This is a genomic window from Neorhizobium sp. S3-V5DH (assembly GCF_004343065.1).
Lineage (GTDB): Bacteria > Pseudomonadota > Alphaproteobacteria > Rhizobiales > Rhizobiaceae > Neorhizobium > Neorhizobium huautlense.
Genome location: NZ_SMCL01000027.1, coordinates 1 through 55,966, shown reverse-complemented (window position 1 = coordinate 55,966; position 55,966 = coordinate 1). Strand labels below are relative to the sequence as shown.

Here is a 55,966-nt window from a genome sequence, read left to right as displayed (position 1 = left end):
CGCGTTCAACTTCCTCCGCAAGGCCATCGCGGCTGGCGCGAGCACCAAGACCTTCGTCTGTGCGTCTGCAGGCAATCATGCGCAGGGATTTGCATTCGTCTGCCGCCATTTCAAGGTTCCGGGCGTGGTTTTCATGCCGGTGACGACACCGCAGCAGAAGATCGACAAGACCCGCGTGTTCGGCGGCGAGTTCATCACCATCCGTCTGATCGGGGATATCTTCGACCAGTGCTATGCGGCCGCACGTGCGCATGTGGATGAGATCGGCGGGGTGATGGTACCCCCCTTCGACGATGCCGATATCATCGAGGGGCAGGGGACAGTCGCCTCTGAGATCGTCGAGCAGTTGCCGGAGGGCGTGGCGCCCGACATTATCATCCTGCCGGTCGGCGGCGGCGGGCTTTCTTCCGGCGTGACCGGCTACCTTGCCGACCGCACCAGGCCTGAAAATTTCGTCTTTACAGAACCCGCAGGAGCGCCAAGCCTGAAAAAGAGCCTTGAGGCGGGGCAGCCCGTCACGCTGGCCAAGCTCGACAATTTTGTCGATGGCGCGGCGGTTGCACGGATCGGCGACCTGAATTTCGAAGCGCTGAAGCGCTTTTCCGCCGATCAGGTGCTGCTCCTGCCGGAAAATGCCATCTGCGTTACCATCATCGACATGCTGAATGTCGAGGGGGTCGTCCTGGAGCCGGCCGGGGCCCTGTCGATCGCTGCCCTCGAGGTGCTGGGGCCGGACGCATTGGCCGGCAAGACGGTGATCTGCGTCGTTTCGGGCGGCAATTTCGATTTCGAGCGTCTGCCCGACGTCAAGGAACGGGCGATGCGGTACTCGGGCCTGAAGAAATACTTCATCCTCAGGCTCGCCCAGCGCCCGGGGGCGCTGCGGGATTTCCTCAATCTTCTCGGTCCCGAGGACGATATCGCCCGCTTCGAATACCTGAAGAAATCCGCCCGTAATTTCGGCTCCATCTTGATCGGCATCGAAACCAAGAGGCCCGAGAACTTCAACCAGTTGGTGGAGCGGTTCGAGGCCGCCGGCATGGGTTATCAGGACATAACCGAGAACGACATTCTCGCAAGCCTCATCATCTGAGGCCGAGGGTGGGTTTCAACCAAGCGACGATCCGCTCGCCAACCGGTGCGGTCGTTGCCGGTGAAAGAATGTCGCCGGCGATCACGTGGTTGCCGGGATCACCGGTTTTGCCGACGTCGACGATCTCATGCGGCCCGCCCCAGCGGCCGGCTACATCACGCACCTTGTCCGGCCGGACCACCTGATCGAGCGAGGAATGGAGAAACAGGGCAGGCGTCCCGATGTTCTCGATCGGAGCATTGACCGCGAGTTTCACGAGCGCAGCCATCGGCAGGAGTGCATGTGTCGGATATTCAACCGTCCAGTGCGCCGCATGCTTCTCGTTGTGCGGAGCGAAGCTGCGAGTAGGCCCGAGCAGCAATCGCGAAAGCTGCGGCGCGATCGGCGTGGTGAGCAAAAAGGCGCCGGAACTGTTGATGCCGTAATTGGGCGAGAGGAAGATTGCGGCCGCGACGCGGGGGCCGATTTTCGGATCGGCAAGTGCCAGTGTAGCCAGCGAAGCGCCGGTGGAGGTGGCGATGACGATGACCCGCTCGCCGATTGCTTCGCAGATGGCCAATGCTTCGGAAAAATCCGAAAACCAGTGTTCCAGCGCCGCTTCGCCCATGGCCCCGCCATCTCGCCCATGCCCCGTCAGACGCGTAAAGAAGAGGTTGGCGCCGATCGCAGCCGCGACGCGGTCGGGTAGGGGACGGACCTCTTCGGACGACGCCGAAAAGCCGTGGATATAGACGATGGCAAAGGGCATCTTTGCTTTTGTTGCGGGATCGGCCCAGCGGATATGCTTGGCTGCGCCTGGCCGGAGGTCGCTGAACCGACTTTCGTCCGTTGCCAGATAGGCATCGATATCGCTGCCGAGACGGGCATTGTCAAAAGCCGGAAAGCCTTCAACGGGCATGCGCTGTTCGGCCATCAGCAGAGCTCCGGATGTGATCGCCAGAACAACGAAGACACAAGCAAACATTCGCCATGCCGGAAAACTCCTTCCCATCCGCGCCTCCATGCCGGGGACGATAGGCGCGCTTTGCAACGGTGATAAGTCTATCTTCCGCAGACTTTCGGACGGGCGGGCAGGGCGCAGAAGCCGCGGCGGTCGACCTCGACCCGCGTTTTTTCGATCACATTCGTCCAGACGAGGCCGGGAAAGCCGTCCGGCACCATGTCCCACGCCTCCCGATCGTCGATGCCGGATGAGCCGGCGTCGCCCGCTTCGAGCGGCCCGAGGAGCACGACATCCGATCCGGCAGCGCGCACCCGGTTGTAGAAGCGTTCCGGCCAGCCCCAGAGCAGGAAGGCGAGGTTGGCGGGCACCGGCACGAGACCATTGCTGCAGGCTGCCGGCACATGGCCGCTCCAGCCGAGGGCAAGATAGGTGACGAGGCAGGATTTTGCCGTTCGGGCGGAATAGCCGGGTAGCCCCGTCACCAGCGCCATGCTTCTTTCCGTCGGCTCGTCGCCGCCATAGACGCCGAAGGTGGCCTCACGAAAGGCGGGCTGCGTAGCGAGCATGGCGGCCAGCGCTTCACCTTCCTCGGTGCGGCGGCTCTTGAAATTGACGAGGAAGCGGCCGTCAGGAAAAGTCTGGAAGACTTCGGGGAGGGTCGGCATCAGGCCGTTCCCCTTTCCACGGAACGGATATGTCCTGCCGCCGTCGGCAGTATAGCCGTAGCCGATGTCGAGCGTCTTCAGTACGCTCATCGGCATTTGCTCGGTGATGCCCTTGCCGTTGGTCCGGCAGTCGAGGGTCCAGTCGTGAAAGACGGCGAACTGCTTGTCCGGTGTCAGGTGAACGTCAAGTTCGACAACGTCGGCACCGGCATCGAAGGCTGCTTTCATGCTCGGCAGGCTGTTTTCGAGAAACTCATGGGTGGGAGGCAGCATCAGGCTAGCCGTGCAGGTGTCGTTCTGCAGATTGCTCGATTCGAACAGCTGATGTTGCCCGCGATGGGCGATGATGCGCAGCGGAGCATCCTGCGGAAAGCTCGAAAAGAGCGAGGTGTTTCCGATCCAGAGTGCGGCGGCAATCGCGATCGGCACGGCAGCGGCGATTTTCCATTTCATGAAGCTCACTCCGATTCGGTGCGGTGGATATGAGCCTTGTTCAGATTCGATTGCGACATTTCCGAGATGGGCCGCTTCCTGCGCCCGGAGGAATGTGATAGGCAGCCGCCATGGCTTCGTTTCTATCCAATATCCTCTCGATCTTCTCCGGCGGCGGAAAGTCCGCCGAACCGTCCGCTCCGGCTGCCAAACCGGTGGAGCATAACGGCTGCATGATCCATCCGGCCCCGATCCGCGAAGGTTCGCAGTTCAGATTGGCGGGACGGATCGAAAAGGATATGGGTGGCGAGGTTCTGGTCCGGACCTTCGTTCGCGCGGACGTCTTCACGTCGATGGATGATGCCGTCGAGTACACGATCAAAAAGGCGCAGCAGATCATCGACCAGAACGGTGCTTCTCTGTTTGCCGATGGCGAGAAGTCACGCTCGGCCTGACGGGCATGCGGCCGCGGGAAAGCGGATACACAATCAGATAAAATTAAACGATTTTGCGGTAGGTTGGACATCTGTTCAGATTGTCTTTTGCTGCGGTCGTTTTTTGATGCGGTTTCCCCGTTCATATTTGGTGCGTATCGGCAGCTGCGGGCTCATTGCCTGTTTTGCTCCAGACATGGTCTTTGCTGACGACGGGATATCGCAGGCATCTTCGCTCGACTTCACCTGGATTCTGGTCGCCGCCGCTCTCGTCATGATGATGCAGGTGGGTTTCCTTCTGCTCGAAGCCGGTATGGTCCGATCGAAGAATTCGATCAACGTGGCGCAGAAGAATCTCCTCGATTTCGTCTTCGGCGTCGTCGCATTCGCCGCTGTCGGCTTCATGATCGCTTTCGGACGCTCGGACGGCTTCGTTTTCGGCATGCAGAGCGAGTTCTATTTCCTGCAGGAGCTGGATTCCGGGAAGGCGGCGTTCTTCGTCTTCCAGGTCATGTTCTGCGGCACCGCGGCCACGATCGTTTCCGGCGCGGTCGCGGAGCGGATGAAGCTTTCGGCCTATGTCTTCGGCTCGCTTCTGATGTCCGGCCTGATCTATCCGGTCTTCGTTCACTGGGCCTGGGGAACGGCGCTGTTTCCCAATCCTTCCGCCTTCCTGACGGCAATGGGCTTCGTCGATTTTGCCGGTTCCACGGTCGTGCACTCGACCGGCGGCTGGGTGGCGCTCGCCGCCTGCCTGGTGATCGGCCCGCGGATCGGCAAATTCAATGCGGATGGGTCCGTGACCCGCATCACAGGCCATAGCCCGGTTCTGTCCACGACCGGGGCACTGCTGCTCTTCATCGGGTGGGTCGGCTTCAATGGCGGCTCGACGCTTGCCGCTTCGCAAGATGTCGCGCCGATCATCATGAATACGGTTCTGGCGGGCGCTATGGGAGCCTGCGTCGGCTATGTGATCGGCTTTTACCAGGACGGCGTCATTCTGCCAGAGAAGTCGAATTCCGGCCTGCTCGGCGGGCTGGTGGCGGTGACGGCTGGCTGTCACATCCTCGACCCCGCAAGCGCCCTGATGATCGGCGCGGCGGGCGGCGCGGTGGCAATCCTCGGCAATGCCTTTATCGAAAACAAGCTCAAGATCGATGATGCCGTCGGGGCGATCGGCGTCCATGCGTTTGCCGGCGTGGCGGGGACGCTGCTTCTTGCTTTTCTGGCCCCGGTAGATCAATTGCCGGCCGGCGGCAGGCTGGCGCAACTCCATGTGCAACTCGTCGGCGCCGGCTTGAATTTTTACTGGTCGTTCGGGATCGGTTACGCCTTCTTCTGGTTTGCCGATCGGACGATGCGCATCCGTGTCACTCGAACGGATGAGGAGGACGGGCTTAACATTGCCGAACATGCCACACGTCTGGGGGTGGGACATGTGGAGGAGGCGATCAGTGATCTTCTGGAGGGCAATGCCGACCTAACCAAGCGTCTGCCGGTCGTGAAAGGCGACGAGGCGGAAAAGCTGACGGGCCTTTTCAACCGTCTGATGGACAATATCGAGGAAGAGGAGCGCAACCGCGGCGAGCTGATGGAGCTCAAGCGGGACCACGAGGAGGCAGAGCGCGTCGCCGCAATCGCCAACGCCACCTTCGAGGCCATCGTCATGCACAGGGATGGTCTGATCGTCGACGGCAACGACCAGCTTGCCAAGCTTGTTGGCTCTCCCATCGCAGATCTGGTCGGCCGGCCGATCTTTGACTTCCTGAACGAGGGCGACAGGCGCCTCATCCAGATGATGATGGAGAAGGATGACGGGCGCTCCTACGAAATCCGGCTGAGGCTCGCAAGCGGCGAGGAGATACCGGTACAGGCGCGCGGGCGTTACATGCGCTATCGCGGCGAAACGGTGCGGGTCGGCTGCCTCGTCGACCTGCGCGAACGGAAAGAGGCCGAGAGCCGCATGCGGCATCTCGCCCTCCACGATCCGCTCACCGGCTTGCCCAACCGCGTCCTTTTCTCCGAACGGCTTGCCGATCTGGTCGAGCGGGCAGGTGAGGGCGCCGGTTGCGCCGTCTTCATGGTCGATATCGACCGTTTCAAGGACATCAACGACATTCATGGCCATCAGGCGGGAGACGCGGTCATTCGCGAAACTGCCGTGCGCCTTTCCAATCGGGCCGGGCCGGAAGCCGTGGTCGCTCGCCTCGGCGGCGACGAGTTCGCCGTCATCCTGGCAGACGTGCCGGCCGAAAATGAAATGGAACAATTCGGCAATCAACTGCTTGCCGCAACGGCCGCCCCCGTCAAAATCGGCTATGGAGAGGAGGTCGCCATTAGCGTGAGTATCGGCTGTGCGCTCTGCCCCGTGCATGCACACGACATGGATGCTCTGATCGGTTGCGCAGACGTTGCGCTCTACCACGCGAAAAATGCCGGCCGGAATGCATGCCACATCTTCAAGCCCGGCATGAACGAGCTGATCGAAAAGCGGCGTGCGCTGGAAGCCGATCTTGATCTTGCCCTGCAGCACCGCGAGTTCGAACTCTATCTGCAGCCGCGTGTTCAGGCAGCTTCAGGCTATATAACGGGCTACGAGGCACTGCTGCGCTGGCATCACCCCAAACGGGGGATGATCAGCCCCGGCGACTTCATCCCGGTCGCCGAGGCTTCCGGCAAGATCATCCAGTTGGGTGGATGGGTGCTCGCCGAGGCCTGCCGCCTGCTCGATCACGTCAAGGGCCATATCAGCGTGAATGTCAGCCCGCTGCAATTCCGGCATGCGAATTTCGTTACGGATCTCACCGAACTTCTGTACCAGACTGGAGCCGATCCACGGCGCATCGAACTGGAGATCACCGAAAGCGTTCTCATCGAAGACGACAGACGCGCCGTCGAAATCCTCAACGAGCTAAAGCAGATTGGTTTCCATATCGCGCTCGACGATTTCGGCACCGGTTATTCGTCTCTCAGCTATCTCAGCCGGTATCCTTTCGACACGATCAAGATAGACCGCAGCTTCGTCAGCAATCTTGCGGCCGTCACCAGCGCTCAGGTCATCGTGCGGACCATCATCGATCTCGGTGCAGGTCTCGGCATGAAGATTGTCGCGGAAGGCGTCGAGACGATGGAGGAGGCGCTCTTCCTCGCTTATGCGGGCTGCGACGAACTGCAGGGCTATCTCCTTGGCAGGCCCGCGAGCATGAAGACGATTGCTCGGGAAGTTGATCCGGCCGTTGCCCTCCAGTTGCGCAACATGCCGAAAAAGTTGCCCCAGATCGAGGATTTCGGAGCTTTTGAGGCTGAAACGTTTAAGCCGTTATTGCTTCATCATGCGTAACCACCTAATCCGGTTAGGGCGGCGCATTCGGGAAAAGCAGCCGTTGCGACGGCTTCAGATCTGCAGGGGTTGATACAGGTCGAAGATGCAAGTTTTCAATCTCGCATTGTTCTTGCTGGAAGCGGTCATCTACTTCACCCTGATGACCGCCTTTCTTCATTTCCGGCGCGTGCTTGGCCTCGGGGTCTTTTTGACGGCACTCGGCGTCATGCACTTCATGGAGACCTACCTCGCAGCGGTCTTTTATGTCGAGCTTCCCTTCGGAACCGTTTCCCCTGGCTCCTCGATCTTCTTTGCCGGCAAGTTGATGATGATCCTGCTCCTTTACCTGAAGGAGGACGCAGCAGTCGTGCGCCAGCCGATCTACGGGCTCTTTCTGGGAAATCTCCTGACGGTCGGCATAGCCCAGTTCGTGCAGCTTCATGACGTCACCACCCTGCCAGCCGGCCGGCCCGTCGATGTCGGCTTTCTGAACGAGATGGGGTGGCTGATGGTGTGGGGCACTGGCCTGCTTTATCTCGATGCGATCGGCATCATCCTGCTTTATGAGCGGCTGGGACGTCTCTTCCGCAACTCCGTCGTTCTCAGGTTCGCCGTCAGCGGTGCGGCCGTTCTGACATTCGACCAATTCGGCTTCTACGCAGCCCTCAACATGCTTTTCGATGCGCCTCTCTCCGTCCTCCTCGGAGGCTGGTACGCCAAGCTCGTTGCGGTGGTCGTCTATTCCCTGCTTTTTGCGATCTACCTCAAGATCGACCAGAAACCGCGGCCGGCCCGGGCGACACGGGAGATCTCCGATATCTTCAATGACCTGACCTTCCGCGAGCGTTATCAGGCGCTGCTCGCCAAGAGCGGAGTCGATGGATTGACCGGCGTCCTGGACCGTAGCCGCCTGGAGGCGGATGCGCCGCGGCTGATCCGCAACTGCCTTGACGCCGGCCGGGCGCTGAGCCTCGTGATTGTCGACGTCGACAGGTTCAAGGACGTGAATGACCGCTTCGGTCACCTGAAGGGGGACGAAATCCTGAAGGACGTGGCGGGCCGGCTGCAGATCGGCTCCCGGCCGACCGACCACCTGTCTCGCTTCGGCGGTGAAGAATTCGTGCTGATCCTTCCGGACACCGATCATAACGGCGCCCTGATGCTTGCCGACCGCCTGCGTATCGAAATCGGCCGAATGGTGAAGCGGCCGGACGGACAACCGGTAACCGCATCCTTTGGGGTCGCTACGGCACCTGAAGACGGTTTCATTCTCGAGGCGCTTCTGTCCTGCGCGGACGAGCGGCTCTACAGGGCAAAAAATGACGGCCGGAACAACGTTCACGGCCGTCTCGGCAGGCTCGCCTCGTCGGAGGCGGGGACGGAGGCTTAGGCCGCGAGAGCGAGCTCCGAAGTCTTCGCGGTGGCGTCGGAAATGGCCTTGTCGAAGGCTTCCGGACCGAATGCCGTGCCTTCCACATAAATGACTTCGATGTCGGTCATCCCCATGAAGCCCAGAACTGTCTTCAGGTAGGGTACCGCGTGGTTCATGCCCGCGGCAGGACCTTCGGAATAGACGCCGGCGGCGGAGAGGACGATATAGACCTTCTTGCCGGTGGCGAGACCGATCGGGCCGCTTTCCGTGTAACGGAAGGTCTGGCCGGCGCGGGCGACATTGTCGATCCAGGATTTCAGCGTCGAATAGATATTGAAGTTGATGAGGCCGGTGGCGAGCACGACGGTGTCGGCCGCGAGCAGCTCGGCGACAAGCTTGTCGGAGTACTCGGCAGCGGCAGCCTCTTCCGGCGTGCGGTCCTGCGGAGCCTTGCGGATTGCGGCCGTCGAGACGATATCGAGGTGCGGGATCGGGTCGGTTCCAAGGTCGCGATGAATGACGGACTCGTCCGGTTTGCGGGCCTGCAGCTTCTCAACGAATTCCGAGGCGATCTTGGTGGAAAGCGACTCGGCGCGCGGGCTGGAGGTGACGAGGAGAATGGTCATGGGGCATTCCTTACTGCTCTGGGAGGTCTGTTTTCGAGGTGGATCTCGTTCTCGACGCAGAAGATAGGCGTGGACGGCTATCGATAAAACGGAGATAATATCGAAGCTATCTATCGAAGATTTGGATGATGATATGGATGCCAATCCTACCCTGGACCAGTTGCAGGTCTTTCTGGCGGTTGCCGAAACCGGAAGCTTTTCGGCGGCGTCGCGGGCGCTGAACCGCGCCCAATCGGTGGTGAGTTATACGATCGCCAACCTCGAGGCTCAGCTGGAGATGCCGCTTTTCGAACGAAGTGGTGCCCGCCAACCGAAGTTGACGGATGCGGGCAGGGCGATGCTGACCGACGCGCGGCGTATTGTGGCCGACCTTCAGGTCATGCGGGCGCGCGCCAAGAGCATGAAGCAGGGGCTTGAAGCTGAAGTCTCGCTGGCGATCAGTGTCATGGTGCCCTCCGACGCCGTGGTAAGCGAATTGCGCGAGTTCCGCGAGCGGTTTCCGAGCGTCGCACTCAACCTGAATGTCGGCGAACTCGGCATGGTCATGGATATGGTGATGAGCGGTCGCGCCGATATCGGGCTGGGTGGTGCGCTTCTCAGGCACGACGACACGATCATCGCAGAGAAGATCGGCTATTCCTTCCTGATCCCGGTCGCATCGCCCGACCATCCGCTGGCAAGGCTGAACCGGCCGCTGACGGTGTCCGATGTGCGGGAGGAAATACAGTTGGTCGTCACCGACGCGTCGGAACTGACCAAGGGCCGCGACTTCAATGTGCTTTCCTACAAGACCTGGCGGGTCAGCGATATTGCGACCAAGCATCAGCTCATCAGGGGCGGTCTCGGCTGGGGCGGCTTGCCCGCCTCCGTTGTTGCCAGGGATATCCTGGATGTCAGACTGGTTGCGCTGAAGCTCGATGCATACGAGCAGGGGGAGTACCCGCTCTATGCGATGCGCAAGGCTTCCAATCCGCCGGGGCCTGCGGGTCAATGGTTGATCGACACCTTCCAGCGTCGGCTTTCCTCGTGCCCGAGTCATGAGGAACTATCGGACATGTTGGGTCTGGACGCGCCGCACGAAATGCAGGACGCGGCGGAATAAGTCGCGAAACAGGCCGACGGGAGATGGGATATCAAGTCTGCGGCAGGTTCAAAGCCATTCGATGCGCTTCAGCAGCCATAGGGTGCCCGCGGAGATGGCTGCAATGAAGACGACGATGATCAGGAACGCCCAGGTGTCGTTGACACCGGGAATACCGCCGACATTCATGCCGAAGAGACCGGCGACGACGCTCGGCGGAAGGAGAAGTGCCGCCAATGCCGCGAGGCGGTTGGAGCTGCGTGCAATACGCTCGCCGATCACGGTCGACAGGTCGTCATGCAGAATGCTGGTGCGGTCGCGGATCGCATCAAGATATTCGATGAACCGCATCAGCTTGTCGATCACCTCGCGAAAGCGGAGCTTCTCCCGCTCCGTCAACCAGGGCGCATCGTCGTGTTCTATGCGATTGAGCGCGTCGCGTTGCGGCGACAGGTAACGGCGCAACTGCACGGAGCGGCGGCGCAGCAGCTTCAGCCTCTGGCGGACCTCGCCCGCTTCGCCCTGGAAGATCAGGTCGTCAAGTTCGTCGACCTCCTCATCCATACCGTCCAGTACGGGTTCCAGGTCGCGGACCAGCTTCTCGCTGACGAGCGCAAGAAGCTCCCCGGCCTGGCGCGGCCCTTTGCCGTTTTCCAGCGCCTTGCGGATGTCCCGCAAGGCCGTGATGTAATGGCCGCTGTCCCGCAGGGATACGAGACGGTGCTCGTCGACCCAGATATGCAGGGGTACGAGATCGATGTCAGGAGCAGGCTCCTGGGCTTCTTCCGGTGGAGATGCGCAGACACCTCTGAGGATGATCAGCAGACCGTCATCCACCGGCTCCACGCGCGGGCGTGAATCTTCCGCAAGAAGCGCTTCGGCCACCAGCGGGTCGAACCCGCCTTTCGTGTTTATCCATTCCGCCGCCGCGGGATGGTCGCGCTCGAAATGCAGCCAGATGATGCCGTCCTCCGGTTTCCAGGTGCAGGCCTGGGCGATGTTCAGCGTCCTGCAGCCGCCGTGACCGTCGAGCATGATCGCGAAGCGCAGCCCGGGTTCTTCTCCGTAGCTCGCGCCCGTCTTCACGTGTTCCAGCATCAGCCTCTTCCTCCCATGCGCGGCTTTCGGCGATTCTATCAGCAAATATGACACGAACGAAGAGGCGGAGCCGTCCTCGTCGGCCTGAGCGAATTGACGGGCTTCCAGGCTCTGCTATAACGGAGCCACGGTCTGCAGTTCACCGAGGCGTTGCCGTCCCGCAAGGGAAGCTAAACCTGCCAACCTTAAAGATGATCAGCACTTATCCCGTGCCGAAGTCGACAAGCCGGCGACCAGCGACAGCTTTTGAAGAGACGGCACGTTGAAGGATAAGACATGCCGAGATCCATCTTTCCGATGCAAATCGCCGACCTTTCGGCATTTGCCAAATCCATCCGTGAGCAGCTCGACAAACTCGACCAGAGGCCGAGCCACGTGGAGATGCTCAACCTGCTGACCCGCGCCGCCGGCTTCCGCAACTACCAGCATTTCCGCGCGGTGACACATGCTGCCGACGTCATCGAGCAATGGCGCCCGACATTGGATGAGACGCCTGCGCCTGACGAAGGGCGCGTATTGAAGACCGCCCGGCATTTCGACGAGGCAGGGCAGCTCATCCGTTGGCCGGGGAGGCGGGGGCTGCAGGAACTCTGCCTCTGGTACCTGTGGTCGAAGATACCGCCCGGCCGGGACTTTACCGAACGGCAGATCAGCGAATTTCTCAACAGCCTGCATCTCTTCGGCGATGCCGCCATGCTGCGCCGCGATCTCTTCGATTCCGGACTGGTCCAGCGGACCCGCGATGGCCGCGAATACCGCCGCATCGAGCAGAAGCCGGTGCCGGAGCTGAAGCTGTTGCTTCAGCGGATCGGCCAAAAAGCCGAGGCGGCCTGAGCGGTTTCTCCGATATGCTACATCGAGAGTGGTGAACACTTGGCCTGGTTCGCCCCTCCTGAAGAGATGAGCACGGGGGCTTTAGCCTTCCCGGCGGAAGCCCCGATACTCGTCGTCAGAGCTCGACCGAGCCCTGAATGCAGGATGTGACCTCGCCGCCGATCCAGATGTCGGGACTTTCCTGCCGCACATGCACGCGTCCGGCGCGGCCGAGCACCGTGCCCTGGGCCGCGATATAGTCGGACGGCGCGATGCCGGCGCCGATCAGCCACTGGGCGAAGCCGGCGTTCAGGCTGCCTGTCACGGGATCCTCCGTACCGCGGTTGCTGAAGGCGCGCACTTCGAACATGGCGTCGGCTCCGTCCTGTTCGGGGTCAAAGCGGCCTATGACGCCGACGCGAAGTCCCTTCAGCAGACTGTAGTCCGGCCGAACGGCCAGTACGTCTCTGCGGCTTGGCAACAGAAGTCCGATCCAGTCGGGACCGTTGTCGATCCAGTTCGCGTCTTCGATCAGGGTCGCCGGAATGCCAAGGCCGTGAGCGATGCGGTCAATCAGGGTCGGATCGACCGGCCCGCTCCGGTTCAAGGGTGGGGCCGCGAAAGAGAGGCGAGTGCCGTCATGGCGAATACGCACGAGGCCCGCGCCGCATTCCTGGACGATGTACCCGGATGGTGACTTGCCCGAATGCGCCAGCCAGACATGGCAACTGCCGAGCGTCGGATGCCCGGCAAACGGCAGTTCCTGGATTGGCGTGAAAATCCGCACCCGGTAATCCGCCTCGGCCTTGCTTGGCTCCATCAGGAATGTCGTTTCGCTTAGGTTGGTCCAATTGGCGAAAGCCTGCATTTGCTCGTCGGAAAGATCGTCGGCCCCGACGACCACGGCAAGCGGATTGCCACGCATCGGCCGGCTGGAAAAGACATCGACCTGCTGGAATGAAAATCGGGGCATCAGCGTTCCTGTTGATTGCCTGTTCTGTCCGGAAAGAAAGACGGCAGCCCCAAAGGCTGCCGTAGCATTTTCGCGTGTTGGGATTATCGCCTACAGCACCAGCCGGAACTTGGCGAAACCGTTGGCGCCGTCGCCGGCGTCCTCGATCTTGGCGCCCTTGACCGCGGACGCAAACTGGCGGGCCTTCGGGCCGGTCTCGAAGATTGCCGATGTGCCCGGCAGTGGCTTGAACGACCAGTTAGCATCGGCGGACGGATTGATCGTGCCCTGTTCGACGATGTAGCGGACGATCACGTCGCGGTTGGTGTCGGGTGCCACGAAGATCACCTTGTCGCCGGCGATCTCGGGGAATTTGCCGCCGCCACCAGCGCGGTAATTATTTGTGGCGACGACGAATTTTTGAGCCGGATCGATCGGCTTGCCGTCGAACTTGAGGTCCACGATGCGGTTGGCGTTCGGGTTCACGAGCTTACCGTCCTTGTCGAAACGGGTCGGCTGCGACAGGTCGATCTGGTAGGTCACGCCGTCGATGACGTCGTAGTTGTAGGATGGGAAGCTGTCGTTGAGCAGCGGAGCGTCCTTCGAACCGGCCGATACCTGGTTGAACATGCCGGCCGACATTTCCAGCCAGTTCTTCACCTGCTCGCCGGTGATTAGCACCGCCTGAACAGTGTTCGGGTAGAGATAGAGGTCGGCAACGTTCTTGATGGCGATGTCACCTGCCGGAACGTCGGTGAAATATTCCGCGCCGCCGCGTCCGCCGGCCTTGAAAGGAGCCGCTGCCGAAAGAATCGGCAAATCCTTGTATTGGCCATCCTTCAGCATGTCCTTGATGTACCAAGTCTGTGCGTTGGAGACGATCTGGATGGACGGATCGTCGGCAACCAGCGCAAAATAGGAGTAGAGAGGAGCCGAGGTCTTGCCGACCGGGCGACGGATATAGGCAAGCGTCGCCTCGTGCTCTTCCTTGACGGCGGCGGTGACCTCCGGCTTGTCCTTGGCGTCGGCAACGACTTTGCGGTTCTCGTCGCGGTGGTAGATCGGCCGGGCTTCGGAGGTCGAATCGACGATCTTCCAGCTGTTGCCGTCCTTTTCGATGAGCAGGTCGATCAGACCCATATGCGAGCCCCAGAAGCCGCCCATGACGGCGGGCTTGCCCATCAGCGTGCCTTTCTTGGCGTCTGCCCCGGCGATACCCTCAAAATCCTTCGGGCCGGGGAAGACGAGATGCTGGTGGCCGGTGAAGACCGCGTCGATGCCCTGGACGCCGGCAAGATAGAGAGAGGCGTTTTCCATCCGTTCGCTCTGGCCGGTGCCGTCGATCCCGGAATGGGACAGCGCGATGACGATGTCGGCGCCTTCCTCCTTCATGACCGGCACCCAGGCCTTGGCCGCGTCGACGATATCGCGGGTCTGCGCCTTGCCTTCGAGATTCTTTGCATCCCAGACCATGATCTGCGGCGGCACGAAGCCAATGAAGCCGACCTTGATCGGGCTCGTCGCGCCCGAGCCGTCACGGATCTGCTTTTCGACGATCACATAGGGTTTCAGGAAAAGCTCGTCCTTCTTGGGATCGGAAGCGAGCTGGCCCTTCGTCAGGTTGGCGCAGACATAGGGGAAGCCGGCGCCGGCGAGCACCTTGAACATGAAGTCGAGGCCGTAGTTGAATTCGTGGTTGCCGAGCGTGCCGGCATCGTAGCCGAGCACGTTCATCGCCTTGACGACCGGATGCTTGTCGCCTTCCTTCATGCCGCGCTCATAGGCCATGTAATCGCCCATGGGATTGCCCTGCAGGAAATCGCCGTTGTCGATGAGCATGGAGTTTCCGGCTTCGGCGCGGATGGCGTCGATGATCGAGGCGGTGCGGGCAAGTCCCATCGTGTCGTTCGGCTTGTCGCCGTAATAGTCGTAAGGGAAGACGTGGACGTGGATGTCGGTCGTTTCCATGATGCGCAGATGCGCCTGGTTGCCGGCCGCGCGAGCCGCAAACGGATGCAGCATCACGAGCGCCGACGACGCGGCGATACCGCCAAGAAGCGAACGGCGGGTCATGGGTTGAAAGCCGGCTAAGAACGACATGGACATTTCCCTCTCTGGTCATTGACTGAAACCAGATTAGCGAAATCGCACGCGCTTGCATCAGTAAAATGACAGGGGAAACGCATCCTTGGAGGAGAGCGGGCTATGCCCTTCGTCCGCCGCTAGTCACCGGATGATGACAGGCTTCACCTCTTTATGGAAGAAACGGAAATAGGAGGAAACCTGGGCGGCGGCATTCGAATTCGGCCGGAACTGAATGCCGAGGCGACCGCGATGGCACCATTTTACGATGCCTTCGAGAATGCCGAGTTCCTCGCTCTCGACCTTGATCGTGCTGCCATTGGCGGCATGGAACGGCCCGCCGAGATCGAGCGCCATGCCGGTCGCGGAAAGATCGACGACACGGCCCTTGGCTTCCTGATTGTAATACCTCACCGTCCCATAAATTCGTGTCTTCTGGCGAGCCGCACTGCGGCTCTTCATGCCGATGGTCTTGCTGAGCATGGCGTCCTCAACGGTTAATCCTCGCAGCCGGGATAGCAGAGAAAAGTTGAGGGCGGTTTAGGCGGAACCGTAAAACTCGACGGAACGTGGTTCAGAGTCCCACATTGGGGCGGTCGATTATTTCGCGCAGCGCGAAACTCGAATTGATCTTGACCACATGGGGCAGTGCCGACAGCCAGTCGCGGTGAATCCGCTCGTAATCCTCCAGGTCCTTGGCGGCTACCCGCAAGATATAATCGTATTCGCCGGACATCAGATAGCAGACCAGCACATTGGGGCAGAGTTTCACCGCTGCCTCGAACTCGGTCAGCGTCTTGGCAAACTGACCCGACAGCGAGATGTGGACGATGACCATCATCTTGTACTCGAGCGCCTTGTTCGACAGGCGCGCATGGTAGCCGCTGATGGTCCCGTTCTTTTCCAGGATGTCGAGGCGGCGCGAACAGGCCGACGGCGACAGCCCCACCCTGTCGGCAAGCTCCGCATTGGAGATGCGGCCGTTATCCTGAAGGGTCCGCATTATCGCAAGATCAATGGCATCAAGCGCGCTCATTCGAAGCTTTCCCGAAAAAATTCTGTTCCTTGCAATAATCTGCGAAAATTCTGCTTTTCGCAATTCGTCTTCGCAAGGACATTCCGCAGGTTCTCTGGTTTGCTGTGAGTTGGGAACATCAACAGGCGAAAGCCACGAACAGAGAGGAACGCTGCATGCGTGTCGGGTGCCCGAAGGAAATCAAAAATCATGAATACCGTGTGGGCCTGACGCCCGGCGCGGTACGCGAATATGTGGCGCATGGACATGAGGTCTTCATCGAAACCAAGGCAGGCGCCGGCATCGGCGCGGATGATGCCGCCTATATCGCAGCCGGCGCCAAGATCGTCGGCACGGCGAAAGAGATTTTCGAAAAATCCGACATGGTCGTGAAGGTCAAGGAGCCGCAGCCGGCGGAATGGGCGCAGCTCCGTGACGGTCAGCTTCTTTATACCTATCTCCACCTCGCTCCTGATCCGGAACAGACCAAGGGCCTGCTCGCGTCCGGTGTCACGGCCGTCGCTTACGAGACGGTTACCGACGAGCGCGGCGGTCTTCCGCTTCTGGCGCCGATGTCGGAAGTGGCCGGGCGGCTTGCGATCCAGGCAGGCGCGACTGCGCTGCAGAAGGCCAATGGCGGCCGCGGTATCCTTCTTGGCGGCGTGCCGGGCGTCTTGCCGGCCAAGGTTGCAGTCATCGGTGGCGGCGTCGTCGGCCTGCATGCGGCCAAGATGGCAGCGGGCCTTGGTGCCGACGTTACCATTATCGACCGCTCGCTGCCGAGGCTTCGCCAGCTCGACGATATCTTCAACGGCCGCGTCCACACGCGCTACTCGACGATCGACGCGGTCGAGGAAGAAGTCTTCTCCGCCGATCTCATCATCGGTGCAGTGCTTATCCCAGGTGCAGCTGCGCCAAAACTCGTCAGTCGTGAGATGCTCTCCGGCATGAAGCGGGGCGCGGTCATGGTCGACGTTGCGATCGACCAGGGCGGCTGCTTCGAGACCTCGCATGCAACCACCCATTCCGAGCCAACCTACGAGGTCGATGGCATCGTTCATTATTGCGTGGCCAACATGCCCGGCGCCGTGCCGGTGACGTCTGCGCATGCCTTAAACAATGCGACCCTCCAGCACGGGCTTGCCCTTGCCGACCGTGGGCTGCGGGCGATTGCGGAAGATCGGCACCTGCGCAACGGCCTCAACGTCCACAAGGGCCGGGTGACCAACAAGCCGGTTGCCGAAGCCCTGGGTTACGAAGCTTTCGCACCGGAAAGTCTGCTCAACGTAGCGTGAGGGGTCGATCGGATTTAGATATATCTAAACAGATCGAGCAGCCTGAAATACTCAAATATCGTGGGGCTGAAGGCGCCGAACTTAAAGGTCCGGCGCCTTTTTCGTAATTTTTGCAAAAAGATATGATTTAGATATATCATAAATCTTGACGGCGGTTCGATCCTATCCTAGCTTTAGATATATCGAAAGATGATCTAAGGAGATGAAGATGTTCAAGCACCGGTTTGATGGACGGAATGGCTGCGGCGAACGCGGCGGTCGCAGGGGTTTTGAGGAAATGTTCGCAGCGCGCGCCTTTGGCGGCGGATTTGGCCGCGGTCCCGGAGGCCGCGGCGGCCCGGGTGGTCGCGGTTTCGGCGACGAAGGTGACGGCCGCATCGGCCGGTTTTTGATGCAGGGCGATCTGCGCCTGGTGGTTCTCGCGCTGATCGAAAAGGAGCCGCGCCATGGCTACGAGATCATCAAGCACATAGAGGATCTGACATACGGCTTTTATGCACCAAGCCCGGGGGTCATCTATCCGACCCTGACTTATCTCGAAGAGGCGGGTTATGTGGTCGCCGAAGCCGACGGCAACAAGAAGCGTTACGCGATCACGGACGAGGGCCGGAAATTTCTCGATGAGAACCGGAGCTTCGCGGCGACGATTCTCGACCGGCTTTCGCAGCTCGCCGAGCGCATCAAGCAGCGGCAGGAACGGCACGAGCGGGGCAGGGACGGGGGCCCGACTTTGCCACGCAGCGTCGATGCTGCCATGCTGAACCTGCGGGAGACGATCGCCCGCAAGCTCGAAGCGGATGAGAAGAAGGGCAGTGAAATCGTTCGGCTGCTGCTCGACTTTGCCGAAAACCTTGAACGCGGCGACGATCAACCCGGCAACATCCAGAACTGACGGCAGCAGGCGCGCCTGCAACCTCGACCGGCGCGCCTTTAACGTTCAGATCGCCGTTGCCGCATCGGCGAAAGCCGGCGTTGTCACCTTATCTATTCGACATTGATAACAATTGTTGCGCGCCGAACGGACATGCACATAGGCGATGTCATCGCGGGCGAGCAGTTCTTCGGCACGCGACGCGATCCTTTCCGTCGGCGTCACCGCACCGCTGCCATAGACGATGCGGTCTTCGTGGCTGTAGCCGCGAACGATGTAGTCGCTGCTCGACAGCATCGGTGGGATGATCTCGTCGGCTGCATAACGTTCGCACGGTTGCCTGTGCAGGAAGATTGGTCCGGTCTCCGCATAAGGCTGCAACGCCGGGAAGGGCCGATAAGCGAGCACAAAAAGTTCCTCGCCCGCATCGATATTCTTCAGACAATGGCGGCATGGATAGCCGGGGCCATCGGAGATCATTGTTTCGGGCTGCCGCCCGTAGGCGTCTAGGCCGCCGTTCCAGAGATGTTCGGCATCTGCGGCGGGCATGGCGATGAAGGCGACGGTCATGGCAAACTCCTTCTTGGATCTGCCTTTGAATGCTCCCGAACGGATCGGGAAACCACCCGTTTCTTGCCTGAACTCAGGCGTCCAGCGCCTTGAGCAATTCCGCATCCGTCATCGGCGTCACCAGCGCCTCATAGGTGGAAACCGGCGAGAAGCCCATCATCTGGTAGAGCTGCAGGGCGCGCGGGTGATCGAGCGTGTTGGTGGTGACCGTCACCTTCTGCGGATTGTCCTGCCAGGCGATATAGAGCGCCTGCAGCAGAAACCATTTGCCGATGCCAAGCCCGATCGCTCGTTCGAACAGGCCGAAATAGGAGAGTTCGACGACCTCGTCGCTTTGCTTGGCCAGTTCGAAGAAACCTGCCGGCGCTCCATGGACATAGAGTACGGTGACGGAGACGCGCGGATCGTGGATCGCCGCGGCAAGTTCCTCGTCGCTTAGCTTGAGCCGATTATACCAGTGCCAGCGCTTGCCCACCTGCCGGTAGAGATAACGGTAATAATGCAGCGGAATGTCGGTCGCGCGGATGATTGCCGTCTGGAGATTGACAGGCACCGGCAGGCTGGCCTTCGGCGGTGCAGTCATTTCCAGTTGCGTGACATGGGCCTTGAGCGGTGCTGGCTTCCTTGCCATCGGCTTATGCCACTTTGGAAGCGGGCGGTCCGGTGACGACCGGCGCGTCTTCGCGGCTGCCCCATTCCGTCCAGGACCCGTCATAAAGCGCGTTGTCCTCATGACCGAGCGATTCGAGCGCAAGCGTGATGATCGCTGCGGTGATCCCCGAACCGCAGCTCGTCACGACCGGCCGGCCGAAATCGATGCCCGCACCCTCGATCGCCTCTCTGAGTTCCGGCAGGGAGCGCAGCTTGCCGTTCACGGAGAACGTACCGGAAGGAAGGCTGCGGGCGCCGGGCATATGGCCGGATCGCAGGCCCGCGCGGGGCTCGGGTTCGGTTCCGGCGAAGCGTCCGGCCGAACGGGCGTCGGCGATCTGTCGCGAGCCGTCGCTGACGATCGAGAGCATCGTCTGAAAATCGATTACCTTATCCACCCGGAAGTTGGTTTTGAATGTCACCGCTTCCGGCTTCGGGAGGACTGTTTCGAGCGGTCTACCTTCCGCCTTCCAGCCGTCAAGTCCGCCATCCAGGATGAAGACGTTTTGAGCTCCCATGGTGCGGAAGAGCCACCAGCCGCGCGGCGCCGAGAAGATGCCGGGACCGTCGTAGATGACGATCCGGTCTGTCTCGCGGATTCCCATCTTGCCGACGGTCTCGGCAAACACCTCGGGTGAAGGTACCATGTGCGGCAGCCCGCTCGAGTGGTCGGCGACCTTGTCGTGGTCGAAGCGGACGGCGCCAGGAATGTGGCCGGCAGCATATTCCGCATCGGCATCGCGGTTTTGCGCGGCCAGATAAAAGGAGGCGTCGACGATCTTCAGGTCAGGGCTGCCGAGGTGGCTCTGAAGCCATTCGGACGAAACGACGAAACGGCTGGTTCCGCTCATGTAACTCTCCCTCGGGCCGAGATCAGCCCTCTGTGCCGGGCTCGCCGAACCGGATGCGGAAACGACGGTTCTCCTTGCCCTTCTTTTCGATCTTGGCGATGTGAATCGCGCCGACCTCCTGCGTTTCGGAGACATGTGTGCCGCCGCAAGGCTGGCTGTCAATGCTGGAGTTTTCGCCGATGCAGATCAGGCTGACGCGGCCCATGCCCATCGGCGGCCGGACGTTCTTGGATTTGACGATGCCGGGATTGGCCGCGAGCTCCTCGTCGGTGATCCATTGCACATAGACGGGGTGGTTCTGGCCGACGAGTTCCATCAGCCTTGCCGTTACCTCGTCCTTGTCGATCGTTTCGCTCATGTCGAAGTCGACGCGCGATTCCTCCTCGCCGACCGCTGCACCGGTGATCGGATACTGGCAGACGACGGAAAGCAGGTGGCAGGCGGTGTGCATGCGCATCAGCCTGTAGCGGCGCGGCCAGTCGACATGCAGCGTCAGCTTCTCGCCGACGAGGAGTTGCGGCTCGCCTTCGAGCGGCACATGGATGACGATGTCCTTGGCGGCTCCGTGCTTCGTCTGGCCGAGCTGAATTTTTGTCCCGTCGGCACGTTCGAGGAAGCCGGTATCGCCGGGCTGGCCCCCCGAGGTCGCGTAGAAGCAGGTCCGGTCGAGTTCTATGCCGCCGTCCTCGTGGATAGCCGTCACCACCGCTTCGGCCGTCGAAAGGTAGAAGTCGTCGCGATAGAGGATTTCAACGGGCATAGGTCACTCGATCATCTGTATCAGGCGGTCTGGAAGGGGACGGAAATGTGCCGCTTTTGGGTAAGCCATGCGGGAACCGGCAAGCCCTTCGATTTCAGGAAATCGGGATTGAAGAGCTTCGACTGATAGCGGTTGCCGTAATCGCAGAGGATCGTCACGATCGTGTGGCCGGGGCCGAGGTCGCGCGCAAGCCGGATGGCGCCGGCAATATTGATGCCGGTCGATCCGCCGAGGCAGAGGCCTTCCTTCTCGACGAGGTCGAAGATCAAGGGCAGGGCTTCGGCATCCGGAATGCGATAGGCGAAATCGGGTGTGAAGCCTTCGAGATTGGCGGTAATGCGGCCCTGGCCGATACCCTCCGTGATGGAGGATCCTTCCGATTTAAGCTCGCCATGGGCGTAATACTCGTAGAGGGCGGCGCCCTCGGGATCGGCGATGCCGATCTTGACATTGGGTTTTTTCGCCCGGAGACCCTTGGCGACACCTGCGAGCGTGCCGCCGGAGCCGACAGCGCAGATGAACCCGTCGACCTTGCCGTTGGTCTGCTCCCAGATTTCCGGTGCGGTCGTCTCAACGTGGGCTTCCCGGTTGGCGACATTGTCGAACTGATTGGCCCAGATGGCCCCGGCAGGCTCGCTTTTGGCAAGTTCTTCCGCGAGACGCCCGGAAATCTTCACGTAGTTGTTGGGATTTTTATAAGGAACCGCAGGCACCTCCACCAGTTCGGCGCCGAATAGCTTCAGCGCATCCTTCTTTTCCTGGCTCTGGGTTTCCGGAATGACGATAACCGTGCGGTAACCGAGCGCCTTGGCGACCAGCGTCAGGCCGATCCCTGTATTGCCTGCGGTCCCCTCGACGATCACGCCGCCCGGCCGCAGCAGTCCCTTCTTCTCCGCTTCGCGGATGATGTAGAGTGCCGCGCGATCCTTGACCGACTGGCCGGGATTGAGGAATTCGGCCTTTCCGAAAATCTCACAGCCGGTCGCTTCGGAAGCACCTTTCAATCGGATAAGGGGCGTATTGCCGATCACGTCGAGGACGGAGGAATGGGAGGTCATCGGGCTACCTTGTTGTTCCATGCTGATTTAAGACCGGTCTTTTCGGCGGGCAAGCGTCGGAGAGCAAGAAATTCTGTTTCCGGAAAGAGTGGACCCCGGTAAAATCCATCTTCGGTTGATGAAAGACCGCGGGCGGGCGGTTGCCGCGCGATCGAGGGGCCGGTCGCCGCGCCCCGGGGGTCCCCTGAGATTTGAGATTTTAATATCACGGAAACAGTAATCCAAAACCGCTGCCGTACGTATATCAATTCGATTGAAGCCCATACTGAACCGTGTCATTCATGATTTTCGCGCAGCGTGAATTTCACTTACGAACTGGCCTTTGGACATGCTGCTGAACCTGGAGAGGTTAGACCTTCTTATCGCACACTACGTGGCCGGCGCTCTTCCGAAACCGGCCGATGTGCTTGTCGGGTCTTATCTGGAAATGCAAGCTGCGGCGGCGCGCCTTGCAAGTCTGCTCGAGGGAATAGCCGGTGAGGTTTTGGCCGGCAGCGAACCGCTTGCAATGTCAAATCGGGATCAGAGCCTCGAAAAGATCTTCCTCTCACGCCCGCCCGTGATCGCAAGCGAAAAGTCCCAATATTCCCGATCCGGTCTTCCCTCCCTCCTGCAATCCTATGCGGGGGGCGATCTTGCGGACATCCCATGGCGAACACGGCTGCCGGGATTCCGGCAGTATGTCATCGAAAAATCCAAGGACGTGGAAGCCAGTCTTCTCTGGCTGCGCCCGGGTAGGGCCATTCCCCACCATGGGCATAAGGGACTGGAACTGACGCTGGTGATCGAGGGCGAGTTCCACGACCATCGGGGCCGGTTTGCAGCTGGGGATGTTTCTGTCGCTGATGAAACGCTGGATCATCGGCCCGTCGCGGCAAGCCGCGCACCGTGCATCTGCTTTTCCATCCTGTTCGCGCCGATTTCTCTTTCCGGTCGGATACCGAGATTGGTGGGCGATATTCTCGGCATATGAGCGGCAAAGAAAAAGCCGGCATTCACCGGCTTGACGTCTAGTTCAGGTGAAGCTGCGCTTCACTGACTGCCTGCTCGAATTGCTGGCGCGCTTCCTCCGGTGATCTGCGGCCGTCGAGCGCGGCCCGGCAGATGCTGCGTGCCTTGACGAAATGCGGTCCGCGCATATCCGGCCACCGATCGGTCAATAAAGCCAACGCCTCGAAAGGTCCGTTGATGACCTCTGTTCCGAGATGGCCGAATGCAACGCGAACCGGCTTTTGCCAGCTTGTCTGCGGCATGTGTGTCTCCTCCCTGGATACCAACCATAACAAACGCGCAACGCCTGAAACGGTTCCTTCCGCCTACGCATAAAAATTTGCACCCGCTGATCGCTATTGTCTATCCGAAAATGCCGGCAGGCCAGTAGAGCGGGAGTAGGATGTAGTCTGACATTGCTTGCCTCTTCAGGCGCCGAGTCAGGTCCCGATCATTTCCTTGCAGGCGACGAAGAATGGTTGCTATGAGGCCCTGAAGAGTGATCGCGGGAGAGGCGCCATGCAGGAACGATTTCTCATCCAGGGACCGAGCAATTCCAGCGTCACGATCCTTTTGGCGCATGGCGCCGGCGCACCGATGGATTCGGCCTCCATGACTGCGGCGGCAGATGCTCTCGCCTCCCAAGGTTTTCGCGTCGCCCGCTTCGAGTTCGGCTACATGAGAGCCCGCCGGACGTCCGGCGAGCGAAAGCCGCCGCCGAAAGCGGAAACCCTCAATCCGGAATACGGGGCTGCGATCAACGAAATCGGCAATACGGAAAGATTGATTATCGGCGGAAAGTCCATGGGCGGCAGGGTCGCCAGCATGATCGCTGACAACCTCTATGCCGAAAGCAAGGTGGCGGGGCTCCTTTGCCTTGGTTATCCCTTTCATCCACCCGGCAAGCCGGATCAGCTTCGCACGCAGCATCTCAAGGCTCTGAAGACGCCCGCGCTGATATGCCAGGGGACGCGCGACGAATTCGGCACGCGGGAAGAGGTCTCCGGCTACCAGTTATCCGACAGCATCGAAATCCTCTGGCTGGAGGATGGCGATCACGACCTCAAGCCGCGCAAGACGATCTCCGGCTTCTCGACAGCCGATCACCTCGCCACAATGGCGCAGATGGTCCGGGCCTGGGCGGACCAGCTAAAACTTTAGCCTCAAGCAATCCGCGGTCGTCAGACATTTTTGGCAGTGATCGAACCGTGGGCGCGTTGGGTCACCGGGTGGTGAGGCGCCTCCTCGACAGACTTTGTTTCTTCCCGTTTGATGTTACGTACTATTTAGTACAAAATGTTTTGGCACGAATGCAGGCCTATTGCAGCGGCTGCGTGGCATGGCGGATGGATTTGGAGGAGTGGCGAGCGATGAAGACCTCGATAGCGACGGTATCGATCAGCGGTGAGTTGCCTGAGAAGCTTGAGGCGATTGCGAGAGCCGGGTTTGACGGGGTTGAGATCTTCGAGAACGACTTTCTGGCGTTTGACGGGTCGCCTGCGGATGTCGGGAAGATGGTTCGCGATTATGGGCTGACGATCACCCTGTTCCAGCCGTTCCGCGATTTCGAGGGCATGCCGGAGCCGCTGCGGGGGCGCACCTTCGACCGGGCCGAGCGCAAGTTCGACGTCATGCAGGAGCTCGGCACCGATCTTCTCTTGGTCTGCTCGAATGTCTCGCCGGTGTCGCTTGGCGGCATCGAGCGGGCGGCAGCCGATTTCCACGAGCTCGGCGAGCGAGCGGCCGCCCGCGGCCTGAAGGTCGGCTACGAGGCGCTCGCCTGGGGCCGGCATATCAGCGACCACCGCGACGCCTGGGAGATCGTCCGGCGCGCCGATCATCCAAATATCGGCCTCATCCTCGACAGTTTCCACACCCTGTCGAAGAAGATCGACATCAATTCGATCCGCTCGATCCCGAAGGACAAGATCTTCATCGTGCAGCTTGCCGATGCGCCGCTGATCGACATGGACCTGCTCTACTGGTCCAGACATTTCCGCAACATGCCGGGCGAGGGCGATCTTCCGGTGAGGGAGTTTACCGCCGCCGTCGCCGAAACCGGTTATGACGGCTATTTCTCGCTGGAGATCTTCAACGACCAGTTCCGCGGCGGACAGGCCCGGGCGATTGCCGCCGACGGCTACCGCTCGCTGATCTATCTCGGCGACCGGGTGCGCCGCAGCAGCCCCGGTGCGGCCAGCCTTCCGGTGCCGGCGATGCCGGACCGGGCAAGGGTCGAGGGCGTCGGTTTCGTGGAATTTTCCGCCGACGAGAAGGACGCTGCCGATCTCGTTGCGATTCTGAAGACGCTCGGCTTTCGAAGGACCGGCGTCCACAGGACGAAGAAGGTCGGCCTGTTTGAGCAAGGCGGCATCCGGCTTCTCGTCAATACCGAGGACCGGGGATTTGCCGGTGCCTCGTTTGCGGTGCATGGCACCTCGGCCTATGCGACGGCGCTTGTCGTCGACGATGCGCAGGCAGCACTTGCGCGCGCCATGGCGCTCGGCGCCGAACCGTTCATCCAGCCGGTCGGCCCCGGCGAGGTGGAGATCCCGGCGATCCGCGGCGTCGGCGGCGGGCTGATCTACCTGCTCGACGACAGAAGCGAACTCGGCCGCTTTTCCGAGATCGACTTTATCCCGGTCGACGACGAGGCAGGGGCCGGGACAAGAACAGGGGCAGGGACAGAGCCAGAGGCTGAGGCCGTGGTGCCGGCGCATCTTACCCATGTCGACCACATCGCCCAGACGGTCGCCTACGAGGAAATGCCGACCTGGCTTTTGTTCTACACGGCGATCTTCGAGATGCAGAAGACGCCGATGGTCGACATCATCGATCCGGCCGGCGTGGTGCGCAGCCAGGTGGTGGAAAACGCCTCGGGCACGCTGAGAATCACCCTGAACGGGGCGGAGAACCGCCGCACGCTCGCCGGCCATTTCATCGCCGAGACATTCGGCTCCGGCATCCAGCATCTGGCTTTTTCCACAGACGACATCTTCAAAACCGCCGAGGCGCTCAAGCAGAACGGCTTTCGGCCGCTTGCCATCTCGCCCAACTATTACGGCGACGTGGAGGCCCGCTTCGGGCTCGACCCGGCGCTCACCGAAAGGCTGAAGGCTGACAACATCCTCTACGACCGCGACGACAACGGCGAATATTTCCAGCTCTACAGCATGACCTATGGCGAGGGCTTCTTCTTCGAAATCGTCGAACGGCGCGGCTACAAAGGCTACGGCGCCCCAAACGCAATCTTCCGCATCGCAGCGCTCAAAAAACAGATGCGACCCGAGGGCATGCCGAAAGCCTGAGCCACCGTGGATAAGGTGGGCCGAAAACGACAAAAGCGCGCCATTGGCGCGCTTTTGTTCAGAAACTGGCTCCCCGGGCCGGATTCGAACCGGCGACCTGTCGATTAACAGTCGAATGCTCTACCGCTGAGCTACCAGGGATCAACCGCTCGGTGGCGGCGTGAGCGGGGTAATACAAATGCTTTGCCGTTTTGCCAAGCGCTTTTTGCAAAAAAATCGAACTTGGTTGTTTTATCCCCGTTTAAGCCCCATCTGCTCGGGAAAGCAGCCTTCAAGGAATAAGGAGAATGAGCTCTGGTGACTGAAGAGCGGAAGTCGACGAGATTCGGAATGGACCCCCAGAGCGGCAAGCTGGCGTTTGGCAGCTGGCAGATTCCGATGCCTCGCTCTCGTATCGGCCGCGTCGGCATCGGCCTGACGCTGATCGTCGGCGGAACGCTCGGCTTTCTGCCGGTGCTGGGCTTCTGGATGCTGCCGCTCGGTTTTCTGGTTCTCTCACACGACCTGCCCATCGTCCGGCGCAAGCGTCGCCGTATCGCCGTCTGGTGGGCGAGGCGAAAGGCCAGCAAGGCTGACAGGTGAAGCGGGTGGGCTCTTATCAGCTCAGCAGCGACGCCAAGCCCTGGCCGGCGCTGAAGGCCGCATAGGCGAGTACGCCGAAATAGATCACCGTGATCACGTTGAAGAGATAGCCGCCCAGCACGATCAGGCCGTCGCGCTGGATCATCCCGGTGGACAAGAGAAGGATCGCGATCCCCGGCAACGTGTTCGAGAACGGGATGAGGCCGAGCGGGAACATCAGCAATATGCCGGCCAGGGTGATCGCAAGTCCGTTCAGCCGGTTCATGAACCTGCCCGTCGTGAGCGCCGAGAGGCGCGGCTTCAGGAAACGGTCGAGCCGCGAAACGATATTGACGCCCTTTTCCAGGGCGGGCACGAGCTTCTTCGTGTCGAGCTGACGGTCGAGGATCTTCTTCGGCAGCCAGGGCAAGCGGTTTGCGGTAATCGCCAGGCTGATCAGAATGATGGCTGCGCCAAAAACGGTGCTGACGCCTGGAATCGAAACAGGAATGAGGAAGGGCAGCGAGGCGACGGCGCAGATGAGCAGAAGGCCCTGTTCGCCCACGGCATCCATCAGTTCGCGCAGTGTAACCGACTGGCCCCTGATCCCGTTGATGAGCTGCCGCAGTGTGCCGCTCAAAGAAGTGGAGGTGTCCTCAAATTCGATGCTTCCGTCCAAGCTGATGCTCCGCGCAGTCTCCGTCGGGTCGGATGCATAGCAGCATTCGGCATGTGAGCAAAGGCCGCGCACCCGCAGAGGCGGTATCGCAGGGTGAGAGCCGTGGGTTTCGTCGCGGCAGCCGTTCTACTTCGAAGCCATCCAGTGGTCATAGGCGCCGCAGGCCAGCACGACAGCAAGGATCGCCACCACGACAGGATTAAGCGCTGTCATGAATTCCAGATATTGCATGTCGGTCTCCTCCTACCGCATGTCCGCCCGACATCTCCCAATGGGCAATATAAGAATTCTAACACCCTTTTAGTCGCCTCGCTACTTTAGGATTCTTGCAACGAAAGCGGCGCATCCTCTTGGGAATCGCTGTGTAAAAGACGTGGGGCAAAGAAGATGTTCCGAGTGATCGAGGGCGGGATGGGCGCAGGCCCGTCACCGATTTCCTATGAGACCGCTGACGAGGTGCCGACGCGGGACGACGTGTTGCGGGAGGCCGAGAGGCGGCGCAGGGCAACGGGTTACGACAGGTGGCGCAACCGGGAGCAGCTCACGGGAATCCCGATCCCGCGCGAGATCAGCTACCTCGCAATGCAAATCGGCTACGCAGCGGAAGCTATCGGCAGATTGGCCGAGATTCCCGCCGACTTCCGCGCGGACATCTACTGGCCGGCGTGATCGGCGCCGGCAGGTGCATCAGAATAATGTCATGAAGAGATGACCGACATACATGATGCCGACAAGCGACGCTATGGTCGCGCACGCCGCTACGGCGTCGGAGACAGTGAGCTTCATACTGTTTATCGCCATCATGGCGATCCTTCTCATAAGGATATTGATGGCAACATCGCCATCGCTCACCGAATTTAAGCAAAACCTTTAAAGAAGCTCTTGATAACCATGGTTAACATCCGCTTCGTCGCAAGACATCCGTAACCTTTCGGCACGTGCACTCATCGCTGCCGCCGAAGCGGATCGCTTTGGGGGCTCGCTGATCAGCTCAGCATTTTTGCCTCTATGCTCGCAAGGACGAAGGTTTCCCGAACCTTTTCCAGAGGGATCTTTCGCTGCAGCCCGGCTGCGCATTCCTTGAGAGCCTGGAGGTAATACGTGCCTTCCCGGATCGGCCAGCGCCAGTTGAGATAATCAAGCGCTTCCCTGGGGCCTCGTATCATTTCAGGAAATCCGTATCCGATACGCACTCTGACAGGAGCACTCCACAGAACTTCATCGACTTCTGTTGCCTTACTCATCATTCCACACCTTGGCATTGCGGCGCGAAAACTCACGAGGCGAGGATTGGTTCCCCTACGGCGGCAAATTTTGATGCACGTGATTTGATGCTGGAGGAGGTGTCCGAAGTAATCAATTTTTGAAGACCGTGCAGGGGACACCCGCGGATCTGACGCGCGTGCAGAGGTCGGTTGCCTCGGCTCTGGTCGCTTTTCCGATTCTCGCGGCATAGCGGGGGCGAGAGCCGAAATTTCCGCCTTTTTGCCGGACGATGAGAGGACGTTCGTCGCTGAGGGCGGGTGGAAGTCTCGTTATTGCATTGGCGAAGAGCCGGTTGGCGACGTGCGGATTATAATGTGCGGACAGTTGCACGCCCCACGGCGCCCAGTCGGCTCCACTCAGCAGAACCGGCTCATTGAGGTTCCTCGTCTCGGCGAGCGTGACGCAGCCGTCCATGAAGGATTTTTCGGCCGCAAGGGGAGGGGCCGGCTTGTCGGGAGGAGCATCTCTCCAGGTCTCCACGGGATATCCCGTTATCGCAAACACATAGTCGCGCGTTTCGATCGGCAGGCGACCAAGCTTCAGGAATGTCTCCAGTCCGCTTTCGCCTGCGTTGTAGGCCGCCGCCGCCAGTCCGAGATTTCCGAACCGGTTCCGCAGGTCGTCGAGATAGCGGGAAGATGCCGTCAGCGCCTCGATCGCGTCGAAGCTGTTCTGCAGTCCGCGCAACCTGGCGGTTCCCGGCATGAACTGGGCAATTCCCTCGGCGCCCTTATGGCTGACGGCACCGGGCCTGAACAGGCTTTCGCGCCAGATAAGCCGCGCGAAGAACTCGGGTGGTAGGTTGCTGTCCGCCGCCGTATGCTCCAGGACCTTGCAAAGGTCATGATTGAAGCTTTTGGCGCGGATGCATAAAGGAGGCCCCCCGCCTTCCGCGCCTCGTTCGTAAAGGCACCGGTCCTCCGCTGCTTCCTCGGCCACAGCATCGCCGTAGCCCGGAAGCGGCACCACGCTCAGCGCCAATGCGCAGATGCTCCGCAGAACCCGAGAGCTCATAACCAACCTCAGCGGACCGCCGTCCAACGTTGACTGCGCGGCGATAATGCCAAAAGGACGGATGAAGAGAAACTACTTATCCGCAGGGCTGCTTTCGCTTGATTTTCGAGGCGTTGCGGGAAACGGGACGCGAACCGCAATCAGCGATGAAAAAACGGCGACATTCGGCATGAACCCGCTTGCGCCATCATTCGATTCGTTCTAAACGCCCGACACCACTCGCTCTTTATGCGTACGGACGGCCTCGTGGCGGAGTGGTGACGCAGAGGACTGCAAATCCTTGCACCCGAGTTCGATTCTCGGCGAGGCCTCCATTCTCCTTACAATCACAACAATCCGATCTTTCTTTTCGATCAAGTATTTACCATGCCGTTTTGTGTGCGGTGCAATATGGTTAATTTTTAACTTTCTCCCTCTAGGCTTGGAACAGAACGGCCTGTTCATTGCTTTATGCGCCGAACGGAGGGAAAGCGACATGATCACCAGACTTATCACCGTCCATCGCCAGCCGGCCAATGAGGGCGAAGGTACGGGTACCTTCGCCGATGGCATCTTTCCGCTGACCTCTGCCGAACAATCTGCCTTCGACAGGGATCACGGTCTGCGCACCTCCTATACCCGGGACTACGTCGTTGTCCGCCGTCTGGACGAGGCGCCGCGCGCCTACGCGTGACCCGTCTCGTTCCGGCCGGCGCTCCCCCGCGTTCCGAAATCCCCTGCGCTTTTTTGCCTCGAAGACCCGCAATGTCTTGAAAGCGGAACGCGCCGTCAGTAAGACGGGACACGAACCGCGCCTGGCGCCGGATGATTTGGGACGACTGAGATGATGGATTTCGAAGCAGCACGTACGAAGATGGTCGAGAACCAGATCCGCACCACCGATGTTACGTCGCATTCGGTTCTGCGGGCGTTTTACAACGTCCCCCGTGAAGCATTCGTGCCCGCCAAGGCCAAGTCTCTCGCTTATATCGATACAGACATCGAAGTGGCGCCCGGACGGTACCTGATGGAGGCTTCGCCGCTCGCCAAGCTTCTGCAGCTCGCAGCCGTGACCAAAAACGATGTCGTACTCGAAGTGGGTACGGGTAGCGGATATGCAACCGCCATCCTGTCGCAACTGGCCGGGTCGGTAATCTCGATCGAGGTCGACGGGGCGCTGGCGGAACAGGCAACCCGGACCCTGTCGTCGCTTGGCCATGACAATGTCGCGGTGGTGACCGGGCAATTGCAGAACGGCTATGCGAGTGAAGCGCCCTATGACCTGATCTTTGTCAACGGGGCCGTCGAGGAGGTGCCGCCCGCGCTTCTCGACCAGCTCCGGGACGGGGGGCGTCTGGTGGCCGTCGTCGGTTACGGGAACGCAGCCCAGGCAAAGGTTCTCGTGAAAGAACAAGGTGTGATCTCCGAAAGCTCCTATTTCAACGCGTCCGTGAAAGCGCTGCCGGGCTTTCACAAGGCGAAGGAATTCGTCTTCTGATCGGTCGGATAATTCCATCGTGAAAGCAGAGCCGAGCAAGCGGCTCTTTTGCTGTTTGGGGCAGGGTTCATTTGGCCTGTTTTAGAAGAGTGTGACATACGGGATTCACATCCCCAACAAAACTGTGTATCGGTAGAGCGCCTGGGGCACTTGTCATTGTTTCCAGCCCCCCCAACACCTTAAGCTAACCGCGATTCGAAACCCTTGCATTCGGGTGCGAATCGATTGCCGGTAACAGCGGGGATGAAAATGGCTCAGCCAAATGTAGCGCGTGAACCCTCCATGGAGGAAATCTTGGCCTCGATCCGCCGGATCATTGAAAGCAATGAACCGACCGCCGAGAACGCGCTCTCCCGTCCGCTTCCCCAGACTTATGGCGATGACGAACTGGAAGGCTCCGAAGACGAGGGCTTTGCGCCGGACGTGGCCGCGAATGACCGCGGCATGCCGGCTGACGTTCCTGCGTCGATTAGCCAGCCGGAGCGCACCCTGTCGCTCGCCGATGTCGCCGCCCGCGTTCGCGCCGCCTCCTCCCGGCAGCCGGAGCCGGCCCCAGCACGGGTTGCTCCGATATCCGAGCCGGGTGGAGCGCCCGCTCAGCAGGCTCGTCAGGAGGAGGCTCCGCTTCGCCCTCTGACGCCGCGCATGCCGGAACTCCGCGGGCCGCGTCCGGAACCGGCGCCTGCGGCACAAGCGGCCCCGACACCGGCGCCGACTCAGCCCGAGCCGGTTCAGCGTGTCATGCCCGTTTTCGATCCGCCTCAGCCAGCCCCTACGCGGCTTGACGCTGCCGATCGGCAAGCGCCGAAGCCGGCACCACAGAGCCTGCCGGCCAAGATCGAGGAAACGGCCAATCTGCTGTCCCTCGAAGCAGGCGCCCAGGTTGCAAAGTCCTTCGGCGAACTGGCGGCTGTTTTCAACGGTATCGAACGGCGTTCGCTGGAAGACATGGCAGGCGATATGCTGCGGCCGATGCTGCAGGAATGGCTGGACGACAACCTGCCGACATTGGTCGAGCGTCTCGTGCGCGAGGAGATCGAACGCGTGGCCCGCGGCCCGCGCCGCTGATCCGTACCCGAGACCGATGATGCTGCCGCTCCGGTGACGGGGCGGCTTTTTTATTGACTTGGAACACCCCATCCTATTTACACCGCGATACCTCTCAAAGAACAGAACCGGGTCAGGAAATGCTCGAAAAGACCTATGATTCCGCAGCCGTAGAACCGAAAATCGCGCAAGCCTGGGACGAGGCGGACGCCTTCCGCGCCGGGGCGAACGCAAAACCGGGGGCGGACACCTTCACGATCGTGATCCCGCCACCGAATGTGACCGGTTCGTTGCATATGGGGCATGCGCTCAACAACACGCTGCAGGACATCATGGTCCGCTTCGAGCGCATGCGCGGGAAGGACGTGCTGTGGCAGCCGGGCATGGACCATGCGGGTATTGCCACCCAGATGGTCGTCGAGCGGCAGTTGATGGAGCGCCAGCTTCCCGGCCGACGCGAAATGGGCCGCGAGGCTTTCGTCGAGAAAGTCTGGGAATGGAAGGCGGAGTCCGGCGGCCTGATCTTCAATCAGCTGAAGCGTCTCGGCGCCTCCTGCGACTGGTCGCGCGAACGCTTCACCATGGATGAAGGTTTGTCCGAAGCCGTTCTTGAAGTCTTCGTGACGCTCTACAAGGAAGGCCTGATCTACAAGGACAAGCGTCTCGTCAATTGGGACCCCAAATTGCTCACCGCGATTTCCGACCTCGAAGTCGAACAGGTCGAGATCAAGGGCAATCTTTGGCATCTGCGCTACCCGCTCGAGCCGGGCGTCACCTATCAGTATCCGGTCGCCTTCGATGAGGACGGCAAGGCTACCGAATACGAGACGCGCGACTACCTGGTCGTAGCGACGACGCGGCCCGAAACCATGCTGGGCGATACCGGCATTGCCGTGAATCCGGAAGATGAGCGCTACAGAGCGATCGTCGGCAAGCATGTCATTCTGCCGATCGTCGGTCGACGCATCCCGATCGTCGCCGACGGCTATGCCGATCCGTCCGCGGGTACGGGGGCGGTGAAGATCACGCCTGCCCACGATTTCAACGACTTCGAAGTCGGCAAGCGGGCGGGACTCAGCGCCATCAACATCATGAACATCGACGGCACGATAGCCATCAAGGAAAACGAGGACTTCCTCGAAGGCCTCGATCATCCGGCTGCGCTTCACGGCGCCTGGGATCGCCTCGAGGGCCAGGACCGCTTTACCGCGCGAAAGATCATCGTCGAAATCTTTGAGGAAGCGGGCCTGCTCGACAGGATCGAGCCGCACAAGCACATGGTGCCGCATGGCGACCGCGGCGGAGTGCCGATCGAGCCCCGGCTGACCGAGCAGTGGTATGTGGATGCCCATACGCTTGCTCAGCCGGCGATCGCTGCGGTTCGCGAAGGCCGCACCAAATTCGTCCCGAAGAACTGGGAAAAGACCTATTTCGAATGGATGGAGAATATCCAGCCCTGGTGCATCTCGCGCCAGCTCTGGTGGGGACACCAGATCCCGGCCTGGTATGGCCCGGACGGCCAGGTTTTCGTCGAGAAGACGGAAGAAGAGGCGCTACAGGCGGCCATCCAGCACTATCTTGCTCATGAGGGGCCGATGAAGGCCTTCGTTCAGGATAAGCTCGAGAACTTCAAGCCGGGCGAAATCCTGACGCGCGACGAAGATGTGCTGGATACCTGGTTCTCCTCGGCCCTATGGCCGTTCTCGACCCTCGGCTGGCCGGATCAGACGATTGAGCTTGAGAAATATTACCCGACCAGCGTTCTCGTCACCGGCTTCGATATCATCTTCTTCTGGGTCGCCCGCATGATGATGATGGGACTTCATTTCATGAAGGATGAAGAGGGCAATCCGGTCGAGCCATTCCATACGGTCTATGTTCACGCGCTGGTGCGGGACAAGAACGGCCAGAAAATGTCGAAATCCAAGGGCAACGTCATCGACCCGCTGGAACTGATCGATGAATATGGCGCGGACGCCCTGCGCTTCACGCTGGCGATCATGGCCGCTCAGGGCCGCGACGTCAAACTCGATCCGGCGCGTATTGCGGGCTATCGCAACTTCGGCACCAAACTCTGGAACGCCACGCGCTTTGCCGAGATGAATGGCGTCAAGGGCGATGCGGCATTCGTTCCAGAGACGACGACGCTCACCATCAATCGCTGGATTCTCACGGAGCTTTCCGCAACGATCAGCGACGCGACCGAGGCGATCGAGAGCCAACGCTTCAACGAGGCGGCCGGCGCACTCTACCGTTTCGTCTGGAACCAGGTCTGCGACTGGTATCTCGAATTCCTGAAGCCGATCTTTGCGAGCGATGACGAAAAGGCCAAAGCGGAAGCCCAGGCCTGCGCGGCCTATGTTCTGGAAGAGACCTATAAGCTCCTTCATCCTTTCATGCCCTTCATGACGGAAGAGCTTTGGGCCCATACCGATACCCGCGATGGCCTGCTCTGCCACGCCGATTGGCCGGCGCCAGAATTTTCCGACACGGCGGCGGCCGAAGAGATCAACTGGTTGATCGATCTCGTGACCGGCCTTCGTTCGGCGCGCGCCGAGATGAACGTTCCGCCTTCGGCCGTGGCTCCGCTGATCGTCGTGGGCGCCAACGAGACCAGCCAGACGCGGCTCAAGCGTCACGAGGCTGCGATCCGCCGTCTCGCTCGCGTGGAAAGCATCGACCTTGCGGATATTGCGCCCAAGGGGGCCGCTCAGATCGTCGTGGGAGAGGCTACGGCCTGCCTGCCGCTCGGCAATCTGATCGACCTGACTGCCGAACGTGCGCGGATCGAGAAGGCCATAGGCAAGACGGCCGACGAAATGGATCGCATCGGCAAGAAACTGGCGAACGAGAAATTCGTCGCCAATGCCGATCCCGAAGTGGTTGCAGCCGAACGCGAACGCTTCGCCGAACTCGAGGTGCAGACGGCCAATCTGAAAACGGCGCTTCTCAGAATCACCGAAGCAGGCTGATTCGCCCCACATCGCTTTGAGCAAATGCCGCGCCGAAACAGGCGCGGCATTTCTTTTTCAGGCTTCGTCAATCTGTCGCAAAAATGTGCAGCCGCTTGCTTTCGAGAAAGCCGCAATGTTGCCACATTGACACATAATCCAACCGAAAAGTAATAAATTTCTAATATTCTGGATCTGTATTACTAGAAGGCAGAAAAATTTTGCGACATATAGTCGCTTCGGTCTGGTTCCTCAGTTTTTTACGTAAATCATGACCTTCCACCCCCGGAAGGTTCAGGACAGCTGAAAGTTGTCAATCAGAGGGAAACATTTAGAGTGATTCCGATCACTTACCAGGGAGTGGGAGCAATTATGGTAAGAACAATAATATCGAGGGGTCTCTTGGTTGTTGCCGCAGGTTGCGGACTGCAGTCGACGGCCCTAGCGGGAGGACTTGAGCGGGGCGGTTATAATATCGACCTGCTTTTCGATCCTTCGCAGTTCGCAGTGGAGTCGAGCGCTACCTTCGTCATGCCTCAGCGCAAGGTGAAGAACGTAGTCGATACAAATACTCTCCCGATCCCTGCGCCGAACCTCAATACGCTCGGCTACTCGACGTCTGCCGACGATAGTGAAAACTATTGGTCGCCCCGGATCGGCGCAAAGGCTGGGTATAACGGCCTGGATTGCATGTTCGACTATTCGCAGCCCTATGGCGCCCACACGAAGCCTGGTGCGCGCTGGGCGGGTGCCTACGACAACATCGAGACGAAAGTTAACAGCGATAACTATGCTCTGACTTGCTCTTATCGTTTTGACGTGGGCCCGGGACAGCTTCGCGTCATCGGTGGTGCCAACTACCTTCAGATGGATGGCTTTAAAGAGCGCCTGCTTGTAGCTCCGGAACTGATAGGTTTTGCCGCTAGCGGCGTCGGTCGTCTTGATCTTGAAGCGGACGGATGGGGTTGGCGCGCCGGCCTCGCCTATGAAATTCCGGAATATGCGTTTCGCGCAAGTCTTATGTACTACAGCGAAGTGAAATTGAAGGAAATCACGGGCACGGTCGACCTGACTCAGGTACCTGCCATAGTCAGCCCTCTCGGCGGCCTGATATTGCCGGTAGAGGGATCGACGTCCATGCCGGACGCTCTCGAATTGAAGGTTCAATCCGGTATCGCTCCCGGTTGGCTCGCATTCGGTTCGGTCAAGTGGACCGATTGGAGCCAGTTGCAGCGTATTGCGTTCTATAACAGCGGGGTCGAAATCACGTCTCTCGATCTCGGTTATCGGGACGGCTGGACGGTCACCGGCGGTATTGGCCATAAGTTCAACGATCAGTGGAGCGGCGCTCTGAGCGTTACCTGGGATCGCGGGACATCCCAGGAGTTTGGCACCCAGACCGATAGCTGGCTCTTCGGTGCAGGCGTTGCCTATTCGCCAAATCAGAATGTCGAGATTCGCCTTGGTGGTGTGGTCGGCATTCTGACTGGGGGAGATTCCAGCGGCACGGTGATCGATGGAACGCCGGCCGGTCACAGGGCGACCTATGAGTACGACGACGATCTGGTTGCGGCTCTGTCGACTTCCCTCAAGATCAAGTTCTGATCTTTCCATCATCAAGAAAAAGCCCGGTTGCGACCGGGCTTTTTTGTGGCCGCGCGCAAATTGCGACAGATAAAGTCGTCGTTCCGATTGTGACGATTTGGCAACATTTTTTTGGGACGATCGTCAGGCGCATCGAGAGGATGCGTTCTGTCCATTTCCCGCCACAAACGAAGCGCAGCGATAAACGGACAGCAGGGGCGGACCGCGGGGGCGGGGCGCAAGTTTGGAGTATCATGGGCGGGTTTTCCAAAGAAATGCCGGGGCTCTGGCACAACGGCAGCCGTGTATCGGCGCCGATATGCTTCGCCGTACTTCCACCGGCAATGGGTCCAAGTGTTGCCGAAAACGGCACGTACAGTTTCCGACGCCTGTCAGGAGGAGTGGCCGGTGGACATGCCCGTCAAAGCCTCTCTGCAAAGACACGGAGTGCTCGAGCTGCGGCCGCCTGCCGCGTAGCTTCGCAGCAGAGTGAAAGAAACTGAAACATGCCGAAGTCTGACATCGGATCCATGAGAGTATTGCTTCTTGGAATGTCGCTCGCCTCGCTATTGGCGGGTTCGGCCTCGGCCTTTGACATCAAGTCCGGCGTGACCAAGGAGTCAGGCCCGTTCGATCTCTTCAAGTTTGGCTTCAAGGCCTATAAGAACGGCCAGAAGGAAGACGCTGTCGAGGCCTATCGGTATGCGGCCGAGAAAGGCCATACCGGCTCGCGCTGGGCGCTTGCCAATATGTATGCCTATGGCGACGGCGTGGCGAAGGATGATTTCGAAGCCTTCAAGATCTACAACGAGATCGCCGCTCAGGGGGTGGAGCCCGGCTCGGAAGATACGAGTTTCTTCATCAACGCGCTGTTGTCGCTTGCAAATTATTATCGACGCGGCATTCCCGGCAGCCCCGTGAAGCCTGACCTGTCGCAGGCGCGTCAGCTCTATTTCCAGGCGGCATCGACCTTTGGCGTGGCGGAAGCCCAGTTCCAGCTGGCCAAGATGATCCTTGCGGGAGAGGGCGGCACCGCCAATATCCAGCAGGCCAAGAAATGGCTGAACCAGGCCCGCAAAAACGGCCACGCGGGCGCGATGTCCGTCTTCGGCAACGTGCTCTTCCAGGAGGGCCAGACCGTGCGTGGACTGGCTTTCATGACGGCCGCGCTCGACAAGTGTTCTGCCAAAGAGTGCAACTGGATGCAGCAGCTGCAGGAGCAGGCTTTCTCCGTCGCCGGTGAGGAGGACCGCCGCGGAGCAGTCGCGCTCTCGCAGCAATTTGCCCAGGGCGCCGACTAGACCCGCACTGCTTCAGCCAAAATCGAAGATACCGATGACAGGCACGTGGTCCGACGGCTTTTCCCAAGCCCGCACATGCTTTTCGATCGCGGTGGACTTCAGCCGGTCGAGGGCTTCCGCCGAGAGGAGCAGGTGGTCGATGCGGATGCCGTTGTTCTTCTGCCAAGCGCCGGCCTGATAATCCCAGAAGGAATAAAGCTTCGTCGCGTCCGTCGTTGCGCGCACGGCATCGACAAGGCCGAGATTTTCCAGGCGCCGGAAAGCCGCGCGAGTTTCGGGCAGGAAGAGCGCGTCGGTCGCCCACACCGCCGGGTCGAAACAATCGTGCGGTTCGGGAATGACATTGTAGTCGCCGGCCAGGATCAGCGGCTCTTCGAGTAATAGGCACTCCTCAGCATGCCGCCGCAGCCGCTCCATCCAGGCAAGCTTATAGGGGTATTTAACCGGATCCTCGGCCGGATTGCCGTTCGGCAGGTAGATGGACGCCACGCGGATCGCCCCGCCTGCAACGGAGAAAACACCTTCGATATAACGGGACTGCTCGTCGCCTTCACCGCCAGGCAGGCCGCGAAGCACCTCGTCGGGACGGGTCTTCGACAACAGGGCTACTCCGTTGAAGCCTTTCTGCCCATGCGTCTCGACGTGATAGCCGAGCGCCTCGATTTCCAGCCGCGGAAAGTTCTCGTCGACCGATTTGATCTCCTGAAGGCAGACGATGTCGGGTTGGGAATCGGCAAGCCATTGACGCAAATTGTCGATGCGCGCCTTCACGCCGTTGATGTTCCAGGTGGCTATCTTCATGGGCCGTCCCTTCCTCTTTCGCTTCCTCTTTTAGCGAAAGAGGAAGCGTTGGGAAGGGCAAAGATCGGTGTCAGACCGAGAAGCTCGTACCGCAGCCGCAGCTTGCGACGGCATTCGGGTTCCTGATCTGGAAGGACTGGCCGAGCAGGTTATCGACGAAATCGATTTCGGAGCCGGCCATGTAGACGAGCGAAAGACTGTCGATCAGCACCTTGGCTTCCCCATTGGCGACGACGACATCGTCGGCTTCCGGCGCTTCGGCGAGATCGAACTTGTAGGAAAAGCCGGAACACCCTCCGCCTTCGACGGAGACACGCAGCGCCTGCTTGCCTTCTTCGCTGGCGACGATTTCCGTAATGCGCTTTGCGGCGGCATCCGAAAGAGTTACATTTATGTCCATATCCGTCTCCTGCCGGGTTCAAGGCCCGGTGAGTTCCGGGCAAAATCCCGGAGATTCCCGTCACCGGCGTTGCGCACGGCTTCACTATAGGTATGAAGGCTTGAACGGCGCGTCAATGGCCGGCTTGGAACGAAGAGACAGGTGAACGAATGACGATTGATACCGGTGCCCTCGGCTTTGGCAGCGGCGAACGGGCCGCCTATGCCGCCAATCCCTGGGCTTCGCGCGGCCGGCTCTTTCCGGAGCCGAGCAGTCTGACGCGTTCGGAGTTCCAGCGCGACCGCGATCGTATCGTCCACACGACTGCATTCCGCCGTTTGAAGCACAAGACTCAGGTCTTTATCAGCCCCGACGGCGATCATTACCGTACGCGGCTCACCCACACGATCGAAGTTGCTCAAATTGCCCGAGCGCTCGCGCGTGCCCTCAAGCTGGACGAGGATTTGGCCGAGGGCGTCGCGCTCGTTCATGATTTTGGCCATACGCCCTTCGGACACACGGGGGAGGACGCACTCCACGAATTGCTCGAACCCTATGGCGGCTTCGACCACAATGCCCAATCGCTCAGGATCGTCACCAAGCTGGAACGCCATTATGCGGAGTTCGACGGCCTTAATCTCACCTGGGAAAGCCTGGAGGGGCTCGTCAAGCACAACGGCCCACTCCTGACCAAAACGGGTGAGGGTACCCGCGGGCCCGTTCCGCAGCCGATTCGTGACTATTGCGAACTGCACGATCTGGAGCTGGCGAGCTATGCGAGCCTTGAAGCTCAGGTCGCCGCGATTTCAGACGATATCGCCTACAATACCCACGATATCGATGACGGCCTGCGTTCGGGGCTTTTGACCTTTGAGATGCTGGAGGATGTCCCTTTCCTCGCCAAGGTCATGGCGGACGTAAGGCAGCGTTATCCGCATCTGGAAGCAAGCCGCTTCACCTACGAAATCACTCGCCGGCAGATCACCCACATGGTGGAGGACGTGATCGGCGTCACGCAGGACAATCTGCGGAAGCTGCGGCCGCAGAGCGCCGACGATGTTCGCAACTCCGATCAGGTCATGGCCACTTTTTCCGGCGAAGTTGCCGAGACCGATCGCTGTATCAAGAAGCTTCTGTTCTCGCGGATCTACCGGCATCCCGAAATCATGCGAATTCGTGCGGGCGCGGCCCAGATTCTCTCCGATCTCTTCAACGCCTACATGAACGATCCGACCCTTATGCGCAGCCACTATTGGGTGAACCACATTGCCGGCCTGAACGAGGGTGCAAAAGCCCGCCATGTGGCCGATTATCTGGCCGGCATGACCGACACCTATGCCGTCAGGGCGCATGGCGAGCTGTTTGACCAGACTCCCGATTTGCGATAGGCAGCCGCCAACAACAACGGCTTTTCAAGGGCCCGCGCGGCAGTCTTGCGCGGATGAGTGATATGAATCTGTTTGCCGACTTCGAAAATAGAATTAAGAATGCTTTGGAAGAACTTGATATTATCAAGGAAAAGCGAAGCGAAGTCGATTTCGGGCGTGTTGCGGTCGAACCCCCGCGCGACCAGAGCCACGGCGACGTAGCAACCAATGCGGCCATGGTGCTGGCCAAGCCGCTTGGCACGAATCCACGTGCGCTTGCCGATATTATCGCTGTAGCGTTGCGTGACGATCCTGATATCAGCGAAGTGTCCGTTGCCGGCCCTGGCTTCATCAATATCCGTCTTTCCACCGGCTATTGGCAACGCCTGCTGGCTTCGATGATCGAGCAGGGCACAAGCTATGGCCGTTCCACTGTCGGCGCGTCCAAAAAAGCAAATGTCGAATATGTCTCGGCCAATCCCACCGGACCCATGCATGTCGGTCATTGCCGTGGCGCGGTGGTGGGCGACGCGCTTGCCAACCTCATGGCATTCGCCGGCTACGATGTCACCAAGGAATATTATATCAACGACGCGGGCAGCCAGATCGACGTGCTGGCGCGTTCGGTCTTCCTGCGCTACCGCGAGGCGCTCGGAGAGACGATCGGCGAAATCCCGTCGGGTCTCTATCCGGGAGACTATCTGGTTCCTGTCGGACAGGCGCTTGCCGAGGAATATGGCCCGCGTCTGCATAACATGTCGGAAGAGGATTGGCTGCCTATCGTCAAGGACAAGGCGATCGACGCTATGATGACGATGATCCGCGAGGATCTCGATGCGCTGAACGTTCACCACGACATCTTCTTTTCCGAACGCGCACTGCATGCCGGTGGAGCGCAGCGTATTCGCGCCGCCATCAATGACCTGACCTTCAAGGGGCATGTCTATCGCGGTACCCTGCCGCCGCCGAAGGGGCAGCTGCCCGAGGATTGGGAAGATCGCGAGCAGACGTTATTCCGTTCGACCGAGGTGGGCGACGACATCGATCGGCCGCTGATCAAGTCCGACGGAAGCTATACCTATTTTGCAGCCGACGTTGCTTATTTCAAAGACAAGTTCGACCGCGGCTACGACGAGATGATCTATGTGCTCGGCGCGGACCATGGTGGGTATGTAAAACGCCTGGAAGCGCTGGCGCGTGCCGTTTCCGGCGGCAAGGCCAAGCTGACGGTGCTTTTGTGTCAGTTGGTCAAGCTGTTCCGCAATGGCGAGCCGGTGAAGATGTCCAAACGTTCCGGCAATTTCGTGACCCTGCGCGAAGTGGTCGACGAGGTCGGCCGTGACGCGGTTCGTTTCATGATGCTCTACCGGAAGAGTTCAGAGCCGCTCGACTTCGACTTTGCCAAGGTGACGGAGCAGTCGAAGGACAATCCGGTCTTCTACGTGCAATATGCCCATGCCCGTTGCGCGTCGGTGTTCCGGCAGGCGCAGAAGGCATTTCCGGATCTCGATATCGAATCACTCGATCTGGCGGCCCACGCAAACCTGATCTGCGAAGAGAACGAGTTGCGGTTGATCGCCAAGCTTGCAGAATATCCACGGGTTGTTGAGGCTGCGGCCGTTGCGCAGGAGCCGCATCGACTTGCATTTTACCTCTATGATCTGGCAAGTTCTTTCCACGGCCATTGGAGCAAGGGCTCCGAAAATGCCGACTTACGCTTTGTTAACGATAAGAACCGACAATTGAGCGTCGCCAGGCTTGGGCTGGTGCATGCTGTCGCCTCTGTTTTGAAGTCCGGACTTGCTATAACAGGCACAGCAGCACCAGAAGAAATGCGCTAGAATCGCCACCATTTCCCCACATTGCACTGGCATATGCGTTGTAATGTAGGTGAGTGGACGAGGTAATGGCAGACAACAACCTTGCGCGTAGCCGGAATGATTTGCCGGATTTCTTTGCCGATGATGACCCGCTGGCCGAACTTGCCCGCATTGTAGGTTACGAAGATCGGCCCGTCACTAAGCAGGCGTCGCCGTTTGGCGATGATGCTTATTCGTCTCGTCGCGACCCTGCTTTTAATCTGGAGGACGAACTCCTGCAGGAGTTCGAACGCTACGATGCGCCGCGTCTTGACCCGATTCACGACATAAGCATTGACGACGCGCCGCGTGCGGTTTTGTTTGCCGAGCCGGAATTCGATGGCGCCGTGGAAACTGCGGCGGAATATCCTCCGGCATTGCTGCCGGGCGACCGTGACAGCTTAGACGGTGAAGCTTTCTCTGTTAGCGATGACGAGCCGTCGTATCCGGCCGGAAGCTATCGCGACGTATCCGCCTCGGAACCGGCTGCTGCCGAAATTTCCGATGCCGATCGCATCGAGCCGGTCTTCGACCTGCCCGATCTGCCGGCCGTCGAAGCCGTTTCCGAAGCGCCGTCGACTGGCGTAGCCGGGGCCGTCGATGGATTTGATGATGAATTCGACCTAGCTGCCGAGCTGGAGACTTCCATTGGCTCCGAGCCCGCCGTTGACAGCGAGCCGGAGGTAAAGCCGGAGCCGAGAGCCAAGACCGGCTATATTCCGGGCTTCCGCATGCCGCTGGCAAATTTCAACGTTGCGCGGGCACCGGAGCCGGCTCCACGTGCGCAGCCTGTGGCGCCCCAGCCGGTCGAAGAAGCCCTGGACCTGCCGGTGCTCGAGGATCTGCCGGTTCTGGGCGCTACCACGCCTGTCCACGAAGTGCCGGTCACGGCGTCGCAGACGGAGAAATTTGAACAGGCAAAAGCTCCGGCTTCCGCTGCCGTCTCGCCCGTCGCCACTGAGCCCGCTCCGCCGGCTTCGATCGAGCCCTCGGCTGTCGCATCGTCTCAAGCCGAGGTTCGGTCCGAACCGGAGAGCCGGTTTTCGGAACTTGACGAACTGATCTACGACGTTCAGCGATATTCGCTTGCTGCCACCCGCGAGAAACCCGACTCACCTGCCGTTGTCGAGGACACGGCGGCTGTCGCCGCTGTGCCCGCCGCGAACCCTGCGCCGGAAACGATTGTTCCGGTAGCTGTTGCCCCGGCCATCGAGGCGCGGGCCGCAGAGGACGCAGCGATCGACGAATTCGACCCCTTCTCCGACGACGAGTTCGAGATCGCGCTCGATGATCTGGAGCTCGACCTTGCCGAGTTGATCGTCGAAGAAACGAAAAAACAGCCCGAACAAACTGCCAGGCCTGCTCTGGAATCAGAAACGGTGTCATACGAGCCGGAAATTGCCGCTGCCCGTACCATGCCTTCAGCAGTGGCAGTTCCGGCGATGGAACCGGAGGCGAGGGAGGAGACGGATCTTGTCGCCGAGCTCCCCTTCGATCCGGCCCAGATTGCCGATGCGGAAGACCATGTTGAGGCGATAGCCGAGCTCGACGTTCCGTCGCTGCCGGCCGAGGAGCCCGAGCAGGCGCCGGCCTATCGTCCGGACTACGACCTCGATATCGACGCCGAATTGGCGACGCTCCTGATGACGCCAGAAAAGGCGCAGCCGACGCCCGCGCGCAAGCCGGAAGTCGATATTGCTTCCATGGCGCCGGCGACGGCAAACCGCTCTGTTCAGGCGAGCCAGCCGCCGAGCTATTCCGACCTCGACGACTTCGAACGGGCGCTGGAAGAAGATTTCCGCCGCAGCCTTTCGGCTCCGTTGCAGCCGGCCGCACACGAAGAACTGCACTACGGCGAGGCCGATTATCTGGCAACCGTGGAAAATGCGCGTCGCTCTGCGGTCGGCCGCTTTGCCGTTCCGCTGGCTCTGGTGGGTGTTGTCATTCTCGGCGGCATCGGTGCCTATGCGTGGTTGGGCAGCAGTGCGCCCGGTAACGTCGCAAGCGGCGAGCCGGTCGTTATCGCCGCTGATACGGACCCGATAAAAGTCGCTCCGGAGAACCCGGGCGGCAAGACTGTTCCGAACCAGGACAAGGCCGTCTACGACCGCGTTGCGGGTGTATCGGCCCAGGATCCGAAGCAGCCGACATTGATTTCCTCCAGCGAGGAACCGGTGGATGTCGTCCAGAAGACCCTGATGCCGGATTCGCTGCCGCTTGAAGGTGAGAACGAGATCGAACCGGTGGAAGTGGCGGACACAAAGGATGCGCGCCTGCTGCCGCAGGACGAACCTCAGGAGACCGCCGCGGCAGAGCAGCCGCCGGTGACCATCATGCCGCGCAAGGTCAAGACGATGATCGTGCGGCCCGACGGCAAGCTTGTCGAACAGGAAGTTCCTGCCCCGGCGCTTGCCGCCCCGGAGACCGAAAAGCTGCCCGCGGCCGGCACGAAGCCGGTGGAGGTCGCAGCCGTTCCCGCCAATTCTCCGGTTTCCGCTCCCGCAACGCCGGTTCAAACTCGGCCGGTCTCGGCAGCGCCGAATGCGAATGTCGCACCGGTTGCCGCACCGACAACGGCCGCGCCCGAGCCGATGAATACCGGTACGCCAGCTCCGGCGTCGCCAGTTGTCGACCCGGCTGCCACCCAGGCGGCCGCACCCGCTGCCGTTCCCGCCGTTGAGACGTCGGCGCCAGTCATCAAGGCCCCTGTTCCGAGGGCACGTCCGGCGGAACAGCCGGTCAATGTGGTTGCTGCGGTGACCGATCAGGGCAATATTCGTGCTCCTGGCCAGCCTGCCTCTCAACAGGTTGCCTCGGCGTCCGCCCAGGCGGCTCCCGTCGGCGAAGGTGGCTACGTGATCCAGATTGCGTCGCTGCCGTCGCAGGCCGAAGCCCAAAAATCCTACCAGAGCCTGTCAGCGAAATTCGGCAGCGTGATTGGCGGCCGCGGCGTCGATATCAAGGCCGCGGAAGTTGCCGGCAAGGGTACGTTCTATCGCGTTCGCATTCCTGCAGGCGGCAAGAACGATGCCGTGGCGCTCTGCGAAAAATATCGCGCCGCCGGCGGAAGCTGCCTTGTCGCAAGATAGGCAACAGCAATGAATGGAAAGGCGGGGCGCTTGGCGCCCCGTTTTTCGTTTGGGCTTCCATCGACTAAGATGGCGCCATGACCGAATCAAAAGCCATGATCCTGGGCTCGAGCGGCCCGACCCTCACCGCCGACGAAATCGCGCTTTATAGGGATGAACGTCCCTGGGGCTTTATCCTGTTTGCCCGCAACTGCCTCGAGCCGAAGCAGATTTCCGATCTCGTCGCAGCCATGCGCGACGCAGTTGGGAGGCCTGAAGCGCCGGTGCTGATCGATCAGGAAGGGGGCCGCGTGCAGCGCATCCGGCCGCCGATGATCGAGCGTTATCCCTCGGCCGCCGCACTTGGCGAGCTCTATAGACGGGACCGGTCCAAGGGACTGCGCGCCGCATGGCTGATGTCGCGTCTGCATGCCTTCGACCTCATGAAATTTGGTATCAACGTCGATTGCCTGCCGGTACTCGACGTGCCGATCGAGGGGGCAAGCAACGTGATCGGCGATCGTGCCTATGGGTTCGATCCGAAGACCGTGTCGGACATGGGCCGGGCGGCGGCGGCGGGACTGAAGGCCGGCGGCATGCTGCCGGTCATGAAGCATATCCCAGGCCACGGACGCGGCATGGCGGATTCTCACCATGAACTGCCTGTTGTCGCCGCCTCCCGGGCCGAGCTCGAAGCGCACGATTTCCTGCCGTTCATGGCGCTCAAGGACGAGCTTATGGCGATGAGCGCGCACATCGTCTTTACGGCGATCGATCCAGCCGAACCGGCGACCATTTCTCGAAAGGTGATCGAGGAAGTCATCCGCGGCCATATCGGCTTCGACGGCCTCTTGATGTCCGACGACACCTCGATGAACGCTCTGAAGGGCACGATCGGAGAGCGTGCAGCGAGAATCGTTGGGGGTGGTTGCGATATTATCTTGCATTGCAACGGCGTCATGGAAGAAATGAAAGCCGTGGTGAAGGAGGCGATCCCGCTCGCCGGCGAGGCGCTGAGGCGCGCCGAAGCGGTAGAGCGAGCCTTCGGGCGGGGTGATGGGGCTGACGAATCGGCTCTGCGCGCCGAGTTTCATGGGCTGCTTGCCGTCTCCTGACGGCGACGGACAGAGTGAGGTTGGGAATGGCCGTGACGACATCGCAGAATGCCATTCCGATGGACAAGCTGTGGCAAGAACCGGAACGGGCCGCAGACGATCCGGCGCTGGTGATTGATGTCGGTGGTTTCGAAGGTCCGCTCGACCTGCTGCTTCATCTTGCCCGCAACCAGAAGGTCGATCTTGCCCGCATTTCCGTGCTGGCGCTGGCAGAGCAATATCTCCAGTTCATCGAGAGTGCCAGACGGGTGCGCATAGAACTCGCGGCCGATTATCTCGTCATGGCTGCCTGGCTGGCGTATCTGAAATCCAAACTCCTCATACCGCAGCAGGCAAGGGGCGATGACGGCCCGAGCGGCGAGGAGATGGCGGCAACGCTCGCCTTCCGTCTGAAGCGGCTGGAGGCGATGCGGGAAGCGGCAACGCGGCTTGTCAATCGCAATCGCCTCGGCCGTGACGTATTCGCCCGCGGCGCGCCGGAGCATATTCCGCATCGGGTGCAGTCTGCCTATGACGCCACGCTTTACGATCTCCTCTCGGCCTATGCCAATCTGCGGCAACGCGGCGCGGTTACGCAGGTGACGATCGAAAAGCGCAAAGTCTGGTCGCTGGCCGACGCTCGCAACCTGTTGACCCGGATGCTCGGCGAAATCGCCGATTGGACAGCGCTGCAACACTATCTGTTGCCTTATCTGCCGCCGGAGGACCGGATCACCGCAACCGCGAGCGCCTTTGCCGCATCGTTGGAACTGGTGCGCGAGGGCAGGCTCGAAATTCGCCAGGATGGGGCATTTCAGCCGATCTATTTGCGCAAGGGGCAATCCTCGGGAACGACGAACCCCCTGCTGCAAGCCATGGCAGGAGACGTCGATTGACGCCTGACGAGGATGACGATCTGCCGGTGATGGAAACCGAAGAAGGCGAAACCGAGCCGATGTCGCTGATCGAGGTCGAGCGGATAGCGGAGGCGCTGGTCTTTGCCTCCTCCGAGCCGGTTCCGGAAGCCTTTCTTTCCGAACGCCTGCCGCGCGGCACCGATGTCGGCGCTGTGATGCGTCGGCTGATGGAGGCCTATGCGCCGCGTGGCGTTAACCTCATCAGGACGGGCGATCGGTGGGCCTTTCGTACGGCGGCGGACCTCTCGTTCGTCATCCGCAAGGATGAGAACGAGGCAAAGAAACTATCGCGGGCGGCGCTCGAGGTGCTGGCGATCATCGCCTATCACCAGCCGGTCACGCGTGCCGAGATCGAGGAGATCCGCGGCGTCCAGACATCCAAAGGCACGCTCGACGTGCTGATGGAAGCCGGCTGGGTGCGCTTCCGCGGCCGCCGTCGAACGCCGGGGCGCCCTGTGACGCTCGGCACGACCGTGGAATTCCTCGACCATTTCGGCCTTGAGGAGCTGCGCGACCTGCCGGGTCTCGAAGAATTGAAGGCGGCCGGCCTTCTCTCCGGTCGCATCCCTCCGGGCTTTGCCATACCGATACCGCAGAATGTCGACGAGCTTGCGGAGGACGAGGATCCGATCACGCAGCTCGACCTCGAGGAGCTTGGGCTCTTGACACCCGGCGGGGAAGCGGACGAATAGCGTCGAACTGTCGAAACAGCCCGAACTGCGGGTGCAAACGGGCATTGTCATGACCACACAGACGGCCAGCGGGGAGACCAGACGAAAGACGGGCGTCACTTTCGCGTCGCGCCTGGCGTTCGAGGATATCCGGCATTCCTACCATGGCAAGGAGACGATTCGCGGGATCTCGCTCGCGGCGGAACCCGGAGAAGTCCTGTGCCTGCTCGGTCCCTCCGGCTCCGGCAAGACGACCTTGCTGCGGATTGCCGCGGGTTTAGAGGCTCAAAGCCATGGCCGGATCGTCATCGACGGCCGCGAAGTTGCTGGTCCGCAAGGTTTCCTACCTCCGGAAAAGCGCGGCGTTGGGCTGATGTTCCAGGATTTCGCACTCTTTCCACATATGACGGTGCTGGAAAACGTTCGCTTCGGGTTGACGGCGCTCTCTGCCAAAGAGGCAATCGCGGAAGCCGGAGCCGCATTGGAGCGCGTCGGCTTGTCGCACCACGCGGCAAAATATCCCCACGCGCTCTCGGGCGGGGAGCAGCAGCGCGTCGCGCTTGCCCGTGCGCTGGCGCCGAGGCCGGGCGTACTTTTGATGGATGAGCCCTTTTCCGGCCTCGACTCCAGGTTAAAGGATACCATCCGGACTGACACATTGACGATCCTGAAGGAGAGTCGCGCAACGGCGATCGTTGTCACGCATGATGCCGAGGAGGCTATGCGGATGGCAGACCGGATTGCGCTTCTAAGGGACGGATCCCTTGTGCAGCTAGGCGCGCCGGCCGATCTCTACAACCGCCCTTGCAGCTTGTTTGCCGCCGCTTTCTTTTCGGAAATCAATGAGTTGTCGGGTGTCGTCAAGGATGGTGCAGCCCAGACGCCGTTAGGCACGGCGCCGGCAGAGGGGTTGGCTGAAGGCAGTCAGGTCTCCGTAGCAGTAAGACTGTCTGATGTCGATGTCGCTGCTGAAGGGGGCGCGGTCGAAGCCCGCATCCTGTCGCGCAGGTTCCTGGGGATTGTAGAATTGCTCACCCTTGCGGTTGCCGGAAGCGACGATCCCATCCGCGCCCGGGTGCGCGCCGGTCGAGTTGCGCCGGGGGTTCACGACGTCTCTGTAACGGTCGCGCCCCGAGACATTTTGGTGTTTGAAAAAGCACCATAAAGAGCTTACATCGATAATACGGTTCTAATGGAGTAGACTATGGGTTCTTTTAGTGTGTGGCACTGGCTGATCGTTCTGGTCATCGTGCTCGTTCTCTTCGGACGCGGCAAGATTCCGGAATTGATGGGCGACGTCGCAAAAGGCATCAAGAGCTTCAAGAAGGGCATCACCGAAGACGATGCTCCGGAGGCAAATGGTACGACGACTGCGAAGACAGTCGATCACAAGCCGGACGAGGCCAAGGAAACCACCCGGTCCTGATAACGGTGGCCGGGCTCCAGGAGCCTCATTAGCATGCTTGATATCGGCTGGACCGAGCTACTTGTCATTGCGATCGTTCTTATCGTCGTCGTAGGTCCCAAGGACTTGCCGCCCATGCTGAGGGCGTTTGGCAAGATGACAGCGAATTTGCGCAAGATGGCGGGTGATTTTCGAACGCAATTCGACGAGGCATTGCGGGAGTCGGAACTTGATGACGTCCGCAAGACGATCTCCGACGCCCAGCGCCTGAACCCGTCCAACGCGCTACGGGATGCAATCAATCCGCTGCGGCAGATGGGCGAGGAGATCAGGGCGGATTTGCAGAAGACGACGCATGTGCCAACACCTGACGTGGTGCCGACCGACATCGAGGCTCGGCAGGCGGTCGAAGGTGTGACGACGGGCGAGGCGGCCGCTGAAGCAAAAAACGCGGCAAATGTGTCGGCGCCCTCTTTGACCCTGCCGTCAACCGCGCCGCCTGTCTCCGCTCCGCTCTCGGGACCTGACCGGCCTCCGTCGGCGGCTGCCGGATCTCCAGCCGAGAAGCCGAAGCCCTCTCGTAAGACTGCTGCCAAGACCAAGCCTGCTGCCGCGCCTGAACCCTCGGCGGGGGCGGCCGAAAAGCCGCAGCGCGGCCGCGCTGCAAAGCCCGCTCCCCGGGTTGCCGAAGAGGTTGCCGCCAAGGCGCCGGCTCGCAGACGTGCGGCGAAGAAGACTGATACCCCGAAGGGTGACGCATGAGCGGTGATTACGAAGACAAACCGCAGCCTCTGATGGAGCATCTGATCGAGCTGCGTACCCGCCTGATGTGGTCGATCGGGGCGTTTTTCGTTGCTTTCGTGATCTGCTTCTTCTTTGCAAAGCAGCTCTTCAACCTGCTCGTCGTCCCTTACAAATGGGCGGTCGTGTGGGCAGGACTCGATCTCGCGAAATCCGAACTGATCTACACGGCGCCGCAGGAGTTCTTCTTCACCCAGGTGAAGGTGGCAATGTTTGGCGCGCTGGTGATCGCCTTTCCGGTTATCGCCTCGCAGCTCTACAAGTTCGTGGCGCCTGGTCTCTATAAGAACGAGCGAGCGGCCTTTCTGCCGTTCCTCGTCGCGTCCCCGATCCTGTTCCTGATGGGCGGTGCGCTGGTTTATTTCTTCTTTACGCCAATGGTCATGTGGTTCTTCCTTGCCATGCAGCAGGCGCCGGGGGAAGGCGATGTCGCCATCTCGCTGCTGCCGCGTGTTTCGGAATATCTGAGTCTGATCATGACGCTGGTCCTGTCTTTCGGCCTGGTCTTCCAGCTGCCGGTCGTCACGACGCTGCTTGCGCGGGTCGGGTTGCTGACCAGCCAATGGCTGAGGGAAAAGCGCAAGTTCGCGATCGTCATCGCTTTCGTGGTTGCCGCCGTGCTCACGCCGCCGGACCCGATGTCTCAGATCGGCCTTGCGCTGCCCACCATCCTTCTCTACGAGATTTCCATCTACGCCGCACGACTCGTCGAGCGCAAACGTGCTGACCAAGCCCTTGCTGAGCAAGCCTCTTCGGACGTTGCGGAGACGGAAAAGGCTTGATCCTTCCGGTCCTGCTTGCGAGTTGGCGGCATCACGCTTCAAAGGCAAGGAACGATGCTCGATATCAAGTGGATCAGGGAAAACGAAGCAGCTCTGGACGAAGCGCTGAAGAAGCGCGGAGCAGAGCCTATGGCGGCAACGCTTCTGTCGCTTGACGACAAGCGCCGTTCCGTCATCCAGAAGCTGCAGGACATGCAATCCCGCCGTAACGCCGCCTCCAAGGAGATCGGGATTGCGCTCGGACAGAAGAATTCCGAGCTTGCCGAGAAGCTGAAAGCCGAAGTCGCGCAGATCAAGGACACCATGCCCGCCGCCGAACAGGAGGAGCGGGAGGCCGTTGCTGCGCTTGACGATGCACTGTCGCGGGTCCCCAACATTCCGCTTGATGACGTGCCGGTCGGCAAGGACGAGCACGACAATGTCGTGAAGCGCGTGGTGGGCGAGAAGCCGCGCTGGAACCACGCCGCCAAGGAGCATTTCGAGATCGGCGAGGTGCTCGGTTATATGGACTTCGAGCGTGCGGCAAAGCTCTCCGGTGCTCGTTTCACCGTGCTGACCAGCCAACTCGCCAGGATGGAGCGCGCGCTCGGCCAGTTCATGCTCGACATGCATACGACGGAGCATGGCTATACGGAGGTCTCATCGCCGCTGATGGTTCGTGACGAGGCCATGTATGGTACCGGGCAACTGCCGAAGTTCGCCGAGGATTTGTTCAGGACGACCGATGGCCGTTGGCTGATTCCGACCGCCGAAGTGACCCTCACCAACCTGGTCTCGGGGGAGACGCTGGAGCAGGAAAAGCTGCCGCTGCGCTTCACCGCACTCACCCCGTCGTTCCGCTCGGAGGCCGGTTCGGCCGGCCGCGATACCCGCGGAATGCTGCGCCAACATCAGTTCTGGAAATGCGAATTGGTGTCGATCACCGATGCCGACAGCTCGATCGCCGAGCATGAACGGATGACCGAATGCGCCGAGAATGTATTGAAGCGGCTCGGATTGCATTTCCGCACGATGACGCTCTGCACCGGCGATATGGGATTCGGTGCCCGCAAGACCTACGACATCGAGGTCTGGCTGCCCGGTCAGGACACCTACCGCGAAATCTCCTCCTGCTCCGTTTGCGGTGATTTCCAGGGCCGCCGGATGAACGCCCGCTATCGTGTCAAGGATGACAAGAACCTCAGGTTCGTGCACACGCTGAACGGTTCCGGCGTCGCCGTCGGGCGTTGCCTGATTGCAGTCATGGAGAACTACCTCAACGAAGACGGATCCATCACCGTTCCCGACGCGCTGCTGCCTTACATGGGCGGCATCACCAAGATCGAGCGGGCGAACTGATGCGTATCCTCCTGACCAATGACGATGGCATCCATGCGGAAGGTCTCGCGGTGCTGGAGCGCATCGCAAGGCAGCTTTCCGACGATGTCTGGATCGTCGCGCCGGAAACGGACCAGAGCGGTCTTGCCCATTCGCTGACGCTGTCCGAGCCGCTGCGGCTCCGCAAGATCAGCGAAAAGCACTTTGCCTTGCGCGGCACGCCGACCGATTGCGTCATCATGGGCATCCGCGAAATCCTGCCGGAAAAGCCGGACCTCGTGCTTTCCGGCGTCAACGACGGGGCCAACATGGCCGACGACGTGACTTATTCGGGAACGATCGCGGGCGCGATCGAAGGGACGCTCCAGGGTGTGCGTTCTTTTGCTCTGAGTCAGGCCGTGCGCCGCGAGAACGGTCGCTTCGCGCCATGGGAAGTGGCGGAATCCTTTGCTCCGGACTTGATTCGGAAATTGAGCGACGTGGAATTGCCTGACGGCACATTCCTCAACCTCAACTTTCCGAATTGCGAACCGAAGGACGTTCAGGGCGTGGAGGTGACCTCCCAGGGCAAGCTCGATTTCGGCCTGACGATCGATGCTCGAAACGACGGCCGAGGCCTGCCTTACTACTGGTTGCGTTTCGGCGAGCGGAAAGGCCATTTCCGCGATGGAACCGATATCCAGGCCCTCAAGGAAAACAAGATCTCCGTGACGCCCCTTAAGCTGGACCTGACCGATCATTCGGTTCAGGATCGTGTGGCCAAGGCATTGGGATTTGGAGCGGCCGATTGAAATCGGGCATGGTCGAAAAGGAAGGCTTCGCGGCGCTGGTGCTGCGTCTCAGGTCGGAAGGTATTTCCGACCTCGATCTTCTGACTGCCGTCGAGCAGACGCCGCGTTCGCAATTCGTGCCCGCCCCCCTCGCGGACGATGCCTATTCCAGCCGCACCGTCCCGATCGACTGCGGATCTTTCATGGAAGGTGCCGATCTTGCCGTCAGGCTTTTGCACCGCCTGCAGGTCAAGCCCGGACACCGTGTGCTCGAAATCGGCACGGGCAGCGGTTTTACCGCAGCGGTCATGGGTCGCATCGCGGAGCGGGTTCTAAGCGTCGAGCGTTACCGCACCCTGGTTGCCGCCGCGCAGGAGCGCATGGATGCCCTGGATCTCCGCAATGTCGTCGTGCGCCAGGCCGACGGCAGCAATGGCATGCCGGGCGAGGGCACCTTCGATCGCATCTTCGTGACAGCGGCGTTCCCGTCGCTGCCGCGCTTTTATGCCGAGCAGCTTACCCATGGTGGCTCGATGGTGGCGCCGCTGATGATTGATGACGAGACCTGCATGATGACGCGTCTCACCAAGACGGGCAGCCGGTTCGAGCGGGAGGACCTGTTCACGGTGCCCTACCTGCCGATCATTCCGCATGTGGCCGCGGCGCTCTGAAGATCTCGATCCAGCCGATTGTTCCATGGCTGCGATAGCTCTGGACGTCATGGTTATCAATTTGACAAAAAAATCGATCTAAGCCGGCCGCTTTAACCGGGCGGTAAGACTAACGCGGTTTAATGACTCACACGATGGTTGCGTATCTGTAGGTCGAGTCATGCGTCATAAGAGTTCTCCGAAATTCGGAAAGTCCGTTGCCAAGTTCGCCGTTGCGGGCCTTCTCGCCAGTGTGGCGACGGGGTGCAGTTCGGATGCGACCCGCTTCTCCGGCCTCTTCTCCAAGTCCGATAATATTACCACGGCATCGATCCCGCAGCGTCAGGGCGGCGGGGCCTATGGTCAGGCGCCCACTCCCAGGGCCGAACTTGCCGGCGGCCAGGCTCTGCCTCCGGTCCCGCAGGGTGACTATGGCTCGCGGAACACGGCTATGAACCAGCCTTATCCAGCAAATTCCGGTGGTTATTCTTCGCCGGCTCGCGCGGCCTCAGCGCCCGTCGCAGTCCAGCGTGCAGAGCTTGCGGCTCCTGGCGCGACGCCTCCAGCTCGCGATCCGGCCAACCGCCAGCAGGCCCTTGCCCAGCCATTCCCAAGCAGCCAGGCCTCAGCGCCGAAGCTCGCGGCTCCGTCGGCTGCGTCAGCCAAGGCCGACAGCCTGACGACCGGAACCGTCAAGCCGATGTCCGGCTGGTCCACGGTCAACGCGCCGAAGGTGACGTTGAAGCCCGGCGAGACGGTGGCGACACTGTCCAAGCGTTACGGCGTGCCGGAAAAGGAGATCCTGAAGGCCAACGGCGGAGCTGTTGCCCCCGGCCAGAGCGTCGTGATCCCCACCTTCGGGCCAGCGCGCAATTCGGCCAAGGTCGCCGCCGGGGATATCGACATTCAGAACAAGGCGCCTGCGCCGGCACAGCAGCCGGAGCAGAAGGTCGCCGTCCTTCCGTCCCAGGCCCGCGACAAGACGCTTGCCGAGCCCGCCAAGCTCACGCCTCCGGGTGGGAAGCCCATGGGCGGCACCTACACGGTCAAGCCAGGCGATACGCTTACCAAGATCGCACGGGAGACCGGCACCTCCGTCGACCAGCTCAAGGCTGCCAACAATCTTTCCGCCGGTGGTATCCGGGTGGGGCAGACGCTGAAGGTCGCAAACGGTGCCGCAGCGCCCGCAGCCGATCCGGTCAAGACGGCATCCATTCCGCAGCAGCCGACTGAAAAGGCGGCCGCGTCGCCGAAACCTGCCGTCGCCGCAGCGCCCGCCGCCGCTCAGCCGGCAACGCCTGCTTCTGCGCCGGCCGCCAAGGCTCCCGCGGAGACCGCATCGGTCGCCGATGTCGAGAAGAAGTCGGATGTTGCTGCCGCTGCACCACAATCCACGGGCATCAGCAAGTATCGCTGGCCGGTGAACGGCGCAGTCGTCGCGGGCTACGGCCAGAATGTCGACGGAAACCGCAATGACGGTATCGATATCTCGGTCCCGGAAGGCACGCCGATCAAGGCTGCCGAAAACGGCGTAGTCATCTATGCCGGCAACGGCTTGAAGCAGCTCGGCAACACGGTTCTCGTGCGTCACGACGACGGCAAGGTCACCGTTTACGGCCATGCGGGCAACATCAACGTGACGCGCGGCCAGAAAATCACCCGCGGCCAGACGCTCGCCTCTTCCGGCATGAGCGGTGACGCCAAGCGCCCGCAGGTCCATTTCGAGGTCCGCAAGGACGCGACCCCGGTCAACCCGATTACCTTCCTTGAATAATGTAGTGCGTTTCAAGGGGACGGCGGAAAAGCCCGGCAGTGCCGGGCTTTTTTGCGTTGTGCGCCCAGCATGGGCGCATTCTTGTGGGTGGAAGTCCCACCGTAAGCTGGTCATGGCGAGCGAAGTGAAGCGCAACTGCGGAAGGGCGA

General features: G+C 60.6%; 52 protein-coding genes and 2 tRNA genes (1 of these 54 cut by a window edge). 34 read left to right on the top strand and 20 right to left on the bottom strand.

Translation table 11 applies throughout. The features are described 5' to 3' along the window. Positions 1-1,093, top strand: the 3' portion of a protein-coding gene (ilvA, locus tag EDE09_RS25180) for a threonine ammonia-lyase (protein ID WP_162712222.1). Its footprint begins 158 nt before the window's first position; 1,093 of the gene's 1,251 nt are visible here — the last part of the coding sequence; its start codon lies beyond the left edge, outside the window; its stop codon occupies positions 1,091-1,093. Here the strand turns inward: ilvA and EDE09_RS25175 are convergent. Both EDE09_RS25175 and EDE09_RS25170 read right to left on the bottom strand, forming a co-directional pair. Then, the gene (locus EDE09_RS25175; protein WP_245505234.1) at positions 1,086-2,006 is read right to left on the bottom strand and encodes an alpha/beta fold hydrolase; all 921 of its coding nucleotides are present in this window, start codon (positions 2,004-2,006) and stop codon (positions 1,086-1,088) included. The two genes, ilvA and EDE09_RS25175, sit on opposite strands and share 8 nt — an antisense overlap. 128 nt (positions 2,007-2,134) lie before the next feature. Continuing rightward, positions 2,135-3,154, bottom strand: a complete 1,020-nt coding sequence (locus EDE09_RS25170) for a glycerophosphodiester phosphodiesterase family protein (RefSeq protein ID WP_112796755.1) — start codon at positions 3,152-3,154, stop codon at positions 2,135-2,137. A 110-nt stretch (positions 3,155-3,264) separates the two neighbouring features. Here EDE09_RS25170 and EDE09_RS25165 point away from each other — a divergent pair, with 110 nt between their 5' ends. From EDE09_RS25165 to EDE09_RS25155, 3 genes are all read left to right on the top strand, one after another. Next, positions 3,265-3,588, top strand: a complete 324-nt coding sequence (locus EDE09_RS25165) for an HlyU family transcriptional regulator (RefSeq protein WP_105374574.1) — start codon at positions 3,265-3,267, stop codon at positions 3,586-3,588. 175 nt (positions 3,589-3,763) lie between these two features. Next, positions 3,764-6,907, top strand: a complete 3,144-nt coding sequence (gene amt / locus EDE09_RS25160) for an ammonium transporter (RefSeq protein ID WP_245505233.1) — start codon at positions 3,764-3,766, stop codon at positions 6,905-6,907. An 85-nt stretch (positions 6,908-6,992) separates the two neighbouring features. Continuing rightward, the gene (locus EDE09_RS25155) at positions 6,993-8,279 is read left to right on the top strand and encodes a GGDEF domain-containing protein (RefSeq protein WP_112796757.1); all 1,287 of its coding nucleotides are present in this window, start codon (positions 6,993-6,995) and stop codon (positions 8,277-8,279) included. On the opposite strand, the gene EDE09_RS25150 is transcribed toward EDE09_RS25155, so the two are convergent. Next, complete coding sequence (locus EDE09_RS25150) at positions 8,276-8,887, bottom strand: FMN-dependent NADH-azoreductase (protein WP_112796759.1); 612 nt, start codon at positions 8,885-8,887, stop codon at positions 8,276-8,278. The two genes, EDE09_RS25155 and EDE09_RS25150, sit on opposite strands and share 4 nt — an antisense overlap. A gap of 133 nt (positions 8,888-9,020) precedes the next feature. Between EDE09_RS25150 and EDE09_RS25145 the strand changes: the two genes are divergently transcribed. Then, the gene (locus tag EDE09_RS25145; RefSeq protein ID WP_112796761.1) at positions 9,021-9,989 is read left to right on the top strand and encodes a LysR family transcriptional regulator; all 969 of its coding nucleotides are present in this window, start codon (positions 9,021-9,023) and stop codon (positions 9,987-9,989) included. A gap of 48 nt (positions 9,990-10,037) precedes the next feature. On the opposite strand, the gene EDE09_RS25140 is transcribed toward EDE09_RS25145, so the two are convergent. Next, positions 10,038-11,066: a CorA family divalent cation transporter gene (locus EDE09_RS25140; protein WP_105374578.1), complete on the bottom strand. Its 1,029-nt coding sequence runs from the start codon at positions 11,064-11,066 to the stop codon at positions 10,038-10,040. A 276-nt stretch (positions 11,067-11,342) separates the two neighbouring features. Here EDE09_RS25140 and EDE09_RS25135 point away from each other — a divergent pair, with 276 nt between their 5' ends. Beyond that, positions 11,343-11,900 carry a DUF2087 domain-containing protein gene (locus EDE09_RS25135; protein WP_112796765.1) on the top strand — a complete coding sequence of 186 codons (558 nt, stop codon included), beginning with the start codon at positions 11,343-11,345 and terminating at the stop codon, positions 11,898-11,900. Between the two features lie 115 nt (positions 11,901-12,015). Here EDE09_RS25135 and EDE09_RS25130 read toward each other — a convergent pair whose 3' ends face one another. The 4 genes from EDE09_RS25130 to EDE09_RS25115 form a co-directional block, all read right to left on the bottom strand. Beyond that, on the bottom strand, positions 12,016-12,852 hold the full coding sequence (locus EDE09_RS25130) for a PhzF family phenazine biosynthesis protein (RefSeq protein ID WP_132413203.1): 837 nt from the start codon (positions 12,850-12,852) through the stop codon (positions 12,016-12,018). Between the two features lie 90 nt (positions 12,853-12,942). Beyond that, positions 12,943-14,931: a bifunctional 2',3'-cyclic-nucleotide 2'-phosphodiesterase/3'-nucleotidase gene (locus EDE09_RS25125; RefSeq protein ID WP_112796769.1), complete on the bottom strand. Its 1,989-nt coding sequence runs from the start codon at positions 14,929-14,931 to the stop codon at positions 12,943-12,945. Between the two features lie 126 nt (positions 14,932-15,057). Next, a complete protein-coding gene (locus EDE09_RS25120; RefSeq protein WP_112796771.1) occupies positions 15,058-15,396 on the bottom strand; it encodes a PilZ domain-containing protein in 339 nt (112 codons plus the stop codon). Positions 15,397-15,487: 91 nt separating this feature from the next. Further along, positions 15,488-15,949 (bottom strand): Lrp/AsnC family transcriptional regulator, encoded by a 462-nt coding sequence (locus EDE09_RS25115; RefSeq protein ID WP_112796773.1) that lies wholly within the window; start codon positions 15,947-15,949, stop codon positions 15,488-15,490. Positions 15,950-16,104: 155 nt separating this feature from the next. On the opposite strand from EDE09_RS25115, the gene ald reads away from it, so the two are divergent. Beyond that, positions 16,105-17,223 carry an alanine dehydrogenase gene (gene ald / locus EDE09_RS25110; protein WP_112796775.1) on the top strand — a complete coding sequence of 373 codons (1,119 nt, stop codon included), beginning with the start codon at positions 16,105-16,107 and terminating at the stop codon, positions 17,221-17,223. Between the two features lie 208 nt (positions 17,224-17,431). Continuing rightward, on the top strand, positions 17,432-18,115 hold the full coding sequence (locus EDE09_RS25105; RefSeq protein WP_112796798.1) for a PadR family transcriptional regulator: 684 nt from the start codon (positions 17,432-17,434) through the stop codon (positions 18,113-18,115). 45 nt (positions 18,116-18,160) lie between these two features. Here EDE09_RS25105 and EDE09_RS25100 read toward each other — a convergent pair whose 3' ends face one another. The 5 genes from EDE09_RS25100 to EDE09_RS25080 form a co-directional block, all read right to left on the bottom strand. Beyond that, complete coding sequence (locus EDE09_RS25100; RefSeq protein WP_112796778.1) at positions 18,161-18,664, bottom strand: DUF1203 domain-containing protein; 504 nt, start codon at positions 18,662-18,664, stop codon at positions 18,161-18,163. 73 nt (positions 18,665-18,737) lie between these two features. Next, positions 18,738-19,295, bottom strand: a complete 558-nt coding sequence (locus EDE09_RS25095) for a GNAT family N-acetyltransferase (RefSeq protein WP_105374587.1) — start codon at positions 19,293-19,295, stop codon at positions 18,738-18,740. A gap of 4 nt (positions 19,296-19,299) precedes the next feature. Next, entirely contained in the window at positions 19,300-20,166 is an 867-nt protein-coding gene (gene sseA, locus EDE09_RS25090; RefSeq protein WP_112796780.1) for a 3-mercaptopyruvate sulfurtransferase, read from the bottom strand. Positions 20,167-20,188: 22 nt separating this feature from the next. Continuing rightward, the gene (locus EDE09_RS25085) at positions 20,189-20,926 is read right to left on the bottom strand and encodes an alanyl-tRNA editing protein (RefSeq protein ID WP_112796782.1); all 738 of its coding nucleotides are present in this window, start codon (positions 20,924-20,926) and stop codon (positions 20,189-20,191) included. 20 nt (positions 20,927-20,946) lie between these two features. Continuing rightward, the gene (locus EDE09_RS25080) at positions 20,947-21,984 is read right to left on the bottom strand and encodes a cysteine synthase A (protein ID WP_112796784.1); all 1,038 of its coding nucleotides are present in this window, start codon (positions 21,982-21,984) and stop codon (positions 20,947-20,949) included. A 328-nt stretch (positions 21,985-22,312) separates the two neighbouring features. Here EDE09_RS25080 and EDE09_RS25075 point away from each other — a divergent pair, with 328 nt between their 5' ends. Then, the gene (locus EDE09_RS25075) at positions 22,313-22,957 is read left to right on the top strand and encodes a ChrR family anti-sigma-E factor (RefSeq protein ID WP_112796786.1); all 645 of its coding nucleotides are present in this window, start codon (positions 22,313-22,315) and stop codon (positions 22,955-22,957) included. Between the two features lie 37 nt (positions 22,958-22,994). On the opposite strand, the gene EDE09_RS25070 is transcribed toward EDE09_RS25075, so the two are convergent. Continuing rightward, a complete protein-coding gene (locus EDE09_RS25070) occupies positions 22,995-23,237 on the bottom strand; it encodes a DUF982 domain-containing protein (RefSeq protein WP_112796788.1) in 243 nt (80 codons plus the stop codon). Positions 23,238-23,493: 256 nt separating this feature from the next. Here EDE09_RS25070 and EDE09_RS25065 point away from each other — a divergent pair, with 256 nt between their 5' ends. Both EDE09_RS25065 and EDE09_RS25060 read left to right on the top strand, forming a co-directional pair. Continuing rightward, positions 23,494-24,135 (top strand): alpha/beta family hydrolase, encoded by a 642-nt coding sequence (locus tag EDE09_RS25065; RefSeq protein WP_132413201.1) that lies wholly within the window; start codon positions 23,494-23,496, stop codon positions 24,133-24,135. 209 nt (positions 24,136-24,344) lie between these two features. Then, positions 24,345-26,282: a sugar phosphate isomerase/epimerase and 4-hydroxyphenylpyruvate domain-containing protein gene (locus tag EDE09_RS25060; RefSeq protein WP_132413199.1), complete on the top strand. Its 1,938-nt coding sequence runs from the start codon at positions 24,345-24,347 to the stop codon at positions 26,280-26,282. A gap of 66 nt (positions 26,283-26,348) precedes the next feature. Here EDE09_RS25060 and EDE09_RS25055 read toward each other — a convergent pair. Further along, positions 26,349-26,423: transfer RNA gene (locus EDE09_RS25055), tRNA-Asn, on the bottom strand. 189 nt (positions 26,424-26,612) lie between these two features. On the opposite strand from EDE09_RS25055, the gene EDE09_RS25050 reads away from it, so the two are divergent. Continuing rightward, on the top strand, positions 26,613-26,864 hold the full coding sequence (locus EDE09_RS25050; RefSeq protein WP_205839385.1) for a hypothetical protein: 252 nt from the start codon (positions 26,613-26,615) through the stop codon (positions 26,862-26,864). Positions 26,865-26,880: 16 nt separating this feature from the next. Here EDE09_RS25050 and EDE09_RS25045 read toward each other — a convergent pair whose 3' ends face one another. Next, a complete protein-coding gene (locus EDE09_RS25045) occupies positions 26,881-27,522 on the bottom strand; it encodes an exopolysaccharide biosynthesis protein (RefSeq protein WP_112800213.1) in 642 nt (213 codons plus the stop codon). Between the two features lie 387 nt (positions 27,523-27,909). Between EDE09_RS25045 and EDE09_RS25040 the strand changes: the two genes are divergently transcribed. Then, complete coding sequence (locus EDE09_RS25040) at positions 27,910-28,191, top strand: hypothetical protein (RefSeq protein ID WP_105374845.1); 282 nt, start codon at positions 27,910-27,912, stop codon at positions 28,189-28,191. Positions 28,192-28,508: 317 nt separating this feature from the next. Here EDE09_RS25040 and EDE09_RS28365 read toward each other — a convergent pair whose 3' ends face one another. Together EDE09_RS28365 and EDE09_RS25030 are read right to left on the bottom strand one after the other, a co-directional pair. Beyond that, positions 28,509-28,766: a DUF982 domain-containing protein gene (locus tag EDE09_RS28365; RefSeq protein WP_157949122.1), complete on the bottom strand. Its 258-nt coding sequence runs from the start codon at positions 28,764-28,766 to the stop codon at positions 28,509-28,511. 112 nt (positions 28,767-28,878) lie between these two features. Further along, complete coding sequence (locus EDE09_RS25030) at positions 28,879-29,802, bottom strand: lytic transglycosylase domain-containing protein (protein WP_112800215.1); 924 nt, start codon at positions 29,800-29,802, stop codon at positions 28,879-28,881. 240 nt (positions 29,803-30,042) lie between these two features. On the opposite strand from EDE09_RS25030, the gene EDE09_RS25025 reads away from it, so the two are divergent. The 7 genes from EDE09_RS25025 to exoR all read left to right on the top strand — a co-directional run bounded on the left by EDE09_RS25025 (position 30,043) and on the right by exoR (position 38,162). Beyond that, positions 30,043-30,116 (top strand) — tRNA-Cys (locus tag EDE09_RS25025). A gap of 161 nt (positions 30,117-30,277) precedes the next feature. After that, entirely contained in the window at positions 30,278-30,475 is a 198-nt protein-coding gene (locus EDE09_RS25020) for a hypothetical protein (protein WP_112800217.1), read from the top strand. Between the two features lie 150 nt (positions 30,476-30,625). Next, positions 30,626-31,279, top strand: coding sequence for a protein-L-isoaspartate O-methyltransferase (locus EDE09_RS25015; RefSeq protein ID WP_112800219.1), 654 nt, complete (start codon positions 30,626-30,628; stop codon positions 31,277-31,279). Between the two features lie 249 nt (positions 31,280-31,528). Next, positions 31,529-32,347, top strand: a complete 819-nt coding sequence (locus tag EDE09_RS25010; protein WP_112800355.1) for a DUF2497 domain-containing protein — start codon at positions 31,529-31,531, stop codon at positions 32,345-32,347. Positions 32,348-32,466: 119 nt separating this feature from the next. Next, positions 32,467-35,298 carry a valine--tRNA ligase gene (locus EDE09_RS25005; protein ID WP_112800221.1) on the top strand — a complete coding sequence of 944 codons (2,832 nt, stop codon included), beginning with the start codon at positions 32,467-32,469 and terminating at the stop codon, positions 35,296-35,298. A gap of 351 nt (positions 35,299-35,649) precedes the next feature. Further along, positions 35,650-36,882, top strand: a complete 1,233-nt coding sequence (locus tag EDE09_RS25000) for an OmpP1/FadL family transporter (RefSeq protein WP_112800223.1) — start codon at positions 35,650-35,652, stop codon at positions 36,880-36,882. A gap of 485 nt (positions 36,883-37,367) precedes the next feature. Then, positions 37,368-38,162, top strand: coding sequence for an exopolysaccharide production regulator ExoR (gene exoR, locus EDE09_RS24995; protein ID WP_105374852.1), 795 nt, complete (start codon positions 37,368-37,370; stop codon positions 38,160-38,162). Positions 38,163-38,174: 12 nt separating this feature from the next. Here exoR and xth read toward each other — a convergent pair whose 3' ends face one another. Together xth and erpA are read right to left on the bottom strand one after the other, a co-directional pair. Further along, positions 38,175-38,963: an exodeoxyribonuclease III gene (gene xth, locus EDE09_RS24990; protein WP_112800225.1), complete on the bottom strand. Its 789-nt coding sequence runs from the start codon at positions 38,961-38,963 to the stop codon at positions 38,175-38,177. Between the two features lie 70 nt (positions 38,964-39,033). After that, a complete protein-coding gene (erpA, locus tag EDE09_RS24985) occupies positions 39,034-39,363 on the bottom strand; it encodes an iron-sulfur cluster insertion protein ErpA (protein WP_105374854.1) in 330 nt (109 codons plus the stop codon). Between the two features lie 149 nt (positions 39,364-39,512). Between erpA and EDE09_RS24980 the strand changes: the two genes are divergently transcribed. From EDE09_RS24980 to EDE09_RS24915, 14 genes are all read left to right on the top strand, one after another. Continuing rightward, positions 39,513-40,730 carry a deoxyguanosinetriphosphate triphosphohydrolase gene (locus tag EDE09_RS24980; RefSeq protein WP_112800227.1) on the top strand — a complete coding sequence of 406 codons (1,218 nt, stop codon included), beginning with the start codon at positions 39,513-39,515 and terminating at the stop codon, positions 40,728-40,730. A 62-nt stretch (positions 40,731-40,792) separates the two neighbouring features. Next, complete coding sequence (gene argS, locus EDE09_RS24975; RefSeq protein WP_112800229.1) at positions 40,793-42,550, top strand: arginine--tRNA ligase; 1,758 nt, start codon at positions 40,793-40,795, stop codon at positions 42,548-42,550. Positions 42,551-42,615: 65 nt separating this feature from the next. Beyond that, positions 42,616-45,657: an SPOR domain-containing protein gene (locus tag EDE09_RS24970; RefSeq protein WP_112800231.1), complete on the top strand. Its 3,042-nt coding sequence runs from the start codon at positions 42,616-42,618 to the stop codon at positions 45,655-45,657. Positions 45,658-45,734: 77 nt separating this feature from the next. After that, complete coding sequence (gene nagZ, locus EDE09_RS24965) at positions 45,735-46,751, top strand: beta-N-acetylhexosaminidase (protein WP_112800233.1); 1,017 nt, start codon at positions 45,735-45,737, stop codon at positions 46,749-46,751. A 26-nt stretch (positions 46,752-46,777) separates the two neighbouring features. Then, complete coding sequence (locus EDE09_RS24960; protein ID WP_112800235.1) at positions 46,778-47,626, top strand: ScpA family protein; 849 nt, start codon at positions 46,778-46,780, stop codon at positions 47,624-47,626. Between the two features lie 29 nt (positions 47,627-47,655). Beyond that, positions 47,656-48,339, top strand: coding sequence for an SMC-Scp complex subunit ScpB (scpB, locus tag EDE09_RS24955; protein ID WP_112800357.1), 684 nt, complete (start codon positions 47,656-47,658; stop codon positions 48,337-48,339). Between the two features lie 49 nt (positions 48,340-48,388). Further along, a complete protein-coding gene (locus tag EDE09_RS24950) occupies positions 48,389-49,483 on the top strand; it encodes an ABC transporter ATP-binding protein (RefSeq protein WP_112800237.1) in 1,095 nt (364 codons plus the stop codon). A 39-nt stretch (positions 49,484-49,522) separates the two neighbouring features. Next, entirely contained in the window at positions 49,523-49,744 is a 222-nt protein-coding gene (locus tag EDE09_RS24945; RefSeq protein WP_105374861.1) for a twin-arginine translocase TatA/TatE family subunit, read from the top strand. 33 nt (positions 49,745-49,777) lie between these two features. Next, a complete protein-coding gene (gene tatB, locus EDE09_RS24940; protein ID WP_105374862.1) occupies positions 49,778-50,485 on the top strand; it encodes a Sec-independent protein translocase protein TatB in 708 nt (235 codons plus the stop codon). Then, positions 50,482-51,306, top strand: coding sequence for a twin-arginine translocase subunit TatC (gene tatC, locus EDE09_RS24935; RefSeq protein WP_105374863.1), 825 nt, complete (start codon positions 50,482-50,484; stop codon positions 51,304-51,306). Before tatB ends, tatC begins: the two co-directional genes overlap by 4 nt. 54 nt (positions 51,307-51,360) lie before the next feature. Continuing rightward, entirely contained in the window at positions 51,361-52,644 is a 1,284-nt protein-coding gene (gene serS, locus EDE09_RS24930; RefSeq protein WP_132413197.1) for a serine--tRNA ligase, read from the top strand. After that, a complete protein-coding gene (gene surE / locus EDE09_RS24925; protein ID WP_105374865.1) occupies positions 52,644-53,414 on the top strand; it encodes a 5'/3'-nucleotidase SurE in 771 nt (256 codons plus the stop codon). The genes serS and surE overlap by 1 nt, the downstream gene beginning before the upstream one ends. After that, positions 53,411-54,064: a protein-L-isoaspartate(D-aspartate) O-methyltransferase gene (locus EDE09_RS24920; protein ID WP_112800241.1), complete on the top strand. Its 654-nt coding sequence runs from the start codon at positions 53,411-53,413 to the stop codon at positions 54,062-54,064. Before surE ends, EDE09_RS24920 begins: the two co-directional genes overlap by 4 nt. Positions 54,065-54,224: 160 nt before the next feature. Then, positions 54,225-55,817, top strand: coding sequence for a LysM peptidoglycan-binding domain-containing M23 family metallopeptidase (locus tag EDE09_RS24915; protein ID WP_112800244.1), 1,593 nt, complete (start codon positions 54,225-54,227; stop codon positions 55,815-55,817). Positions 55,818-55,966 lie beyond the last annotated feature (149 nt).

Bases quoted from the DNA above. Each gene is read 5' to 3' on its own strand.
- EDE09_RS25020 (WP_112800217.1), top strand. From the start codon at position 30,278: ATGATCACCAGACTTATCACCGTCCATCGCCAGCCGGCCAATGAGGGC.
- EDE09_RS24980 (WP_112800227.1), top strand. From the start codon at position 39,513: ATGACGATTGATACCGGTGCCCTCGGCTTTGGCAGCGGCGAACGGGCC.
- EDE09_RS25085 (WP_112796782.1), bottom strand. From the start codon at position 20,926: ATGCCCGTTGAAATCCTCTATCGCGACGACTTCTACCTTTCGACGGCC.
- EDE09_RS25105 (WP_112796798.1), top strand. From the start codon at position 17,432: ATGTTCAAGCACCGGTTTGATGGACGGAATGGCTGCGGCGAACGCGGC.
- EDE09_RS25080 (WP_112796784.1), bottom strand. From the start codon at position 21,984: ATGACCTCCCATTCCTCCGTCCTCGACGTGATCGGCAATACGCCCCTT.
- sseA (WP_112796780.1), bottom strand. From the start codon at position 20,166: ATGAGCGGAACCAGCCGTTTCGTCGTTTCGTCCGAATGGCTTCAGAGC.
- EDE09_RS25005 (WP_112800221.1), top strand. From the start codon at position 32,467: ATGCTCGAAAAGACCTATGATTCCGCAGCCGTAGAACCGAAAATCGCG.
- EDE09_RS25125 (WP_112796769.1), bottom strand. From the start codon at position 14,931: ATGTCGTTCTTAGCCGGCTTTCAACCCATGACCCGCCGTTCGCTTCTT.
- EDE09_RS25010 (WP_112800355.1), top strand. From the start codon at position 31,529: ATGGCTCAGCCAAATGTAGCGCGTGAACCCTCCATGGAGGAAATCTTG.
- EDE09_RS25120 (WP_112796771.1), bottom strand. From the start codon at position 15,396: ATGCTCAGCAAGACCATCGGCATGAAGAGCCGCAGTGCGGCTCGCCAG.
- EDE09_RS25170 (WP_112796755.1), bottom strand. From the start codon at position 3,154: ATGAAATGGAAAATCGCCGCTGCCGTGCCGATCGCGATTGCCGCCGCA.
- EDE09_RS25070 (WP_112796788.1), bottom strand. From the start codon at position 23,237: ATGCCGCAGACAAGCTGGCAAAAGCCGGTTCGCGTTGCATTCGGCCAT.
- EDE09_RS25030 (WP_112800215.1), bottom strand. From the start codon at position 29,802: ATGAGCTCTCGGGTTCTGCGGAGCATCTGCGCATTGGCGCTGAGCGTG.
- EDE09_RS25040 (WP_105374845.1), top strand. From the start codon at position 27,910: ATGTTCCGAGTGATCGAGGGCGGGATGGGCGCAGGCCCGTCACCGATT.
- EDE09_RS25065 (WP_132413201.1), top strand. From the start codon at position 23,494: ATGCAGGAACGATTTCTCATCCAGGGACCGAGCAATTCCAGCGTCACG.
- tatB (WP_105374862.1), top strand. From the start codon at position 49,778: ATGCTTGATATCGGCTGGACCGAGCTACTTGTCATTGCGATCGTTCTT.
- EDE09_RS25060 (WP_132413199.1), top strand. From the start codon at position 24,345: ATGAAGACCTCGATAGCGACGGTATCGATCAGCGGTGAGTTGCCTGAG.
- exoR (WP_105374852.1), top strand. From the start codon at position 37,368: ATGCCGAAGTCTGACATCGGATCCATGAGAGTATTGCTTCTTGGAATG.
- EDE09_RS25075 (WP_112796786.1), top strand. From the start codon at position 22,313: ATGCTGCTGAACCTGGAGAGGTTAGACCTTCTTATCGCACACTACGTG.
- argS (WP_112800229.1), top strand. From the start codon at position 40,793: ATGAATCTGTTTGCCGACTTCGAAAATAGAATTAAGAATGCTTTGGAA.
- EDE09_RS25095 (WP_105374587.1), bottom strand. From the start codon at position 19,295: ATGGCAAGGAAGCCAGCACCGCTCAAGGCCCATGTCACGCAACTGGAA.
- serS (WP_132413197.1), top strand. From the start codon at position 51,361: ATGCTCGATATCAAGTGGATCAGGGAAAACGAAGCAGCTCTGGACGAA.
- EDE09_RS24950 (WP_112800237.1), top strand. From the start codon at position 48,389: ATGACCACACAGACGGCCAGCGGGGAGACCAGACGAAAGACGGGCGTC.
- EDE09_RS24945 (WP_105374861.1), top strand. From the start codon at position 49,523: ATGGGTTCTTTTAGTGTGTGGCACTGGCTGATCGTTCTGGTCATCGTG.
- nagZ (WP_112800233.1), top strand. From the start codon at position 45,735: ATGACCGAATCAAAAGCCATGATCCTGGGCTCGAGCGGCCCGACCCTC.
- xth (WP_112800225.1), bottom strand. From the start codon at position 38,963: ATGAAGATAGCCACCTGGAACATCAACGGCGTGAAGGCGCGCATCGAC.
- EDE09_RS24915 (WP_112800244.1), top strand. From the start codon at position 54,225: ATGCGTCATAAGAGTTCTCCGAAATTCGGAAAGTCCGTTGCCAAGTTC.
- EDE09_RS28365 (WP_157949122.1), bottom strand. From the start codon at position 28,766: ATGAGTAAGGCAACAGAAGTCGATGAAGTTCTGTGGAGTGCTCCTGTC.
- EDE09_RS24960 (WP_112800235.1), top strand. From the start codon at position 46,778: ATGGCCGTGACGACATCGCAGAATGCCATTCCGATGGACAAGCTGTGG.
- EDE09_RS25150 (WP_112796759.1), bottom strand. From the start codon at position 8,887: ATGACCATTCTCCTCGTCACCTCCAGCCCGCGCGCCGAGTCGCTTTCC.
- EDE09_RS25050 (WP_205839385.1), top strand. From the start codon at position 26,613: ATGGACCCCCAGAGCGGCAAGCTGGCGTTTGGCAGCTGGCAGATTCCG.
- ald (WP_112796775.1), top strand. From the start codon at position 16,105: ATGCGTGTCGGGTGCCCGAAGGAAATCAAAAATCATGAATACCGTGTG.
- tatC (WP_105374863.1), top strand. From the start codon at position 50,482: ATGAGCGGTGATTACGAAGACAAACCGCAGCCTCTGATGGAGCATCTG.
- amt (WP_245505233.1), top strand. From the start codon at position 3,764: ATGGTCTTTGCTGACGACGGGATATCGCAGGCATCTTCGCTCGACTTC.
- EDE09_RS25140 (WP_105374578.1), bottom strand. From the start codon at position 11,066: ATGCTGGAACACGTGAAGACGGGCGCGAGCTACGGAGAAGAACCCGGG.
- EDE09_RS25015 (WP_112800219.1), top strand. From the start codon at position 30,626: ATGATGGATTTCGAAGCAGCACGTACGAAGATGGTCGAGAACCAGATC.
- EDE09_RS25165 (WP_105374574.1), top strand. From the start codon at position 3,265: ATGGCTTCGTTTCTATCCAATATCCTCTCGATCTTCTCCGGCGGCGGA.
- EDE09_RS24970 (WP_112800231.1), top strand. From the start codon at position 42,616: ATGGCAGACAACAACCTTGCGCGTAGCCGGAATGATTTGCCGGATTTC.
- EDE09_RS25145 (WP_112796761.1), top strand. From the start codon at position 9,021: ATGGATGCCAATCCTACCCTGGACCAGTTGCAGGTCTTTCTGGCGGTT.
- EDE09_RS25135 (WP_112796765.1), top strand. From the start codon at position 11,343: ATGCCGAGATCCATCTTTCCGATGCAAATCGCCGACCTTTCGGCATTT.
- EDE09_RS25155 (WP_112796757.1), top strand. From the start codon at position 6,993: ATGCAAGTTTTCAATCTCGCATTGTTCTTGCTGGAAGCGGTCATCTAC.
- surE (WP_105374865.1), top strand. From the start codon at position 52,644: ATGCGTATCCTCCTGACCAATGACGATGGCATCCATGCGGAAGGTCTC.
- EDE09_RS25100 (WP_112796778.1), bottom strand. From the start codon at position 18,664: ATGACCGTCGCCTTCATCGCCATGCCCGCCGCAGATGCCGAACATCTC.
- EDE09_RS25175 (WP_245505234.1), bottom strand. From the start codon at position 2,006: ATGGCCGAACAGCGCATGCCCGTTGAAGGCTTTCCGGCTTTTGACAAT.
- EDE09_RS25115 (WP_112796773.1), bottom strand. From the start codon at position 15,949: ATGAGCGCGCTTGATGCCATTGATCTTGCGATAATGCGGACCCTTCAG.
- EDE09_RS25000 (WP_112800223.1), top strand. From the start codon at position 35,650: ATGGTAAGAACAATAATATCGAGGGGTCTCTTGGTTGTTGCCGCAGGT.
- erpA (WP_105374854.1), bottom strand. From the start codon at position 39,363: ATGGACATAAATGTAACTCTTTCGGATGCCGCCGCAAAGCGCATTACG.
- scpB (WP_112800357.1), top strand. From the start codon at position 47,656: ATGGAAACCGAAGAAGGCGAAACCGAGCCGATGTCGCTGATCGAGGTC.
- EDE09_RS25130 (WP_132413203.1), bottom strand. From the start codon at position 12,852: ATGCCCCGATTTTCATTCCAGCAGGTCGATGTCTTTTCCAGCCGGCCG.